General features: G+C 61.9%; 55 protein-coding genes and 1 pseudogene (1 of these 56 only partly in view). 30 read left to right on the top strand and 26 right to left on the bottom strand.

What is annotated here, in order from left to right:
* The 4 genes from ABWI03_RS29375 to ABWI03_RS29360 form a co-directional block, all read left to right on the top strand.
* Nucleotides 1-302: the 3' portion of an acyl-CoA thioesterase gene (locus ABWI03_RS29375; protein ID WP_095972346.1), read on the top strand. 250 nt of this gene lie to the left of the window's left edge; the window shows 302 of its 552 coding nt (coding positions 251-552); its start codon lies off the left edge, out of view; the stop codon is at nucleotides 300-302.
* Between the two features lie 46 nt (nucleotides 303-348).
* Nucleotides 349-1629, top strand: coding sequence for an NAD(P)/FAD-dependent oxidoreductase (locus tag ABWI03_RS29370; protein WP_298781798.1), 1281 nt, complete (start codon nucleotides 349-351; stop codon nucleotides 1627-1629).
* Between the two features lie 69 nt (nucleotides 1630-1698).
* Nucleotides 1699-2022, top strand: a complete 324-nt coding sequence (locus ABWI03_RS29365) for a DUF6292 family protein (RefSeq protein WP_095972344.1) — start codon at nucleotides 1699-1701, stop codon at nucleotides 2020-2022.
* Nucleotides 2023-2102: 80 nt separating this feature from the next.
* Entirely contained in the window at nucleotides 2103-3524 is a 1422-nt protein-coding gene (locus tag ABWI03_RS29360) for a DUF2252 domain-containing protein (protein ID WP_298781794.1), read from the top strand.
* Nucleotides 3525-3528: 4 nt separating this feature from the next.
* On the opposite strand, the gene ABWI03_RS29355 is transcribed toward ABWI03_RS29360, so the two are convergent.
* Both ABWI03_RS29355 and ABWI03_RS29350 read right to left on the bottom strand, forming a co-directional pair.
* Nucleotides 3529-3786: a WhiB family transcriptional regulator gene (locus ABWI03_RS29355; RefSeq protein ID WP_298781791.1), complete on the bottom strand. Its 258-nt coding sequence runs from the start codon at nucleotides 3784-3786 to the stop codon at nucleotides 3529-3531.
* Between the two features lie 19 nt (nucleotides 3787-3805).
* Entirely contained in the window at nucleotides 3806-4345 is a 540-nt protein-coding gene (locus tag ABWI03_RS29350) for an HNH endonuclease (protein WP_298781788.1), read from the bottom strand.
* Between the two features lie 335 nt (nucleotides 4346-4680).
* Here ABWI03_RS29350 and ABWI03_RS29345 point away from each other — a divergent pair, with 335 nt between their 5' ends.
* The gene (locus tag ABWI03_RS29345) at nucleotides 4681-5691 is read left to right on the top strand and encodes a threonine aldolase family protein (protein WP_095972340.1); all 1011 of its coding nucleotides are present in this window, start codon (nucleotides 4681-4683) and stop codon (nucleotides 5689-5691) included.
* A gap of 1 nt (nucleotide 5692) precedes the next feature.
* Here the strand turns inward: ABWI03_RS29345 and ABWI03_RS29340 are convergent, their stop codons facing one another.
* Complete coding sequence (locus ABWI03_RS29340) at nucleotides 5693-6547, bottom strand: LLM class flavin-dependent oxidoreductase (RefSeq protein ID WP_200313184.1); 855 nt, start codon at nucleotides 6545-6547, stop codon at nucleotides 5693-5695.
* On the bottom strand, nucleotides 6544-7407 hold the full coding sequence (locus tag ABWI03_RS29335; protein ID WP_298781778.1) for a patatin-like phospholipase family protein: 864 nt from the start codon (nucleotides 7405-7407) through the stop codon (nucleotides 6544-6546). The genes ABWI03_RS29340 and ABWI03_RS29335 overlap by 4 nt, the downstream gene beginning before the upstream one ends.
* A 54-nt stretch (nucleotides 7408-7461) precedes the next feature.
* Here ABWI03_RS29335 and dhaL point away from each other — a divergent pair, with 54 nt between their 5' ends.
* Together dhaL and ABWI03_RS29325 are read left to right on the top strand one after the other, a co-directional pair.
* Nucleotides 7462-9147 carry a dihydroxyacetone kinase subunit DhaL gene (dhaL, locus tag ABWI03_RS29330; RefSeq protein WP_298781775.1) on the top strand — a complete coding sequence of 562 codons (1686 nt, stop codon included), beginning with the start codon at nucleotides 7462-7464 and terminating at the stop codon, nucleotides 9145-9147.
* 101 nt (nucleotides 9148-9248) lie between these two features.
* Nucleotides 9249-10871, top strand: coding sequence for a long-chain fatty acid--CoA ligase (locus tag ABWI03_RS29325; protein WP_095972336.1), 1623 nt, complete (start codon nucleotides 9249-9251; stop codon nucleotides 10869-10871).
* Between the two features lie 86 nt (nucleotides 10872-10957).
* Here the strand turns inward: ABWI03_RS29325 and ABWI03_RS29320 are convergent, their stop codons facing one another.
* From ABWI03_RS29320 to ABWI03_RS29305, 4 genes are all read right to left on the bottom strand, one after another.
* The gene (locus tag ABWI03_RS29320; RefSeq protein WP_298781771.1) at nucleotides 10958-11584 is read right to left on the bottom strand and encodes a TetR/AcrR family transcriptional regulator; all 627 of its coding nucleotides are present in this window, start codon (nucleotides 11582-11584) and stop codon (nucleotides 10958-10960) included.
* A gap of 13 nt (nucleotides 11585-11597) precedes the next feature.
* Nucleotides 11598-12359 (bottom strand): 3-hydroxyacyl-CoA dehydrogenase, encoded by a 762-nt coding sequence (locus tag ABWI03_RS29315; protein WP_095972334.1) that lies wholly within the window; start codon nucleotides 12357-12359, stop codon nucleotides 11598-11600.
* 29 nt (nucleotides 12360-12388) lie between these two features.
* Nucleotides 12389-13582 carry a thiolase family protein gene (locus tag ABWI03_RS29310; protein WP_298781767.1) on the bottom strand — a complete coding sequence of 398 codons (1194 nt, stop codon included), beginning with the start codon at nucleotides 13580-13582 and terminating at the stop codon, nucleotides 12389-12391.
* A 308-nt stretch (nucleotides 13583-13890) separates the two neighbouring features.
* Nucleotides 13891-14670, bottom strand: coding sequence for a hypothetical protein (locus tag ABWI03_RS29305; RefSeq protein ID WP_298781764.1), 780 nt, complete (start codon nucleotides 14668-14670; stop codon nucleotides 13891-13893).
* 730 nt (nucleotides 14671-15400) lie between these two features.
* On the opposite strand from ABWI03_RS29305, the gene lanKC reads away from it, so the two are divergent.
* The 3 genes from lanKC to ABWI03_RS29290 all read left to right on the top strand — a co-directional run bounded on the left by lanKC (nucleotide 15401) and on the right by ABWI03_RS29290 (nucleotide 20692).
* The gene (lanKC, locus tag ABWI03_RS29300; protein ID WP_353799015.1) at nucleotides 15401-17983 is read left to right on the top strand and encodes a class III lanthionine synthetase LanKC; all 2583 of its coding nucleotides are present in this window, start codon (nucleotides 15401-15403) and stop codon (nucleotides 17981-17983) included.
* 427 nt (nucleotides 17984-18410) lie between these two features.
* On the top strand, nucleotides 18411-19391 hold the full coding sequence (locus ABWI03_RS29295; RefSeq protein ID WP_298781758.1) for an ABC-2 membrane transporter-related protein: 981 nt from the start codon (nucleotides 18411-18413) through the stop codon (nucleotides 19389-19391).
* A 62-nt stretch (nucleotides 19392-19453) separates the two neighbouring features.
* Complete coding sequence (locus tag ABWI03_RS29290) at nucleotides 19454-20692, top strand: HNH endonuclease signature motif containing protein (RefSeq protein WP_353799016.1); 1239 nt, start codon at nucleotides 19454-19456, stop codon at nucleotides 20690-20692.
* Nucleotides 20693-20773: 81 nt separating this feature from the next.
* Here ABWI03_RS29290 and ABWI03_RS29285 read toward each other — a convergent pair whose 3' ends face one another.
* Complete coding sequence (locus ABWI03_RS29285; RefSeq protein WP_200313194.1) at nucleotides 20774-21661, bottom strand: SDR family oxidoreductase; 888 nt, start codon at nucleotides 21659-21661, stop codon at nucleotides 20774-20776.
* 232 nt (nucleotides 21662-21893) lie between these two features.
* On the opposite strand from ABWI03_RS29285, the gene ABWI03_RS29280 reads away from it, so the two are divergent.
* From ABWI03_RS29280 to ABWI03_RS29265, 4 genes are all read left to right on the top strand, one after another.
* Nucleotides 21894-22901 carry an AurF N-oxygenase family protein gene (locus tag ABWI03_RS29280; RefSeq protein WP_124568020.1) on the top strand — a complete coding sequence of 336 codons (1008 nt, stop codon included), beginning with the start codon at nucleotides 21894-21896 and terminating at the stop codon, nucleotides 22899-22901.
* 33 nt (nucleotides 22902-22934) lie between these two features.
* Complete coding sequence (locus ABWI03_RS29275; protein WP_298781747.1) at nucleotides 22935-24662, top strand: FAD-dependent oxidoreductase; 1728 nt, start codon at nucleotides 22935-22937, stop codon at nucleotides 24660-24662.
* A 210-nt stretch (nucleotides 24663-24872) separates the two neighbouring features.
* Nucleotides 24873-25346: a Zn-ribbon domain-containing OB-fold protein gene (locus tag ABWI03_RS29270; protein ID WP_095972327.1), complete on the top strand. Its 474-nt coding sequence runs from the start codon at nucleotides 24873-24875 to the stop codon at nucleotides 25344-25346.
* On the top strand, nucleotides 25343-26533 hold the full coding sequence (locus ABWI03_RS29265; protein ID WP_095972326.1) for a lipid-transfer protein: 1191 nt from the start codon (nucleotides 25343-25345) through the stop codon (nucleotides 26531-26533). Before ABWI03_RS29270 ends, ABWI03_RS29265 begins: the two co-directional genes overlap by 4 nt.
* Nucleotides 26534-26564: 31 nt before the next feature.
* Here ABWI03_RS29265 and ABWI03_RS29260 read toward each other — a convergent pair whose 3' ends face one another.
* The gene (locus tag ABWI03_RS29260; RefSeq protein ID WP_095972325.1) at nucleotides 26565-27371 is read right to left on the bottom strand and encodes an alpha/beta fold hydrolase; all 807 of its coding nucleotides are present in this window, start codon (nucleotides 27369-27371) and stop codon (nucleotides 26565-26567) included.
* A gap of 168 nt (nucleotides 27372-27539) precedes the next feature.
* On the opposite strand from ABWI03_RS29260, the gene ABWI03_RS29255 reads away from it, so the two are divergent.
* Nucleotides 27540-28487, top strand: coding sequence for a helix-turn-helix domain-containing protein (locus ABWI03_RS29255; RefSeq protein ID WP_298781735.1), 948 nt, complete (start codon nucleotides 27540-27542; stop codon nucleotides 28485-28487).
* Here ABWI03_RS29255 and ABWI03_RS29250 read toward each other — a convergent pair.
* From ABWI03_RS29250 to ABWI03_RS29235, 4 genes are read right to left on the bottom strand one after another with little or no spacing between them, the layout of a single operon-like run.
* The gene (locus ABWI03_RS29250) at nucleotides 28472-29230 is read right to left on the bottom strand and encodes an ankyrin repeat domain-containing protein (protein ID WP_298781732.1); all 759 of its coding nucleotides are present in this window, start codon (nucleotides 29228-29230) and stop codon (nucleotides 28472-28474) included. The genes ABWI03_RS29255 and ABWI03_RS29250 overlap by 16 nt on opposite strands.
* Nucleotides 29231-29268: 38 nt before the next feature.
* A complete protein-coding gene (locus ABWI03_RS29245; RefSeq protein ID WP_298781729.1) occupies nucleotides 29269-30204 on the bottom strand; it encodes an NAD-dependent epimerase/dehydratase family protein in 936 nt (311 codons plus the stop codon).
* A complete protein-coding gene (locus ABWI03_RS29240) occupies nucleotides 30201-31268 on the bottom strand; it encodes an NAD(P)H-dependent amine dehydrogenase family protein (protein ID WP_124568012.1) in 1068 nt (355 codons plus the stop codon). The genes ABWI03_RS29245 and ABWI03_RS29240 overlap by 4 nt, the downstream gene beginning before the upstream one ends.
* Before the next feature lie 38 nt (nucleotides 31269-31306).
* A complete protein-coding gene (locus ABWI03_RS29235; protein ID WP_298781720.1) occupies nucleotides 31307-32089 on the bottom strand; it encodes an SDR family oxidoreductase in 783 nt (260 codons plus the stop codon).
* An 88-nt stretch (nucleotides 32090-32177) separates the two neighbouring features.
* Between ABWI03_RS29235 and ABWI03_RS29230 the strand changes: the two genes are divergently transcribed.
* The 4 genes from ABWI03_RS29230 (at nucleotide 32178) to ABWI03_RS29215 (ending at nucleotide 36803) form a co-directional block, all read left to right on the top strand.
* A complete protein-coding gene (locus ABWI03_RS29230) occupies nucleotides 32178-32846 on the top strand; it encodes a TetR/AcrR family transcriptional regulator (RefSeq protein ID WP_124568010.1) in 669 nt (222 codons plus the stop codon).
* Nucleotides 32843-33133 (top strand): cupin domain-containing protein, encoded by a 291-nt coding sequence (locus ABWI03_RS29225; RefSeq protein WP_298781715.1) that lies wholly within the window; start codon nucleotides 32843-32845, stop codon nucleotides 33131-33133. The genes ABWI03_RS29230 and ABWI03_RS29225 overlap by 4 nt, the downstream gene beginning before the upstream one ends.
* A gap of 134 nt (nucleotides 33134-33267) precedes the next feature.
* Nucleotides 33268-35967 carry a winged helix-turn-helix domain-containing protein gene (locus ABWI03_RS29220; protein ID WP_298781712.1) on the top strand — a complete coding sequence of 900 codons (2700 nt, stop codon included), beginning with the start codon at nucleotides 33268-33270 and terminating at the stop codon, nucleotides 35965-35967.
* A 14-nt stretch (nucleotides 35968-35981) separates the two neighbouring features.
* On the top strand, nucleotides 35982-36803 hold the full coding sequence (locus ABWI03_RS29215; protein ID WP_124568007.1) for a hypothetical protein: 822 nt from the start codon (nucleotides 35982-35984) through the stop codon (nucleotides 36801-36803).
* Here ABWI03_RS29215 and ABWI03_RS29210 read toward each other — a convergent pair.
* The 3 genes from ABWI03_RS29210 to ABWI03_RS29200 are packed head-to-tail and all read right to left on the bottom strand — an operon-like array spanning nucleotide 36795 to nucleotide 39880.
* Nucleotides 36795-38495: a SulP family inorganic anion transporter gene (locus tag ABWI03_RS29210; RefSeq protein ID WP_298781708.1), complete on the bottom strand. Its 1701-nt coding sequence runs from the start codon at nucleotides 38493-38495 to the stop codon at nucleotides 36795-36797. The genes ABWI03_RS29215 and ABWI03_RS29210 overlap by 9 nt on opposite strands.
* On the bottom strand, nucleotides 38492-39205 hold the full coding sequence (locus ABWI03_RS29205) for a GAP family protein (RefSeq protein WP_298781705.1): 714 nt from the start codon (nucleotides 39203-39205) through the stop codon (nucleotides 38492-38494). The genes ABWI03_RS29210 and ABWI03_RS29205 overlap by 4 nt, the downstream gene beginning before the upstream one ends.
* Nucleotides 39206-39220: 15 nt before the next feature.
* Complete coding sequence (locus ABWI03_RS29200) at nucleotides 39221-39880, bottom strand: GAP family protein (RefSeq protein WP_095972315.1); 660 nt, start codon at nucleotides 39878-39880, stop codon at nucleotides 39221-39223.
* 258 nt (nucleotides 39881-40138) lie between these two features.
* Here ABWI03_RS29200 and ABWI03_RS29195 point away from each other — a divergent pair, with 258 nt between their 5' ends.
* Nucleotides 40139-40351 carry a DUF8691 family protein gene (locus ABWI03_RS29195; protein WP_095972384.1) on the top strand — a complete coding sequence of 71 codons (213 nt, stop codon included), beginning with the start codon at nucleotides 40139-40141 and terminating at the stop codon, nucleotides 40349-40351.
* A 97-nt stretch (nucleotides 40352-40448) separates the two neighbouring features.
* Here the strand turns inward: ABWI03_RS29195 and ABWI03_RS29190 are convergent, their stop codons facing one another.
* Nucleotides 40449-40865: a DUF7144 family membrane protein gene (locus ABWI03_RS29190; protein ID WP_166809873.1), complete on the bottom strand. Its 417-nt coding sequence runs from the start codon at nucleotides 40863-40865 to the stop codon at nucleotides 40449-40451.
* 145 nt (nucleotides 40866-41010) lie between these two features.
* Here ABWI03_RS29190 and ABWI03_RS29185 point away from each other — a divergent pair, with 145 nt between their 5' ends.
* Nucleotides 41011-41484 (top strand): SRPBCC family protein, encoded by a 474-nt coding sequence (locus ABWI03_RS29185; protein ID WP_298781697.1) that lies wholly within the window; start codon nucleotides 41011-41013, stop codon nucleotides 41482-41484.
* Between the two features lie 54 nt (nucleotides 41485-41538).
* Here ABWI03_RS29185 and ABWI03_RS29180 read toward each other — a convergent pair whose 3' ends face one another.
* Both ABWI03_RS29180 and ABWI03_RS29175 read right to left on the bottom strand, forming a co-directional pair.
* The gene (locus ABWI03_RS29180; RefSeq protein WP_298781694.1) at nucleotides 41539-42210 is read right to left on the bottom strand and encodes a cation efflux transmembrane domain-containing protein; all 672 of its coding nucleotides are present in this window, start codon (nucleotides 42208-42210) and stop codon (nucleotides 41539-41541) included.
* Nucleotides 42210-42554 (bottom strand): ArsR/SmtB family transcription factor, encoded by a 345-nt coding sequence (locus ABWI03_RS29175; RefSeq protein WP_235170590.1) that lies wholly within the window; start codon nucleotides 42552-42554, stop codon nucleotides 42210-42212. The genes ABWI03_RS29180 and ABWI03_RS29175 overlap by 1 nt, the downstream gene beginning before the upstream one ends.
* Nucleotides 42555-42682: 128 nt before the next feature.
* Between ABWI03_RS29175 and ABWI03_RS29170 the strand changes: the two genes are divergently transcribed.
* A complete protein-coding gene (locus ABWI03_RS29170) occupies nucleotides 42683-43453 on the top strand; it encodes an acyl-[acyl-carrier-protein] thioesterase (protein WP_298781686.1) in 771 nt (256 codons plus the stop codon).
* On the opposite strand, the gene ABWI03_RS29165 is transcribed toward ABWI03_RS29170, so the two are convergent.
* Entirely contained in the window at nucleotides 43444-44040 is a 597-nt protein-coding gene (locus ABWI03_RS29165; RefSeq protein ID WP_298781683.1) for a CHAP domain-containing protein, read from the bottom strand. The two genes, ABWI03_RS29170 and ABWI03_RS29165, sit on opposite strands and share 10 nt — an antisense overlap.
* 131 nt (nucleotides 44041-44171) lie before the next feature.
* On the opposite strand from ABWI03_RS29165, the gene ABWI03_RS29160 reads away from it, so the two are divergent.
* From ABWI03_RS29160 to ABWI03_RS29145, 4 genes are all read left to right on the top strand, one after another.
* Nucleotides 44172-44687, top strand: coding sequence for a toxin-antitoxin system HicB family antitoxin (locus tag ABWI03_RS29160; RefSeq protein WP_298781680.1), 516 nt, complete (start codon nucleotides 44172-44174; stop codon nucleotides 44685-44687).
* A gap of 64 nt (nucleotides 44688-44751) precedes the next feature.
* Complete coding sequence (locus ABWI03_RS29155) at nucleotides 44752-45627, top strand: DUF4097 family beta strand repeat-containing protein (RefSeq protein WP_298781677.1); 876 nt, start codon at nucleotides 44752-44754, stop codon at nucleotides 45625-45627.
* Nucleotides 45628-45641: 14 nt separating this feature from the next.
* Nucleotides 45642-46583 (top strand): ATP-binding cassette domain-containing protein, encoded by a 942-nt coding sequence (locus ABWI03_RS29150; protein ID WP_298781674.1) that lies wholly within the window; start codon nucleotides 45642-45644, stop codon nucleotides 46581-46583.
* Nucleotides 46580-47371: an ABC transporter permease gene (locus ABWI03_RS29145; protein WP_124567998.1), complete on the top strand. Its 792-nt coding sequence runs from the start codon at nucleotides 46580-46582 to the stop codon at nucleotides 47369-47371. The genes ABWI03_RS29150 and ABWI03_RS29145 overlap by 4 nt, the downstream gene beginning before the upstream one ends.
* Here ABWI03_RS29145 and ABWI03_RS29140 read toward each other — a convergent pair.
* Both ABWI03_RS29140 and ABWI03_RS29135 read right to left on the bottom strand, forming a co-directional pair.
* Nucleotides 47326-48120 (bottom strand): 2-phosphosulfolactate phosphatase, encoded by a 795-nt coding sequence (locus tag ABWI03_RS29140; RefSeq protein WP_298781670.1) that lies wholly within the window; start codon nucleotides 48118-48120, stop codon nucleotides 47326-47328. The two genes, ABWI03_RS29145 and ABWI03_RS29140, sit on opposite strands and share 46 nt — an antisense overlap.
* 13 nt (nucleotides 48121-48133) lie before the next feature.
* Entirely contained in the window at nucleotides 48134-48961 is an 828-nt protein-coding gene (locus ABWI03_RS29135; RefSeq protein WP_095972304.1) for a transglutaminase domain-containing protein, read from the bottom strand.
* A gap of 61 nt (nucleotides 48962-49022) precedes the next feature.
* On the opposite strand from ABWI03_RS29135, the gene ABWI03_RS29130 reads away from it, so the two are divergent.
* The gene (locus ABWI03_RS29130) at nucleotides 49023-50063 is read left to right on the top strand and encodes an ABC transporter substrate-binding protein (RefSeq protein WP_166809881.1); all 1041 of its coding nucleotides are present in this window, start codon (nucleotides 49023-49025) and stop codon (nucleotides 50061-50063) included.
* On the opposite strand, the gene ABWI03_RS29125 is transcribed toward ABWI03_RS29130, so the two are convergent.
* Nucleotides 50038-51330, bottom strand: a complete 1293-nt coding sequence (locus tag ABWI03_RS29125; RefSeq protein WP_298781665.1) for an MFS transporter — start codon at nucleotides 51328-51330, stop codon at nucleotides 50038-50040. The genes ABWI03_RS29130 and ABWI03_RS29125 overlap by 26 nt on opposite strands.
* A 132-nt stretch (nucleotides 51331-51462) precedes the next feature.
* Here ABWI03_RS29125 and ABWI03_RS29120 point away from each other — a divergent pair, with 132 nt between their 5' ends.
* Complete coding sequence (locus tag ABWI03_RS29120) at nucleotides 51463-52584, top strand: endonuclease/exonuclease/phosphatase family protein (protein ID WP_298781662.1); 1122 nt, start codon at nucleotides 51463-51465, stop codon at nucleotides 52582-52584.
* Here the strand turns inward: ABWI03_RS29120 and ABWI03_RS29115 are convergent.
* Nucleotides 52555-53634: an alpha/beta fold hydrolase gene (locus ABWI03_RS29115; RefSeq protein ID WP_298781659.1), complete on the bottom strand. Its 1080-nt coding sequence runs from the start codon at nucleotides 53632-53634 to the stop codon at nucleotides 52555-52557. The genes ABWI03_RS29120 and ABWI03_RS29115 overlap by 30 nt on opposite strands.
* A 106-nt stretch (nucleotides 53635-53740) precedes the next feature.
* Between ABWI03_RS29115 and ABWI03_RS29110 the strand changes: the two genes are divergently transcribed.
* Nucleotides 53741-54343 (top strand): TetR/AcrR family transcriptional regulator, encoded by a 603-nt coding sequence (locus ABWI03_RS29110; protein WP_298781655.1) that lies wholly within the window; start codon nucleotides 53741-53743, stop codon nucleotides 54341-54343.
* Here the strand turns inward: ABWI03_RS29110 and pip are convergent.
* Nucleotides 54331-55290: a prolyl aminopeptidase gene (gene pip / locus ABWI03_RS29105; RefSeq protein ID WP_235170597.1), complete on the bottom strand. Its 960-nt coding sequence runs from the start codon at nucleotides 55288-55290 to the stop codon at nucleotides 54331-54333. The two genes, ABWI03_RS29110 and pip, sit on opposite strands and share 13 nt — an antisense overlap.
* Before the next feature lie 100 nt (nucleotides 55291-55390).
* Between pip and ABWI03_RS29100 the strand changes: the two are divergent.
* A pseudogene (locus ABWI03_RS29100) lies at nucleotides 55391-55620 on the top strand (hypothetical protein); the annotation flags it as partial.

Below are 55620 nucleotides of genomic sequence, written 5' to 3'. Positions count from 1 at the left end.
TCACGTTCAGCGCCTCCGTCAATTACACCGGTCGCACGTCGATGGAAATCGGAATACGCGTCGAAACCGAAGACATTCTTCTCGGAAAATCTCGACACACCAATAGTTGCTACTTCACGATGGTCGCAATGGGAAGCGACGGAAAACCGGCTGAGGTCCCCCAACTCCGGCCGACCGAAACAATCGCGAGGCAGCGATTCGAGGCCGGGCGTCGGCGTCGTGAACTGCGCAGAGAGAACGAGCTTCGTGAACAGTCCATTCGCGCCGCAGTTCGGGACTTAACGCCCGAACACGATGACTAAATCCGGTCATATTTAAGTTATAACCTTATGCATTAAACTTGTCGGCGTGACTTCGAAGGCACGGGCAAAATATGACGTCGTGATTGTCGGCGCGAGCATCGCTGGATGCGCGGCCGCAATCATGTACGCGCAACAAGGTCTGCGGATAGCGCTTCTCGACGCTCGCTCCGACGTCCGGGCGCACAAGGTCCTGTGCACTCACCACCTACAACCGTGCGGTGCCCCGATCCTGCAACGACTGGGCGCCACGGAAAAACTGCTCGCCCTGGGAATGGTGGAAACCGTTCCGAAGTTCTGGACCCCATGGGGATGGATCACCCCTGACACCGCAGACGACTCGTCGCCACCTGGGTTCAACGTCCGAAGGGAAACGCTCGATCCCCTCCTGCGCCAACTCGCGAACGACTACCCGAACGTCGACCTTCTTCTCGGACATCGTGTTTCCGGGTTGCTGACCGAGAACGGCGCTACTGCAGGCGTCTACGGAACCGCACAGGGTTCGGCCTTCACTGTGGAAGCACGATTGACCGTCGGCGCAGACGGCAAGGATTCGACCGTCGCACGATCCGCGCGTTGCGACTCCGTGACTGCATCCAACGGACGTTTCAGCTACTTCGCCCAACTCTCCGGACTCGAACGACCCGACGGAGAATCTTCGCTGTCGTGGTTCATGGATCCCGACGTCGCCTATCTGCTCCCCAACGACGGCGGAATCAGCGTGCTGGTCGTCTTCCCCGCCCTCGACAAGCTCGGCTCGTTCACCGGCGACCTGTCTACCGCTTTCCTCGAATACGCCAACGCACTACCCGGCGCTCCACTGATTCGCCGCGAGCACATCGTCGGGAAGATCGTTGGTACCAAGCACTTCTCCACAACTCTCACGGAACCGGTAGGTAACGGGTTCGCACTCATCGGCGACGCCGCGGCAACCAACGACCCGTTGTGGGGCATCGGATGCTCGTGGGCACTCGAGACCGCACAGATGCTGGTCGACGCCACCGCGCACATGCTGACGGAGACGACGGCGCACACACTCGACTCACATCGGAACGTGAACGCTGCCTTGACCGAATACCGCAGTGCCAGAGCGAGTATGACGAGCCATATCGACTACATGAGCGGGTACGCCGGTGGGCGAAAGTTCACCGCGATCGAACGTCTGCTGATCTCCGCGGCCACCCATGACAAAGACGAAGCTCGAAGGTTCTACTTGTTCGGTTCCCGGTTGATACCGGCCGAGCAGTATCTCTCGGCTCGCTCGGTGGCGCGGGCAGCACAAAAACATCTCAGGCACCGTCTGCGTCGTAGATCTGTGGCCGGGACGTAATCTGCCAAGCGTTTTTTCGGCGCCGGCAACGGGGAACCCTCCGATCGCAACCGAGCCGGAGGAGCGACCATGCGTGCACACATCGCCATTCCGAATGAATCGACTTGTCACAGGTACGTAGTCGCGGTCGCCAGCTCCACCTTCGCCGAATCGGTCATCTGGTGCGACGGCCCCGCGTTCGACGCAGTACTCGTTCTGGGCAGCGAGATTCCGCAGCACAGTGGCCACCGAGCCGTACTTGCCTGGAACCACTACTTCGGGTGGGCGCTCGGCGTGGAAACCACACCGGATGCGTCGTTCGCCGTTGTCGAATGCCTCGGTATCGGGAGAATGCCGGATCCGGAACTGTGCGCCGACCGCGCTGTCGAGTTGATTGCCCAGGCGGGTAGTTAAGGAACTCGTCGCGCGGCGCACAATCCGGCGGGCATAAGATCGAGCGCGAGTTTCGCACGCCCGACGAAAGAGAGCCCGACATGGACCCGCTGAGCAGGCCTGCCGGTCAGTTGGCTCTCGAGAACGAACCGGACAGCAGGGCGACGCTGCGGGCGCGTCAGACGCCTCGCAGTGAGCGTCGCAAGATCGGGAAAGGTCTGCGTAAGCGAGTAGCGCGCTCGTCGCTCGGTGACTGGACGCCCCCACCCGACCGACGTGACCCGGTCGATCAGGTCAACACGGCACACGAGGGAAGACTCGACTGGTTGGTTCCGATTCGGGTGGGACGCATGGTCGCTTCACCGTACGGATTTCTGCGCGGTACTGCCGGATTGATGGCCGAGGACATGGCGCAGCTCCCGTCCACCGGCATCACACCCGTCATCTGTGGGGATGCGCACGTCGGAAACTTCGGGTTCTACGGATCCCCGGAACGCGAACTTGTCATAGACCTCAACGATTTCGACGAAGCACATCCCGGCCCCTGGGAATGGGATCTGCGAAGGCTGGCCGCGAGTATCTGGGTGGCCGGGCGGCAGAACGGTCTCACCGAAGCTCAATGCGAAACAGCAACAACCTCGTGTGTGTCCGCGTATCGCCTCCACCTGGCAAAGCTGTCCGAACGTCCACTGTTCGATCGCTCCTTCGACCGGGTCGATCTCGACGGACTCACCGACCACGTCACTGATCCCGGATTGCTGGCGGAGATCCGACGCGCCGCGGAGCGCGCACGACGACGGACGAGCGATCACGCAGTGCCACGGTTCACCATCGAGGATCACGGGCGACGCCAGCTACTCGAGAACCCGCCGCTCACAACACGACTCACGCCGCAGGACACCGACTTCCTCCTGGAAGGCCTGGACGAGTATCTCGAAACCCTTGCACCGCACTGGCGCCGAGTGGTCTCGGGATACAACGTCATCGACGTCGCGCACCGGGTCGTCGGAGTCGGAAGCGTCGCTCTGCGTGCCTATGTCGCACTGTGCGAAGGGAGCATCCCGGACGACGTCATCTTCTTACAGCTCAAACAGGCACGCCGATCCGTGGTTGCGCCCTTCGTGCACGGCGACTCCGCCTGGCACGATCACCAAGGACGACGCGTCGCGGAATACCAGCAGGCTCTCCAGACGGTCAGCGATCCACTGCTCGGTTGGTGCACCGTCGACGACCGCCAGTACTACGTCCGTCAGTTCCGGAACATGAAAGGTTCTGTGGACCTGAACAATATCGACGCAGCAGCGCTGACCGACTACGTCGCGATCTGTGGTCGTCTGTTGGCGAAAGGGCACGCCCGAACCAGTGGTGCGTCACTGATTTCCGGTTACCTGGGAAGCTCGGACGCGGTCGATACCGCCCTCACCCGGTTCGCTCGGCTCTATGCCGATCAGACCGAACGTGACCACGACGCTCTGTGTCGGGCGGTATCGGCCGGCACGATCGCCGCGGAGCCCGGAATCTGATCTCTCACGCCGCGACGATCCTGCCCTGCTCGAATTTCACTCCACCCCAGATTCCGGTCTGACCAGTGACAGAGGCGAATTCACGACACGAAGTCACGATCGGGCATCTGTTGCACACGTCGGTCGCGTAGTCGTATCCCTCGGACGGGAAGGGAAACCAACGGTCCGGCTCGGGGTCACCTCGGCATTCCGCCTGCCACCAGACCCGTCCGTCCGAGATCGGCAGAAGCTCAGCCAGATTCGAGATTTCGTCAGTGCTCATTCCTTACTCCCTTCGACCGTCACATCCGACTCAGTTCACGCCAGATCTTCTGCTGCACCTTCTCGATGCGTCGAGGTGCCTTCGGTTCCCACAGCAGCCGCATACCGGCCTCAGCCGGTGTGCGGTCCGCTTTGCGCTGATTGCAGGAATTGCAGCAGGCCACCAGATTTCCCCACGTGTTCGGCCCGTTGCGGCTTCGCGGCTGGACGTGGTCGATGGTCGTTGCCCGGTCGGCGCAGTACGCACATTGACGACCGTCCCGGTCGAAGATGCCGGCGAACGTCGCCCTGCTGGAATCGGTGACCGTGACCCGGTGGGCGACATACACGTACTCGGCGAGCAGGATTGTGCGCGGCAGTGGGATCTCGACGTGCTTGGAGCGCACCGGAAATATCGGAATCACGTCTTCGGTGGACTGCGCGGAACCGGTGGCGATGAGGACCACCGCACGATCGGCGCTCACTTCACCGAGGTACTCGTACGTGGCGTTGAGTACACGGACGGGTCGGTTCATCCAGCTGTGAGAAGCGCCGGTAGATGCGCGGTTCGGGTTCCGCATCGGAAGTCTCAGTTCATGTCGAGGAGTGGAACTCCTGGACACGAAGACTGGTCAGGAGCAAGTGCGATAACTGGGGAACGGCATATATCCAGCGCCACTCTGTTCCCCGAATGCGGGACGGGAAATGCCGCGGGGTGAGTGCCCGCGCAGGTGCAACGCTTGCTTCCAGTCGCGCATGCCTGTCCCCTTCCACTTCTTGTTCGCTTCACCGGCGAATGCCGGCGCCCATCATCACACGGGAGATGCCCTTCGCGGTATCGATTTATCAGGTCGGAACAGTCGTCCTGAAAACATCGCGGTTTGACGCCGGATCGCGCAACTTGATCGAATGAGCCATGACTTCGTCGTACATCGACCTACGTTCGGACACCGTCACCAAGCCTGATGCGGAAATGCGCAAGGCCATGGCCGACGCCGAGGTCGGTGACGACGTCCTCGACCACGACCCCACCATGGCGGCGCTCGAGGAAGAAGTGGCGCACACTCTGGGGTTTCCGGCGGCGCTGTGGGTGCCGAGCGGATCGATGGGCAACTTGATCGCGCTGATGTTGCACCTTCGCCGCGGCGATCAGTTCCTGGCACCGGAACACTCTCACGTCTTGGGTTCCGAGTTGGGCACCGCCGCCTGGCTCGCCCAGGGAATGCCGGTGGCGCTGCCGCACGACGGCGGACCGGGACGTCCCAGCCCGGAGACGGTCGTGAAGGCGGCAGGCTCCCCCGGCCCGTACTTCACGTTGAACACCACGCTGCTCTGCCTGGAAAACACGCACAACTTCGCCGGTGGCGCCGTCATGAATCCAACCGAATGGACGACGCTGGTCGACGCGGCGCGATCACGCGACTTGAAGGTTCACCTCGACGGCGCCCGTCTCTGGAATGCCGCTGCTGCACTGGACGTTTCGCCTACCGAGTTGACTTCCGGCGCCGATACCGTCCAGGTGTGCCTGAGCAAGGGACTCGGTGCGCCCGTCGGCTCGATACTGGCCGCATCACCCGAATTGATCACCGAAGCCCGAAGGATCCGCAAGATGCTCGGCGGCGGCGTTCGCCAGGGTGGCGTGCTGGCCGCGGCCGGCATAGTCGCGCTTCGCTCACAAGCTCGATTGTCGGACGATCACGACAATGCGCAGCGCCTCGCGTCGGGCCTTCGTGAGCGCGGCTGGGCTGTCGACGAACCCGCCACCAACATCGTTCTCGCTGCCACAGCCGATCCGTCGGCCACCGTCGCTCAGCTGGCCGCTGTCGACGTCGGCGCGGTCACCGTTGCCGGGAAGGTTCGGTTCGTGACACATCGAGACGTGAGCACTGCCGACATCGACGCCGTTCTGTCCCGAATAGCCTCCTGAACTACGCCAGAAACGGTTGAACCTCCTGCGCGACAAGGCGAATGAACTCTCGGACGTCCGGCTCGTCAACGGTCGGTTGGAGTACCACGGTGGTCGCACCCGCGTCCGCCCATCGCTGCGCTGCTGCCGCAACGTCGGCCGCAGTGCCCACGGCAATCGCTTCCTCCGGCGACTCGCACCCGGACCCCAAGGCTTCGGCAAGGGCGCGCTCACGACCGCCAGAACCAAACGCACAGATGACGTAAACGACCACCTCGTGATCCTGCGTTCCGATGTGAGCGATCGCTCGGCGCACGCCGTCCGGGGTCGTCCCTCCCGAGAGCACGGTGCCCTGAGCCAACTCGCCACTGAGCGCCAAAGTCTTTGGCCCCGTGGCACCGACGAGCAACTGCGGCACCTTCTCCGGGGGCCACGCCAGCTCGACGTCCGTGAGATTGACGTATCGACCGGAAACCGTCACCGACTCACCGCGCAGTAGCCGCTCGACTGCTCCGAACTGCTCCCGGAGGAGGGTCAACGGCGATTCGGCCTTGGCGCCGATCTGCCGCATCCAACTCTGCACGCCGTGACCGAAGCCGACCCGCAGTCGATCCGGATGAGCTCTGGCCAGCGCCGAAACCTCCATCGCCGTGATCGCAGTGTTGCGCATCGGGGTCGGCAGCACACCGATCGCCACTCCCAGACGTTCGGTTGAAGCCAATACAGTTGCAGCAGTGGCAATTCCTCCGCCGAAGAAGCAGTCCTCCCACAGCCAGACCTCCTCGATACCCACTTCGTCGGCATACCTCGCATGCCGAACCAGATCCTCCGGGGACTGCTCCGGGCGCACGACGACGGCGATCCGTGGGGCGCTCATGCCGTCACCAGAAACGCGGCGATCTCGTCGGCTGTTCGACGGCCCTGTTCGCGGCCGAGTTCAGCTGCCGGACGTCTGGTTGTCGGCGAGAGGGAGTTGGTTCCGATCGCTTCGACGACGGCGTCGTCGGCGAAGATCGGCAGCACGCGCTTGGGCGCCATCGCATCGATTTCCTCTCGTAGACTGCCGCCCAGAAGATTCGGGGCGGGGTCGGCTGCAGGTGAAAGAACCACGACCACATCGCAGTCGGCAGCCAACTGAACATTCGAGCCACTTGCCATTCCGCCGTCCATGTACCGCTCGCCGTCGATCGTGACTACCGGCCACACCCCGGGGACGGCGCAACTCGCTCCGACTGCGTCGACCAGGTCTACGCCGTCGGCATTGCCGAACACCCTCAACTCACCGGTCCGTGTGTTGATCGCCGGGATGCGCAACTCGCGATCGGGCCACACGCGATTGCGCAGCCTCGCCTCGATGACCGCACGACGCACGGCGGGTTCGACGGTGTCGGCGTCCGTCGCCGCCTCGCCGAGCGCACGGAGTTGCTCGGCCCGGTCCTGCGATCCTGCAATCGCGTCGACGAACATCTGGCCGAGAATCTCGACATCGACCTTCGGGTCGAGCTCCCCGGTCGCCTCCGCTGTTTGAGCGTCGAAAAGTTCCTGCAGTGTTGCACCGCCCGCAATCTGAGCGCTCACCGTGGAGCCTGCTGATGTGCCGATCAACACGTCCGCCGTCAGCAACGCTGCGGCAGCGTCCGGAGATTTTTCCTGAACGCCCAACAGAAAACCTGTTTCCCAGGCAATTCCTGCTACGCCGCCACCGGCAAGTACCAACCCCAATTTCACGCCGTCCACCTCTCGTCGATCGTGATCCGTGCCCGAAGTCGACGTTAGACCTACTCTGAAGTGATGTTCATGCGCAGCGCAAAGACATTTGTTCCCGACGCACTCCGCGGGTTGATCGCATCCACCGACGACATCGCGTGGAATCCCGACCCGGGATACCTCACTCGCGCGACACCACTTCCCCGCGGACGTGTCGCACTCGTCTCCGGTGGCGGTTCCGGTCACGAACCCATGCACGCCGGATTCATCGGCGAAGGAATGCTCACGGCCGTCTGCCCCGGTTTGGTCTTCAGTTCACCCAATGCACTTCAGATCCACGAGGGATCCAAGGCTGCCGATGCGGGCGGCGGCGTTCTGCACATCGTGAAGAACTACACCGGCGACGTGATGAACTTCGGCATCGCGCGAGAGTTGCTACGCGAGGACAAGATCGACACAGACGTCGTGCTGGTGGACGACGACGTCGCGACGGAACGCGCGGACGGCAGCGGCCCGGGGCGACGCGGTACTGCGGCAACCATCGTGGTGGAGAAGGTCTGCGGCGCTTCCGCCGCCCGCGGCGACGACCTGGCCGAGGTGACCCGGATCGGACAACACGTCGCGCACTCCGCACGAAGCATGGCCGTCGCTCTGCGCCCGTGTACTTTGCCGGGGGCTGACGAGCCGTCCTTCGACCTACCGGACGGCCAGATGGAACTCGGTATCGGAATCCACGGCGAACGCGGCACAGAACGCGTGGACGCCCTGCCCGCACCGGAATTGGTGCAGCGGCTTACGGACCCGATCATCAAGTCCCTGAGTCTCGCCGAAGGTGATCGCGTCATCGCCGTCGTCAACGGTCTCGGTGCAACCCACCCGCTGGAGTTGCAAATACTGTTCGCCGAACTCGGAGAATATCTGGACGAACAGGGAATTCACATCGAGCGGACATTGATCGGAACGTTCGTCACTGCATTGAACATGGCCGGGGCGTCCATCACCCTTGTTCGCACAGACAAAGAAATCCTCGAATTATGGGACGCACCAACAAAAGCGCCCGCCTGGCCGAATGCTATGGCGCGTGAGTACACCGGTGTCGGCAAGCGCGAATCATTCGGTCCCACATTCACACCCGACACCTCACGCACGGCCGAAAGCAGCTTCGTCGGCAGCTGGATTGCGGACTGGGCCGAAAAGGTACTGGAGCAGGAGCCGGCACTGACCGATCTCGACCGACGAGCGGGCGACGGCGATTTCGGAACCAACATGGTGGCCGCACTGGATCAGCTCGACATCTCGGCGATCCGTGACACATATTCCACCGCAACGATATTCGATGCAGTCTCACAGGCGTACCTCGGCCATGCCGGTGGTACGTCCGGCGCGTTGTTCGGCATCTGGTTCCGGCATTTCTTCCGCGTCGCCGCAGACTCGGCGGACTCCGAACTCGACCTCGGTGCGATCGCGGCTGCAGCGCGGGCGGGGCTCGACAACATCACCTCGCTCGGCGGCGCACGCGTCGGCGACAAGACGATGGTCGACGCGATAGTTCCGGCGGTCGAGTCGTTGGAACAATCCGTGACCGCAGAAGCGGATCGGGACACTGCTCTGGCGAGCGCAGCGGACGCGGCAGCGGCCGGGGCTGAGTCGACCGAAACCATGCTCGCGAACCGCGGACGTGCAAGTTATGTGGGCGAAGCCGCTCGCGGAGTGGTCGATCCGGGGGCGCTACTCATAGCGTGGTTCTTCGCCAGTGCAGTGGGTCACTAGCGAGCACTTCGGAGCTGTGACTAATCTGGCAGCCACAGCACATCGTTTGTGACGGCCCGTGGGCAAAAGCACCGGTCTCACTCACCACACAGGAGCAGCCCATGCTGAGCACCATGCAAGACGCCCCCCTCTCCATTGCTCAACTTCTGCGCCACGGCGCCTCCGTTCACGGCGCCTCCGAAGTTGTCACGTGGACCGAGTCAGGCCCGCGCCGTGTGTCCTACGCTGACGTCGGCAAGCGCTGCGCACAGCTCGCACACGCACTGCGCGGACTCGGGGTCGAGGGTGACGAGCGAGTCGCCACGTTCATGTGGAACAACTCCGAGCACCTCGAGGCGTACCTGGCGATCCCCTCGATGGGCGCCGTGCTCCACACGCTGAACATTCGCCTGTTCCCGGAGCAGTTGATCCACGTCGCCAATCACGCCGAGGACCGCGTGATCATCGTCGATCCGTCTCTGATTCCGCTTCTCTCCCCGCAGCTTCCGTCACTGACGACCGTCAAGCACATCATCGTCACCGGCTCCTCCACTGCAGGGCTCGAAGCTCCCGAGGGCGTGCAGGTTCACACCTACGAGGGCTTGATCGCCGATCAGCCCACCGAGTTCGACTGGCCAGAGGTCGACGAACTCAGCGCTGCCGCAATGTGTTACACGTCCGGTACCACGGGCGACCCCAAGGGCGTCGTTTACTCCCACCGTTCGATCTACCTGCACTCCATGCAGGTCTGCATGAGCGACGGCCCCAACCTCGCACAGGGCGATCGTGCACTCGCCGTGGTACCTCAGTTCCACGCCATGTCGTGGGGACTCCCCTACGCCGCATTCATGATCGGTGCTTCGCTGATCATGCCCGACCGCTTCCTCCAGCCTGCCCCGTTGGCAGCGATCATCGCCAGCGAGAAGCCGACGTTCGCCGCAGCCGTACCCACCATCTGGCAGGGGCTGCACCTCTACCTCGAGCAGAACCCGCAGGACATCTCCTCGATGCGCGAGGTTCTGATCGGCGGGTCCGCGGTACCGCCGGCCCTCATGCACGCATTCGAAGCCGATCACAACGTCTCGGTCCTGCACGCCTGGGGCATGACCGAAACCTCCCCGCTCGGATCCGTTGCCCGCCCGCCGGCCGGTGTCACCGGCGACGCGATGTGGAAGTACCGCTACTCACAGGGCCGCTTCCCGGCATCGGTCCAGGCACGTCTCATCGACGACGACGGTAAAGTTGTTGCACACGACGGTGTTTCCGTCGGCGAACTCGAAGTGCGCGGACCCTGGATCACCGGGTCGTACTACGGCGTCGATGCGGAAGACAAGTTCAACGACGGCTGGCTCAAGACCGGCGACGTCGGATCCATCACGGCCGACGGCTTCCTGAGCTTGTCCGACCGCTCCAAGGACATCATCAAGTCCGGCGGCGAATGGATCTCATCGGTCGACCTCGAGAACGCCGTGATGGGTCACCCCGACGTCACCGAAGCTGCCGTCATCGGCGTGCCGGACGAGAAGTGGGACGAGCGCCCGTTGGTCGCGGTTGTTCTTCGCGCCGGTTCCGAGACCACGATGTCCGAACTGCAGCAGTACCTTTCGGACAAGGTCGCCAAGTGGCAGCTCCCCGAGAACTGGGCTGTGGTTCAGGAAGTCCCGAAGACGAGCGTCGGCAAGTTCGACAAGAAGCGCTTGAGGGCCGACTACCACGAGGGCGGACTCGAAGTCACGCGACTCTGACCCGGAGTGGATTCTGAGGTACGAATACCGAAGGTGGGCAACAGGTTTTCGACCTGTTGCCCACCTTCGTTCAGGTCGAGACACTTTTACGGACGATACCCGACCGTGTGAAATGCGATGTCGACGTACTTCTGTGCCAATTGGGACGGTGACATCGGGCCACCGGTCTGAAACCAACGCGGTAGGGACTGGGCCATGCCGAGTATGGCCCGGACAGTCTCTTCGGTGTCGGTGACCGAGAAATCTCCAGATGCCACACCGTCGTCGACGATCCTGCGCATGAGCAACTCGAGCCGCTTACGACTGGCGGCGTATCGGCTTCGACTTTCCGGTGAGACATGCCGGATCTCGGTGTCCAACGCAGCATGCCGCGATCGGTGGGTCATGTAGAGAACAATCGCCTCCACCACCAGGGCGAAGCGTCGTACCGGGTTTTCGCCGGCTTCCGCCTCTGCCGCTTCGGTTCTGGTATTCAGCTCACTCATCGAGATCTCGAACAGAGCGACGAGGACTGCCTCTTTGTTCGCGTGGTGATAGTAGAGCGCGGGAACGGTTACCCCGACACGATTGGCGATCTGCCGCACCGTCGTGCCGTGGTAACCGTTCTCGTCGAACAGCTCGAGCGAAGCCGTCAGGATGTCGGTCATCACCAGCGGCGGGAAGGACCTCCAGTCCACGGCCACCGAATTCACCGACTCCACCTCGCCAGTCATGTATTGGCCGAAATTACCGCGGTGCCATACGGATTGCACCGTCGAGGCGAATCGTCTCACCGTTGAGCATCGGATTGGAGACGATGTGCGCGGCGAGCGCGCCGTACTCGCTGGGATCGCCCAGACGAGAGGGGTGGGGCACCTGCTGCCCCAGCGATGCCTGGGCGGCTTCAGGCAGTCCTGCCAGCAACGGGGTCTTGAACAGGCCGGGAGCGATGGTGTTGACGCGGATCAGCAGCGACGCGAGGTCACGGGCGATGGGGAGCGTCATACCGACGACGCCACCCTTCGATGCGGAGTACGCAGCCTGTCCGATCTGACCGTCGTACGCTGCGACCGAGGCGGTGTTGATGATGACGCCGCGTTCGCCGTCGATGGGTTCGGTCTTCGAAATACGTTCCGCAGCAAGACGAAGGACGTTGAAGGTGCCGATCAGGTTGACGTCGACGACCTTCTTGAACGCGTCGAGCGGGAAGGCGCCCTTCTTGCTGACCGTCTTGACTGCGTTGCCGATTCCCGCGCAGTTGACTGCCACGCGCAGGGGCCCGAGTGACTCGGCCACGTCGAGTGCAGCGGTGACCGCGGCCTCGTCGGTGACGTCTGCCGCCGCGAAGCGGACTCGGTCACCGAGTTCCTTGGCGATGGCTTCACCGTTCGACGACGGAAGGTCGATGATGACGACGCTGGCGCCGTCGGCAAGAAGAGCTTTGGTGGTGGCCAGGCCGAGGCCGGATGCTCCACCGGTGACGACGGCGACGCTGTCGTTGACGATCATGAGAGTTCCCTTTCGAAAGGTTATGTGTTTCAGATGCGTTCGATGATGGTGGCGTTGGCCATGCCGGCGCCCTCGCACATGGTCTGCAGTCCGTAGCGTCCGCCGGTGGCCTCGAGATGGTTGACCATCGTGGTCAGCAGACGAGTACCCGAGGACCCCAGGGCGTGTCCGAGGGCAATGGCGCCGCCCCACGGATTGAGCTTTGCCGGGTCGGCGCCGAACTCGTGAGCCCAGGCGAGCGGCACCGGGGCAAATGCCTCGTTGACCTCGTAGGTATCGATGTCGTCGATGCTCAGACCGGCGCGAGCGAGCACCTTGTGGGTGGCCGGGATGGGCGCGGTGAGCATGAAGATCGGGTCGTCGCCCGCGACGGAGAAGGAGTGGAAGCGTGCTCGCGGGGTCAGCCCCAGCTTCGACGCCATTTCTTCGCTCATGATCAGTGCCGCGGATGCGCCGTCGGTGAGCGGCGACGAGTTGCCGGGAGTGATCGACCATTGCGCATCGGGGAAGCGCTGCGCGTACTTCTCCGAGTAGAACGACGGCTTCAAGCCGGCGAGGCCCTCGGCGGTGGTGGACGCGCGAACCGTCTCGTCGACGGTGTGCGAGACGGTCTCACCGGCGGCGTTGGTCACCGAGATCGGCAGGATTTCCTTGTCGAAGCGTCCCTTCGCCGCTGCCTCCGCTGCCCGCTGGTGAGACTGCGCGGCGAATGCGTCGAGAGCCTCGCGGTCGAACTTCCACTTCGCGGTGATCAACTCCGCGGAGATGCCCTGATTGACCAGGCCTTCGGGGTACCGAGCCGCGATGCCCGGACCGGACGCGTCCTTCCCCATCGTCGTGGTGCCCATCGGGACACGACTCATCGATTCGACGCCCGCCGCGATCACGATGTCGTAGGCTCCGGCGATCACGCCTTGCGCCGCAAAGTGCGCAGCTTGCTGACTTGATCCGCACTGGCGATCGATCGTGGTGGCGGGTACCGACTCGGGGAACCCTGCCGAGAGGACCGCGCTGCGGGTGATGTTGAGCGCCTGCTCACCGGCCTGGCCGACGCAACCGCCGATCACGTCGTCCACCAGGGCGGGGTCGAGGCCGTTTCGGGAAGTGATGGAACGCAGAACGTGGGCCATCAGTTCGACAGGGTGCGTCCCGGACAGTGCTCCGCCCGGCTTCCCCTTGCCGGACGCGATCCGGACTACATCGACGATCACTGCCTTGGTCATCTTCGTTCCCTTCGAGGACGTGCATTGCTGGGGCGGTCCGGCACCCGAGTTTCGTGGCGCCGGGCACCGGACCGAGATCGAGGGAGCACCCTGACTTAGCGCTCGCTAAACAACTACCATCCTGCCAACACGCCCGTCAAGGGAAACCACAGCCACGAGGTCACGAAACGGCAATAAAGTCACGAAATGAAGAAGTCGCCCCACACCCGGACAGGCGTGGGGCGACTTCTCACCGAGCATTACGACGCTTCATGTTCAGCGCACGCTGGGGGTCACATCGACTCGGTGTGCGGTACCAGCGCCGCCAATCACGGGTGCAGGTTGGCCGCTCCGCCGTTCGGCGTCAGAACGGAACCGATATTCGAGTCGGTCCGCGGAGTGACATCCGTTGCCAAGCACATCGTCGGGGCGTACTGAGTTCCGAACAGTGTCGCCTTCGACAGGAACGTCATGTAGTTCTTCGGGTTTGCGTACTTCCCGGCATCACCGTCGGTGTTGATGTAAACCGCCGGGTTGGAGGAAGTCGTGACAACTTGGACCGAAGGCAGCGTGAAGGCGGCGCCGGCAAGCGCGGTCAAACCCGCATCAGAGGTATTCGAGCCGCCCGGACTCGCACCCGCAATCGTTGTTCCGACTCCCCCGTTGAGGGAAAGGTAGGATCCTGCAGCGTCCGCGGCACCACTTGCGTTCACTCGAGTGACCACCGGAGTGCCACTGAATCCACTACCCGTCCCGGAGACGATGGACGCCGACGTGAAGGTCACCGGATCGATCTTGAATACGAGGTTCAATCGATTCAAGTTGACAACCGTGGCACCACCGCCACTGGTCGGAACAGTCTGCGCCCCTGGCTGAATCGTGTAGGTGCCCGGCGTCGACGACGAGTGCGCAACCGACATGGAATGAGCCTGAAGCGGCTGATGAACATTGCCCGCAATGGATGAATTGGGGTCACCCATGCAAGCATTGTTGTAATTCGTCGTCACGTTATGGGCGGACGCCGGCACCGTTGCCGCAAACACCAATCCAAATGCTGCCGCAGAGATCGCAGCAGTAGTTCCGGCACGCCGAGCGAGAGATACAGTCATTTTGAACCTTTTCTTTCGTTGAGAAACGATTGACGTTCAACAAGATGAAATGTCGCAATCGATTTCGAATCGCGACATCATCGCAAAGAAAATCTCCTCCTCCCTGCACGTTGTCAGAACGAAAACTCGGATACAGCGCCATGCCGGGGAGACACATCCCGAAGGCAAGACAAATTCGAATACCGTTGCAGGACAGCCTGAGAGCAGATTTCAGCTCTGCAAAGTCCACACATGGCCGGCGGTAGACATCGATATAGGGGTAAGCCTTCGCAGCAATGCAGAAGAATCGCATCCTGCGTCCAGTGCCGGCGAGAAGAGTTCTCGCATCCCGAAACCCTAGAACAGGTACCAGTTTTCCCGCTTTGTCGAAAAAGTCAAGAAAAGGCAGATAGTTCGTACTTTAGACGCAACGCCAGGGCGATTTACCTCCACTGGAAGTCGGAAAACCGGTCGAGCAGTCGAATAATATTGACAGACAACGTAAACAAATTGGATCAACGAGGCTGCGACGCTCCCAACGCTCGTGCGCTGCACGCGACTATTGGTTCGACCGCGCGACACAACCTGGCCGTCCGGACATCCCTTAGTACTTTTGGATGATAGTTTGCAAATCTCGCCCGAAATGTCCGAAATCGGATAATCTTCCGCCACAAGCAATTCAAGCCACAGGGGATTCGGGGCGTGGCACCAATCGATGACAACCGCAGGGGGACTGACCGGGAGGTTGAGCGTGGACCTGCGATACGTTGCCTTCACACGTGCCGACTCGCATTTCTACGACCGAATCAGAACGGTCACCCGAGCTGATACACCGACTGACCAGCACTTTATCCCCGCAAAGTCGGTTGATTGGTCGCTCTGGCGGCGCGGCCCCCAAAGCGGGCCGTGGAACTACTTCCAACCGCCCGACGGTCTGCTGCCAGAACAAGGATGGAAGATTCACTGCTCCGCTACCCAAGCCAACGCGCAAGAGCTGCTCGACACCGTTTCCGTGTATTGCGGCCGCAATCATGTGCCGTTCAAATTTCTTCGGACGGCAACAGACCTCATGTTGTCCAACAGCAAGCAGGCCAATCGAACATCCAGCGGAAAATTCATCACGATTTATCCGACGGATGGCGTTGCCACACAACGTGTCATCATCGAACTGGACGAGCTTGTCACCGGTGCCGACGGGCCGTACATCCTCAGCGATGTGCGATGGAACCGGGGACCGCTCTACTTACGGTACGGCGCATATCTGCCCATGCAGACCTACGATTCATTCGGCGATAGCGTCCCGGCAATTCGGCGTCCTGACGGATCGCTCGAACCCGATGTGCGCGGCACTTCCTTCAGAACTCCGGACTGGGTACAAATCCCGGACTTCGTTCGCGCACAGCAAGACAAGCTGAAATCACGCGACGCCTTCCCCTATTCGATCAGTGAAGCCCTGCACTTCAGCAACAGCGGAGGGATCTACTCCGCACAGGGTGACGCCGGCATCGATCTGGTCATCAAAGAAGGCCGACCCTTTACCGCCCCGGACGCCAGCGGTCGATACGCAATCGACCGCCTTCGTAACGAGTACGACAAGCTGACTCACCTTGCCGACAACCCGTACTCACCTTCTGCGATCAGCCTGTTCGAGCGCGAAGGCCACCACTTTCTTGTCACCGAGCGCGCTCCCGGTACACCCCTGAATCAGGAAATCGCGATCCGCTATCCGCTCATCCGTGCCGACCAGACACTCAGTTCCCGAACGGAATACAGGACCTGGGCGCTCGACATCGCACTCCAGTTGACCACCGCGGTCGAGAGCTTCCACAGCGCCGGAATCGTTCATGCCGACCTTCACCCCGGCAACGTCCTGTCCTCACCCTCGGGTATTCGGATAGTCGACTTCGAGATGGCACACAACATCGACGAGTATCCGCCCCGGTCCACCGGAGCACCCGGATACACCGCACCGCCACAGCTGAAAGGTGTCGATGCGGACCGCTACTCCTTGGGATGCATCGAGCTGGGACTCTTTGTCCCGCTTACTACATTGTTCCCTCTCGATCACAACAAGATTCCCGAACTCATCGACTACGCGGTGTCTCGATTCGATCTACCTCGCACCTTCCGGGCCTCGCTCTACTCGATGCTCGACGTACACACGCCGGAACCGGAGAACCGCCGGCATCGTTGGGACACGTCGTCGAGGGAATCTCTGCAGCGTACGGACGCTCGATTGCGTTGCGGCATCCTCGCCTCGCTCGATCTCTCCCGCTCTGATCGACTCTTTCCCGGAGACATCGCCCAATTCGAAGTGAACGGCTACGGCATTGCGCACGGCTCGTGCGGAAATCTGCTCGCCGATGATCTACCCACCGACACCTTGGAGTCAGTTCTGGAATGGACTGAACACCAGGTTGATTCGGATGCGCAGCCACAGTTCGGATTCTTCGACGGACTCGCGGGTGCGGTGCACACCTTTCGGCAACTAGGACGACACTCGACTGCCGACAGATGGGTCGAGACTTTGTGTAAAGCTCCACTCGACGAGCTCGATTCCATCCTCTTCCAAGGCCTTTCCGGAATCGGCTGCCTTCTACTCGAGGAATCGGAGTCATGTCCGGCGGCGTCGTCAGCGCTCGCTCTCGTCACCGAGACTCTGCGGGATCGCCTTCCGGAGGCTCGCGCACATGTTCGCTCCGACGACGGAATAGCCTGGGCGACAGCGGGTCGCGGCGGCTTGATGAGAGGGCCGAGCGGGCAAGCGTTGTTCTGGACTCGCCACTACGAACGGACCGGAGATCCTCGATCACTGGAACACGCACGACAGCTTGTCGACATCGACCTGTCCGTGATGCAGATGTGCCCTGACGGTTCGATGCAACTGAGAGAAGAGCGCCGGACAATGCCGTATCTGGGATCGGGATCCGTCGGTGTGGGCCTGGTGCTTCTACAACTTGTGCGACATGTCGACGAACCGCGCTATGCGTCTGCCCTACATGCCATAGCCCGCGCTGCCGCCGTCGAATTCACTGCCCAAGCCGGACTGCTCAACGGGCGAGCCGGGCTGATTCTCTTCCTCGGCGAACTCTCCAAGACTCCATATGCCGGCGCCGATTGCGAACAGACGCTTGCGCAGCAGTTCCAGCTTCTGGGCTTGCACAGCCTCGATCACGCAGGAGGCCTTTACTTTCCAGGTGAGCAGAATTTGAGGCTCTCGACAGACTGGGCAACCGGATCTGCGGGAATTCTCGCATTGCTCCGAGATACCGGATCGGCACCTCGCCGACCGTCGTTCCCACTGATGTGTGCGTCGAACTGCCACATCACCTGATTGTTCGACAGTTATCACCCACGGCAGATTGGAGCACAGGAGTATCAGGCCAAGAACCTGAAATGGAAGCAGCACCGCAAGACAATTCGATCGATGACATCCATCGGCAAGAACGCCGATCAACAAAGGAAATGACAATGGACGCTATTCTCTCGCTTCAAGATCTGTCAGTCGCCGCCGGCAATGTCGGAGACGCCGGCCAACTCGAGCAGAACGCGGCAATCAGTTCGCTCAGTTTCTTCTGCCTCTGACCTCAGGCCGATACCTCGGAGCAGGTCCGGGGTATCGGCTTTCGAAATCCATGTGGATCACCAAACGAACAGTATTGTTTCATCATGAGACGCATCCACACGTCACCGAGCTGCATTCGCCGATGATCTACGCGACCTGGAGGCAATGTCGAGGGCAGATCCTATGGTCGTTGGCGGTGATATTCCTCCTGATCTTGACAGCCGCCGTTTCAGGCTGGTTCGTTCAGCGTTCGGGCGAGAGTTGGGACTTCGGGGGCATCTGCTCGCGCTGGTACGACGGAGGTGGCGGTTGCCGCGCCGACACCGCTCTTACCTTGACGGCGCTTCTTGTTCTTCTTCCGTTTACCTCAGGAATGCTGGTGGGTGTCACCACTTTCTCCCGAGACTTCGAGCAGGGCCCCGAGAATCTCGACCTTCGCGAGTCCACCGGCCTTGTTCGATGGTATTTCCTGCGAGTCCTGGTGGCCTTCGTTCCCATCACCCTTGCGATGACAGTCCTGGGCCTGGTGCTCGGCTGGACCCATACACTGGGCCGGGGACAGGCAACAGATGAAGCCACCTCGTTTTCCTTGATGGAGTTCCCCAATTTTCAAACGACGGGAATCGCCGTCGGCGCCTACGCCTTTCTGGCGATGAGTACCGGCAGCGCAGCCGCATTGCTCATCCGCAACACCGTCGTCTCAATGGTCACGACTCTCCTCGTGTTCTTCATCGTGCCCGTCGCACTGAGCGCGATGGTCCGCGAGCATTACACGGCCCCGGACATTGACGTCCAACCCATCGACGGACTGGCCCGTGCAGCGGAATACGCACCGTCGCCGTATAGAAATCTCGACTCGAGATGGGTTATCGGAGCCGGCTTCGCCGATACGGACGGCAACATGATCGACGCCGACTACACAATGTGCTGGGGCTCAGACAATTCCGATCGCCAGCAGCAAGCCCTCGAAGTCGACAACTGCCTTCGAGAACAGGGAATCGATCACTATGCCGTGGTCTATCACCCGCAGAGCCGGTACTGGCATTTTCAGTTCATCGAGACCGCCGTGATGCTGTTGTGCTCCGGGTTGATGATGGCGCTCGCACTCGTCGGCGCACACGGACTGCGTCGGCAGCCCGCCGAGAACCGAATGTCCGAAATGCCGAAATCGGTTTAACATCAGCAATTTTCGATCAATTTCCTCTTGTGTTCGAATCTTTGTTCGAATATGATTGCTGCATGGACAGTCGGGATGCGTGGCAACTGGATGGTGAGGACCTCAAGGGTGAGGTTCTGGATCTGGTGCGTGTCCGGCACGAGTTGCAGTCGCGGATGGTGTTGCTGATCGTGGAGATGTTTTCCCGGGATGTTCTCGGTGGGAAGGGTTTTCGGGCGATCGCGCAGTGGTTGCACGGTTCGACGAATTTGGAGATCGGTGAGTGCAGCCTGCTGGTGGGCCTGGCGCGGTTGCTGATGCTCGAACCTGTGGTGGGCGATGCGTTTCATCGCGGTGATGTGGATGCGTTGAAAGCCCGTCAGGTGGCGTCGTTTTGTCAGCATCCGCCCAAGAACATGACCCCGGCCGATGTGGACAAGGCGCGCGAGATCCTGCTCGGCCTGGCGTCGAAGAACATTGCCGATTGTGATGCGGTGCGGGCGGCGATCCACCGAATCGAGAAGCAGTACGGCAAGCGCGAGGACGGTGTTCCGGTCGGGGAAGACTCTGAGCGCAATGAGTTCTACGCCTCGAAGGGCCTTTACGGGCGGGTCACAGTCAAGGGTGATTTGGATGCGGTGAACGGGGCCCGTCTGATCACGTTGTTGTCGAGCCTGTCCGCTCCGACGCCGGAGAAGGACGGTGTCAAGGACACCCGCACGCCGGCATTACGACGGGCGGACGGGTTTTGCGAGTTGTTGCGCCGGTACGAGCGGGCGGGGTTGGGTCCGATCGAAGGCGGCGTGAAACCACACATCACGGTCACCGCGTCCGCGAAAGACATGACGGACCTGCAGGCGTTGAAAGACCTGTTGCCGTCCACTGAGGAGTTGGGGTTTGCGTGGACGGATTGGGTGGGCCCGATCAGTATCGATACTGCCCGGATGTTGGCCTGCGACTGCACCGTCACCCGAATTTTGTTGGATGAAAATGGTGTTCCGCTCGACTGCGGTAAGGAAGCGAGAACGGCGACCGTTCCGCAGCGGCGGGCGTTGGCAGTTCGTGATGGCGGGTGTGCGTTTCCGGGGTGCGGGACACCATCGGGATGGTGCGACGCCCACCATATCGTTCACTGGAACGATGGTGGCCCAACAGATCTCGACAATTTGATCTTGTTGTGCGGCCACCATCACCGGACGCTGCACCACACGCAGTGGCGGGTGGAGATCGGCCCGGATCGGAAGTCGGTGTTCTATCCGCCGATGTCGATCGACCCGTATCAACAGCCGATCGGCGGGAACAGCCCACCCACAGCGGCGTGAATCGCGACAATTGAATACATCAGTACCGGGGACGAACCATGCCCCGGTACTGACGCGCGTTTTTGGTCAGATCCCAACCCTTCAAATCCCAGCTCTACGCACGAGTGCATCTGTAGCCGAGGGAGATACGACGTCGATCGCTCGTAACAGCCCCGCGTACCGCGGATACAGCTCGACGGGACGCGTATTGATCGCCCGCAAGATCCACGATGCAGCTTGATCGGCCGTCAGCGCCGGCTGGCTCACGTAATCCGCCGTCGGCGCGATCATCGGTGTTCGTATGAGCGGGAATTGCACTGTGGTGACGTCGACGCCAGTGCCGTGACATTCCGCGCCGAGGCTTCGGCCGAAGGCACTGAGCGCAGACTTCGACGCGTGGTAGGCGCTGAACCTCGGCATCACCCCGGCGGTGACTCCCCAGGTTCCGACGTTGATGATGTGCCCGGCCTTCGCCTCGAGCATCGCGGGCAGCAGACGCAACGTCAGTCGTGTAGGTCCGAAGTAATTCAGCGCCATGGTGCGCTCGTAGTCGTGGAATCGGTCGACCGAATCCAACGCAGTACGCCGGATCGAGCGCCCCGCATTGTTGACGAGGATGTCGATCGACCCGAATCGATCCGCGATCGTCTCCGCGAGTTCGTCGACAGCTTCCCCACGGGATAGGTCCGCAGGCACGATGTGCGCCCATCCGCCCTTGCGGTGGATCTCGTCGCGTACGTGTTCGAGGTTTTCCTCACCGCGCGCAACCAGGATCATCTCGGCCCCTCGGCGGGCCAAGAGATGAGCAGTCGCCTCACCGATCCCCGAGGAAGCTCCTGTCAGAACGATCGTCTTGTCGGAGAGTGTGACGCCACGCGACGGAACAAGAGAGCGCAAACGCGTCGGCGGACTCAAGGCAATATTGCTGAGCAGCGTTCTGATCACATCGGCCTCGGTTCGATCTTCACGTGCGTTTCGGTGCGAACCCATCCCTGAACAGCCAACTTCGAGCGCACCGCGGAAATTACTCAAAAGTAAGTTATGGCTCCGTTTCGACCGTGTCAAGAATTCGTCGAGATCCAGGAGTATCTGCCACTAGCTTTTCCTGATACCTCGGGTTACATTAAATCCAGACCGAGTGCCAGCGATCACACAACCGGCCCTCGATTCCACCGAACACCGCGAGAAATACCAGCGGTGACCGAAACGAAGAGGAGACGCCATGACGCTCACATCGCCGCTCGACAAGCGCGGAGAAGCATCCGACGACTCGTACAACGAGACGCTTCGACTCCTGTCCGAGGGCTCGGTGCACAAGCACTTCGACCCGTACCTCGACATCGACTGGGACTCCCCCGAGTTTGCCGTCGTTCCGAACGATCGCCGCTGGATCCTCCCGGCCGAGACTGACCCGTTGGGTGCACACCCCTGGTACCAGTCGCAGTCCGAGGCCAAGCAGATCGAAATCGGCATGTGGCGCCAGGCCAACGTCGCGAAGGTCGGTCTCCAGTTCGAGAACATCCTGATCCGCGGCATGATGCAGTACGTCTTCTCGCTGCCCAACGATTCGGCCGAGGCGCGCTACTGCACGCACGAGTCCGTCGAAGAGTGCAACCACACGATGATGTTCCAGGAGATGGTCAACCGCATCGGTGCCGACGCTCCCGGCATGAGCCGTCCGATGAAGATGCTTGCACCCTTCATCCCCCTTGCTGCGGGTCCGTTCCCCGAACTGTTCTTCGTCGGTGTCCTCGCCGGTGAAGAGCCGATCGACCACATTCAGAAGAGCATCCTGCGCGCCGGCGGCCAGATCCACCCGATCATGCAGTCGGTCATGGCCATCCACGTAGCCGAGGAAGCACGTCACATCTCGTTCGCTCACAAGCTTCTGAGCCGTCGCATCCCGCTGATGTCACGCCCGAACCGGTTCGTCCTCTCGCTGCTGTTCCCGATCGTCATGCGCATTCTCTGTGACGCCATCGTCATCCCGCCGAAGTCCTTCTGGAAGCAGTTCGACATCCCGAAGTCCGTGAAGAAGGACCTGTTCTGGGATCTGCCCGAATCGCGTCAGACCCTGCGCAACTACTTCGGTGACGTCCGCATGCTGGCCACCGACACCGGCCTGATGAACCGTGCCTCGCGCCTGGTGTGGAAGGCATGCAAGATGGACGGCCGCGCATCGCGCTTCCGCAGCGAACCTCACCGCAGCTCGCACAACGCCGCCGCGTAGCTCCCGGACAGTCGAGATCGGACTCATAGCGCCATGCCACACGTAGTCACGCAGTCCTGTTGCAGCGACGCCTCGTGCGTCTACGCCTGCCCGGTCAACTGCATCCATCCGACGCCGGACGAGCCGGACTTCCTCACCGCCGAGATGCTGCATATCGATCCGCAGGCCTGCGTCGACTGCGGCGCATGTGTCTCGGCCTGCCCGGTCGATGCCATCGTCCCCGAATCGAAGCTGACCGACCCTCAGCGGGTATTCCTGTCCATCAATGCGGACTTCTACAAGGAAGAGCGGCCTCGGCCGCTTCTCGCCAAGGTCATCCCGGCAGCGCACGTCGACAAGGGCCGACCGCCGTTGCGAGTTGCGATCGTCGGTTCCGGCCCGTCCGCGATGTATGCCGCGGACGAGTTGCTGACGCAGCCCGACGTGCAGGTCAACGTTTTCGATCGCCTTCCCGTGCCCTACGGCCTGGTCAGAGCCGGAGTTGCTCCGGATCATCAGAAGACCAAGCAGGTCACTCGCTTGTTCGACAAGATCGCCGCACAAAAGGGTTTCGAGTTCTACCTCAACGTCGAGATCGGCAAGCACATCTCGCACAGCGAACTGCTCGAAAATCACCATGCGGTGCTCTACGCAGTCGGCGCATCGTCCGACCGTGGTCTCGGCATTCCGGGTGCTGATCTGCCTGGCACGGCATCGGCCACCGACTTCGTGGCCTGGTACAACGGCCACCCCGATCACGCCGACGACGTCTTCGACCTCTCGCATCGCCGCGCGGTCATCATCGGAAACGGAAACGTCGCGCTCGACGTCGCTCGCATTCTCACGGCCGATCCCGAGAAGTTGGCGCGCACTGACATCTCCGCTCACGCACTCGCCGCTCTGCGGAAGAGTCGCGTCGAAGAAGTTGTCATCGTGGGTCGACGCGGAATCGCGCAGTCCGCGTTCACAGTCCCCGAGTTCACCGGCCTGATGGCACTGCCGGACATCGAACTCTCTGTCGGACCCGACGACATGGTTCTCGACTCGGCCACCGAAGAACTGGCAAAACGCGGCGAGCTTCCGCATGCCGTCGAGCAGAAGTTGCGTCTACTCGAAGCACTGAAGAACCGCGATCACGTCGACGTCGGCAACAAGCGCATCACGTTGCGCTACCTGCTCACGCCGACGTCGATCACCGGCGACGATCAGGTCAGTGGAATCGAGTTCGCTCGCAACGCCCTGGTCGACGCCAACGGAACCGTGCAGATCGAGGCGACCGGCGATACCGAGACCATCGATGCCGGCTTGGTCCTCACCTCGATCGGCTACCGCGGAGTGCCCATCGCAGGCGTCCCGTTCGACGAGCGTGCTTCGGTCATTCCGAATGAGAACGGCCGCGTCCTCGAAGCTCCGAACGGCGATCCCGCCACCGGCGTCTACGCGACCGGTTGGATCAAGCGCGGACCGAGTGGGTTCATCGGCACCAACAAGTCCTGCGCGCAGGAAACGATCAGGATGCTCGTCGACGACTTCAACGACGGCCGCCTGACCAACCCGGTCGCCGACGACTCCGCAGTCGATCGTCTGGTCCGGGCGCGACAGTCCGACGTAGTCGACCGCGAGGGCTGGCACGCCATCGACAAGGCGGAACTGGAACGCGGCGCTGCGCACGACCGTGTCCGCGAAAAGGTTCTGGATCAGGTCGAGATCACCTCCATCCTCGACGCTGCGGCCCGGGTGAAGCCGACTCGTCGATTCGGTCGACCCGTTCGCGCTCGCTGATCCACCACAGGTAAACAGCTACTTTCACGCACACGGCCCCGCCTGCAGACTCGTCTGCCCGGCGGGGCCGTCTGCGTTCCGGCAGCGTCCCACTCAGCGAAAATTTATGCCCGTCATCGGCCGAAATCGTGTAATACTGCAACCTGTTCCAGTAAGCGGCACAGCGGGCCCCGATCCCAGGATCAGGCTCGCCAACCAGATGAGGATTGCATGAGCGAGACTGCAACGCCGGCGCCGAACGGGAGTGTGACACCTGCAGTAGAGGGTTGGTTCACCACCGGCGACGAACCTGCACTGATCGGCACGAAGTGCCAATCCTGCGGCACCATTTCCTTCCCTCGTGAGGCGACGTTCTGCAAGAACCCGAGCTGCTTCAGCGAGGAGTTCGACGACGTGGAACTCTCCCGCCGCGGCACCGTCTGGTCGTACACCGACGCGCAGTACCAGCCCCCGCCGCCGTACATCCCGCGCTCGGATCCGTACGAGCCCTTTGCTCTCGCAGCAGTCGAACTACCCGAGGGCATCGTCATCCTCGGCCAGGTGGCCGACGGCTTCGGCGTCGACGATCTCAAGGTCGGCAATACCGTCGAGTTGGTAGTCGAGCCGCTGTACACGGATGAAACCGGAGTTCGTACGACGTGGCGCTGGAAGCCTGTCGCCGCCGATCAGGAGTCGAAGTCATGAGCAAGGACGTCGCAGTACTCGGTGTGGGCATGCATCCGTGGGGCAAGTGGGGACAGTCGTTCGTGAAGTACGGTGTTGCCGCCGCTCGCGCCGCGCTCGCCGATTCGGGCGTTGACTGGCAGGACGTCGACTTCATCGTCGGCGGTGAGACCGTCCGCAACGGTTACGGCGGATACGTCGCCGGAGCCACTTTCGCGCAGGCACTCGGCTGGAACGGCGCTCGCGTCGCCACGTCGTACGCCGCCTGTGCGACGGGAGCCCAGGCACTCGACACAGCTCGCGCACGAATCCTGGCCGGCCTCAGCGAAGTTGCCCTGGTCGTCGGTGCCGACACCACCCCCAAAGGTTTCCTCGCCCCCGTTGCCGGTGAGCGTTGGGACGACCCGGACTGGCTGCGCTTCCGCCTCATGGGTATGACCAACCCGGCGTACTTCGCGCTCAACGCGCGTCGTCGCATCGACCTCTACGGCGCCACCGCGGAGGACTTCGCCAACGTGAAGGTCAAGAACGCCAAGCACGGGCTCAATAATCCGAATGCGCGCTACCGCAAGGAAGTCACCGTCGAGAACGTGTTGGCCTCCCCCGTGGTGTCCAATCCTCTGCATTTGCTCGACATCTGCGCGACCTCCGACGGCGGCGCAGCAATCTTGCTGACGTCGATGGAATACGCCCGCAAGATGGGCATCGCGGAACCTGTTCGCATCAAGGCTATTTCGACGGTCACGCCGACGTTCCCGCAGACGATCATGGACATGCCGAACTTCTCCACCGATTCCAGCTCTGCCGTCCCCGCTCCGGAGCGCACGTTCAAGGAATCCATCGGCTACGCCGCGTACGAGGAAGCCGGGATCTCTCCCGAGGACGTCGACGTCGCCGAGGTCTACGACCTCGCCACCTCGGTGGAACTGGACTGGATCGAAGACCTCGCCCTGTGCAAGCGGGGCGAGGCGGAGCACCTTCTGCGTGCGGGTGACACCAGCATCGGTGGCCGCATCCCGGTCAATCCGTCCGGTGGACTCGCGTGCTTCGGCGAAGCCGTTCCCGCACAGGCACTTGCGCAGGTCTGCGAGCTCACCTGGCAGCTTCGTGGACAGGCCGAAGGCCGCCAGGTCGAAGGTGCTCGCATCGGAATCACCGCCAACCAGGGCCTGTTCGGCCACGGCTCCTCGGTGATCGTTTCCGCCTGACCCTAGTTCTTCTTTCGTGGCGGTCGCTCACTCATCCGTGAGCGGCCGCCACGATCACGTCTGCCACTGCCCCCGGCTGTGAAACCAGCGATGCATGCGACGTCGGGAGTTCGCTCGTGTTCGCTCCCATCCGATTTGCCATGAACCGCTGCGCCGTCGCAGGGATCACTCGGTCTTCACCGGCGACCAGATACCAACTCGGTGTGTTCGCCCACGACGGAGGCCCGCCGAGCTCGAGGTTCGCCCACAGAGCCGCGGACTTCTGATGCGCCAACATCGTTGCCGCTGTCTCGTCGGAAACGTCCTGAGCGAAGACGGAATGGAAATACTCGTCCGTGACATAGCCGTCGACGTTCTTACCGCCGATCGCGTGAGGATCGTCCACGATCTTCAATCCCAGAGCCGGCGGCAGCAATTGGCTGCCCGGGAATCGAATCGGATCGATCGTGATCTGTACCGGTTCTCCCTGAACCGGAGCAAACGCCGCGATGTACACCAACGACTGCACCTTCGGATCGTGGACGTTGGTGATCACCGCTCCGCCGTACGAGTGGCCCACGAGCACGACGGGTCCGTCGATGTCCGCAACCGTCTTCTCGATCACGGACGCATCGTAAGCGGGTCCACGCAGAGGATTGTCCGGTACCACGACTCGATAGCCGCGCGAACGTAAGTCGGCGGCGACGCCGTCCCAACTGGTCGCGTCGGCAAAGGCGCCGTGAACCAGAACGACAGTCGGCTTGGGGCTTGCCACCGCGGCACCAGAGCCGAAGATCAGTCCGGCCGCGACTGTCATGAGCATTGCCAGAACTGCTGTGAATACACGTGAGATCTTCATGCGTTTCCTTCACTCTCGTCGAAAAGCGAGAAACTGCGGCAAGCCGGGACATGCCCGTTTCGATCCTAGAAACACCGGGTGCGACGGACATGACTGTCCGTGCAGACTTCTGGGCTCACACTGCACAGCTTCTGGTTGAGCGTCCGCATCGCGGGGTATCAAGCCTGCATGGCTTTGCTCCTGGATACCTCCGTGTTGGAGCCTGACCAACGCACGGACGCCTTTGTCGACGCGATGGGTCGCGCCTCGGTTCCGTGCGCAATCCACGTGGAGAACCCGGATCGGGTGAGCGCACGAATGAACGTGTGGAATCTGGGCGCCGCATCACTGTTCCGCTCCGAGTCGACCGGGATGCGATTGACCCGTGCCCCACACCACGTCCGGTCCACATCGATGCCCGTTCTTGCGATTGCTCTGCAGGAGAGTGGAATCGGCCATCTCGACCAGTACCAATCACAGCGCAGGGTCCCGGCCGGTGAACTCCTCATGACGGACCTGACCTCGACCTACGATTTCTCCTGGTCGGGAACGGGCGCTTCCCAGTGCCTCTACGTTCCGATGGATCGGCTGGGATTGCCGATCGACACCGTCCGCGACGCAGCTACCCGGCCTCATCACAGCAACCTGTACCCCTTGATGATTGCGCACGTTCGCGAATTGTTCCGTGGCGCCGACCTACTGGACACCGATCCTGCGGCCGAACAACTGGGTGAGGCTTCGATCGAACTCGCGCGCGCGTTGGTCACCTCGATCGCGCATGCGAATCCCCACGTGTCGACCCCGAGATCGGCACTCGCCATGACCTCGATCCGTCGATACATCCGCGAACACCTTCACGATCCGGCGCTGCATCCCGCACGAATTGCCCACGCCCACAACATCTCACTGCGACAGCTGTACAAGACCTGCTCGGACAACGACTTTCGGATCGAACAGTGGATCATCACCCAGCGTCTGCGGAAGGCTCGTGAAGAACTTCGTGGACCGGCCACCGCCGACCTGCCGATCGCGGCCATCGCCCACCGGGCAGGCTTCGTCGACGCCGGCCACTTCAGCCGACGCTTTCGGCAGGCCTACGGAGTCAGCCCGACTCGTTGGCGTCAGCCCCGCGATTGAAGCAGCGCCACAACGTCTGTTTGACCACGACTTTCGGCATTGCCCAACGCCGTCTTTCCCGACGCATCCCGGATCGAGGGATCTGCCCCTGCGTCGAGTAGCTGGGTGATCACATCGACATAGCGCGCGGATCCGTCACCGTAGACGACAGCTTCGAGTAGGGCAGTCCACCCTGGATCATTGACGTGATCGACCGGGACCCCGGCAGCGATCAGCATCCGGACCGTCTCGACATGCGCGTGTTCACTCGCGGGAATCAGAGCCGTACCGCCGTAACGGTTCACGCTGTCGACGTCCGCGCCGTGGGTGAGCGTGAGCGCCAGAATCTCGTTCAATCCCTCGGCTCCGGAATACAGGAAAGCCGAATCCTGCATGGAGTCCTTCGCATTCACGTCTGCCCCGGCAAGAATCAACGTCGACGCCGCGGCGACGGCGTTGTTCTTGGTGGCCTCGACGAGCGGAGTACGTTCATCTTCGCCGCGAGCTTCGATGTTCGCGCCGGCGCCCAAGGCAGCGGTGATCGCTGCCGGATCATTGCGGTCCACAGCGTCGAAGAGGGCGCGTTCGGTTTCCGGCGTCGATGGTGGCAAGGCACTCGTAGGCGGTACGGCTGCCGTGGTAGTCACAGACGACGAGGTAGTCGGCACCACCGAGGTGTCGGAAGAACTGCAGCTCGTCACAGCTCCGGTCACTGATACCGCGAAGATTCCGCAAGAAAGGACAGTTCTCGACATCCGCTTCATGGAACCAGTCTTCCACAGCCGGCCGAATGGACTGACGATCAAAGATAGGGCGACATCTTCAGCATCGATCGTCTCACCAACGGTTTGAACGCCGGAATGATCCACCGTTTCCAGCCGAGCGTGGCTGCGATGTCGGCGGTGATGTCGTCGAAACTTCGGCTCTGATACCGCAACAACCGCTGACTTTCCTCGGTGTCCACCCAGTCGGTCACGTACTCCTTGCCACTGAAGGCACTATCGGGCAACGGTTCCAACCCCATTGCCCGCAGCATTCTCGCCAGATATTCGCGATAGGTCACCTGACAAGACTCACCACCACCGACGAAGAGCACCCGGCCCCACACCTGCGGCGTCTCCAGCGCGTTGGCAAGTGCGACAGCAGCGTCGTCGGGGTGCAGCACTTCGATCCTGTTGTCCAAACCGATCTCGAACATGATGGGATCGGCTCCACGCGCGCCGATGATCGGAACGTCGGCGAACCGCGGTATGAACCACGTCAGACCGGACTCTCGCACTATGCGTTCACCCTCGATTTTGTGGGCGGTGTACCCATCCGTCGCCTCGAGTGGATCATCCACTCTACGAGGAGGTTTCCGATGCATCGTTCGGCCGTGAACATCGAATGTCGATGCAAAGACAAGTTTGGGCGGATCACTCTGCGACAGCGCTGCCGTGACGACGTTACGGGTTCCCTCGACGTTGACCTTCGCCGCACCAGCAACATCGAGCTCGCTGACGGGCGGAATGACTGCAGCCAAGTGAACTACGACCTCGATACCCGCCACTGCAGCCTCGACCGTCTGGTAGTCACGAATATCTCCCCAGACCGTTTCGACGGCGCGAAAGGCACTCGCCCGCTTGCGATCCTCGGGAGTTGCCAGCGCAAGACAACGAACATCATGGCCTCGGCGCACGAGCTCCGCCAGAACGTGCGAACCGATGTTCCCGAAGGCTCCGGTCAAGAGCACCTTCATGATCGGATGGTGCCTCGCCCGGCGACAAGGGGGAGATCCAGCGCAGAAACGAGCCCGGCCTCGATCCCGTCGAGCATCGGAATGGCATTGATCGCTCGCATTCCCGTCGCCAGGCACCCTCCGGTGATCGGATCCCCGTCGAGCGCTCCACGGAACGCCGTTTCCTGCGTGATGTCCGGACTACCTTTGATGATGACGCGATAGACGTCGTTCTCCACGGAAGTTGCTCTGGGCCAGTGCGTTGCTGCGTCGTTGGTGATGCGGTTGACGTGCTCGATCACGATCTTCGCGTCGTCTCCCACCCAACCGCGGATCTCGAATCGGACTGCGGCACATTGGCCAGGCTCGATGACTCCGAACGGATACGTGATCGGTTCGGTAGCCGCCCACTTCTCGTACACGGTGTCGATGCGGTCCAACTTGACCCCGACGGCGTCGGCGATCATCGGAATGGTGTGACCCCATGCGAAGATCAGCACCTCGGGAATCTCGAGTACCGCCGGCGTATCCACCGAGACGCCGATTCCCATCGTCGAACTGTAGTCACCTGCGTAGTTCGCATAGTCCAACAGTTCCTGCACCCGTACGCTGTCTACGCGGCCACACACCCCCATGAGCGTCAGCGGGAAGAGATCGTTGGCAAATCCCGGATCGATTCCCGTGGTGAAGCACGACTTTCCGCTTTCGCGACACGCCTTTTCGAGGTCCACGAGCATTTCTTCGGGGCAGGCCTTCGGGTAGACCAACGGCGTCATCGACGTCGACACCACGTGCTTACCCGACAGCAGGGAGCGCGACATGTTCGCGATGTTCTCGACGGCGAACTCCGCAGTCGGACCGAAGTATGCAACGGCGTCGGCATCGACGGCCAGGGCTGCCTCACTGTCGATCGTGGCTGCCAGCCCCACCGGCTCGACTCCGATGAGCGTGCCGACGTCGACGCCGTCCTTGTCGGGGTTGTGCACGATCACGCCGACCAGTTCGAATTCGGGATGATCGAGCAGTTCGCGGATGACCAACTTACCCACGACGCCCGTACCCCACACGATGACCTTGTGTTTCATTGCAGTGCAGTCCTTTCCGGAACAGAGCCGATAGACGGTCAGCGAAAGAACTCGCCGCCGTTGACGAAAAGCGTCTGCCCGGTCAACATCCGGGCGCGGTTGGAGGCGAAGAAGACCACGGCGTCCGCTACGTCGTCGTCTGCCGGGATTTCACCGAGCGGCATGTTCTTGCTGATCTCGGCGATGATGTCTTCTTCGGGGACCCGACGGTCGGCGGCCGCGAGCCCGACGTACAGCTGTACCGGCGGTCCCCACATCCAGGTCGGGACCACGGTGTTGACTCGGATTCGATACTGTCCCAGTTCTTTTGCCAGCGACCACATCGCTGCATACAGCGCACCTTTGGACGTCGCGTATGCCGATTGCGGCAACTGAGGATGAAACATGGCCTGCGAGCCGATCATGACGACGGCGCCGCCACGCTTCTTCAATTCCGGTAGCGCCGCCTGCGTCAAAGTGAGAGTTCCGATGACGTTGACGTCCGACATGGCCTTCCAGGCACTCAGATCGGCACCTTCGAGCCCACCGAACACGTCCTCCTTGGCTGCGACGTTGACCAACGCGTCCACTCGCCCGAAACATTCTGTGGCGGTGGCGATCAACCGTGAGCACGACTCCGGATCGGCGATGTCCGTCACCGAGTAGGCGACGTGAGCACCGGTCGGATCTATCTCCTCGCAGACGGATTTCAAATTCTCTTCGGTTCTCGCGCCGAGTACTACGTTGGCCCCGTCACGGACTGCAGCCAATGCGATTTCACGCCCCAGGCCGGTTCCGACGCCGGAAATCACCACGGTCGAATCTTCGAGCAATTGAGTCATGACGCGCACCTCCACAGGGCACCCGATGGATAACGTAACGCCGTGTTACGAATATGAAGAAACGTAACACTGCGTTACGCTATTCACAATGGATTTCGAAGAAGTCGCCCCAGACAACCTCACCCCGGACAACGTCACCCCAGACAACGTCACCCCGGACGAGGACACCGAACGGCTACGCGGAAGGCCCCGCGATCCCGCCATCGGTGATTCAGCCCTGGCCGCGGCACGCGAGTTGCTCGCCGAGGTCGGCTGGGACAAGACGACGATGGTGGCGATCTCCGAGCGCGCAGGCGTCGGCAAGCCCGCTCTGTACCGTCGGTGGCCGTCCAAGACTCACCTGGTTTTCGAAGCAGTCTTCGGCTGGGTCGACGAGTCTCCGCCCGTCGCAGACGCCACAGATCCCGAAGAATGGGTACGGGCCTCGTGTAACTACACCCTGGAACTCTTTGCAAAGCCCGAGGTGAAGGCTGCACTACCCGGCCTGCTTTCCGCATTCGCGGAGCGCGGCGACCTGCCGTCGACATTGTGGTCGGAGTTCGGTGGCCCCGGCATCGCCATGCTCGCGCAGATGCTGAACCGTGGCGGCGGTGATGCCGACGCGATGCGGGACGCTCAGGCAACGATGCTGTTCATCGTGGGCGGCACGATGGTCCTGAGAATGCTGATGCCCGAAAACGACTCCGCTCCCCTCGTCGAACGGATGCCGGACATACTTCTGCACGGCGTCACACCGAAGGAGCAGAAGGACACATGAGCGCAGCAGAACCGACCATCGGTCTCGACGACGATCGTGTGCGCGTCACCTCGTGGCGCTTTCCGGCCGACGGCAGTGCCACCGGACGCCATCGACACGAGTACGACTACATCGTCGTGCCGGTCACCGGCGGCCGATTCGTCGTGTCCGATGCCGATGGTTCCACCCGCGAGATGACTCAAACTCCTGGCCTGTCGTACCAGGGAACCGCGGGCACGGTGCACGACGTCACCAACGCGTCGGGTACGGAAGCCGTCTTCGTGGAGATCGAACTCAAGACTCGCTAAATCAGGGACTTTGGTCCGAATTTCTTACTTGGGCGCTTATTTGGTGTCCGAATTGGGTAGTTTCACATCATCTAACTCGTTCAAAATTTCGATCCAGCGGTCACGTCCAGTGGAGCCAGTCGAACAGGAGTCGGATGAGCAGCCCATTTCGTGATGCCGCTGCAGTGACGCTCGACGCGTCTTCGCGCGGTGAGCGTGCGCGCGTGCCCGGCGCCCCGATCAACGGTCGCTTTCACCCGCCGTCGGCCGTCAAAGGACTGGTCCCGCGTCCGCGCCTGCATCGCAAACTCACCGCGTCCACCGCTGCCGATGGCGTCGGCCCTGGACCCGTGGGGTTGCTGTCCGCCCCGGCCGGTGCCGGGAAGACCTTGCTGCTGGCGGATTGGGCGCGCGAGTATTCTCGCGCTTCCCCCGATGCGGACCTGGCCTGGTTGACTCTCGCCGAGCGCGACAACAATGTTTCGGTGCTGTGTGAATCCCTGGCCGAAGCAATCGCCACGCCTATCGATCCGACCGGCCGGAGGCTTCCCGCGCAAACGGGATCCAGGCGACCGGTGGAGCAATGGCTCGCGCATTTCGCCGAAACTCTCGAAACGCACGATCGTCGAACGACGCTGATCCTCGACGACGTTCACACACTTCACGATCCACTGTCGATCAGTCTTCTCGATCGGATACTCACTCACACCCCAGGCAATCTGTCGATCATCGTCGCCGCACGATACGAACCACCTCTCACGTGGCATCGTTTGGCTCTGGACGGCCGACTCACCCGCTTCGCATCCACCGATCTCGCTTTCGACCGGTCCGAGATCACTACGATGTTCGGTGAATACGACATCATGTTGGGCGAAGACGAGTTGGCAATCGTCGAAGACTTCACCAAGGGGTGGGGTGCTGTCGTTCGCCTCACCGCAGCGTTTCTGGCCGGCCGCAATGACATCGCCGACGCGCTGGACGAATTCACGCACACACCACGGCCGATCGCCGATTTCCTGGTCGACGAAGTGCTGACATCCTTACCCGAACACATCACCTCGTTCATGCTGCGGACATCGATAGTCGATTCGTTCTCCGCTCCACTGGCGGAAACTCTGACCGATTCGAACGCACGATCCGAGATCGACTCTCTGATTCAGTTCAACTTTCCGGTGACCCGTACCGATTCCGCCGACCACACGACCTGGTTCAGCTATCACCCGCTACTGCGCGAACACCTTCGGGCAGAGTTCCGCCGCGTCGATCACGTCGAGAGGAAGCGCGCACACGTGCGCGCAGCAACCTGGTACGAAAGCCATCATCTCGAACTCGAGGCGCTCGAACTCGAGATATCGATCGGCGACCCGTGCCGCATTCTCGCGTTTCTCGAACGCTGCGGGCTGGGGCTCGTGCTCGACGGTCACAGCGGTGACGTCGTGCGAGTCCTCGAATCCGCCCCGACGCAGGTCTCGGAATCCCCGATCACCCGACTGATTCTGGCAGCGGCCGCCCTCCATTCCGGTGACGTGACCTCGGCTACGACATGTCTCGACCTCCTCGAGGCAACTCATCCCCCCATTGCAGACGATCCGCTGTTCCTGGCGATGAGCCTGGAAATCTCCTGCGTTTCGGCAACTTCCGACAACCAACCATTGGTGTCACGCCTGCAGCGACGCCCGAACAGCACCCACTCCGACGTCGAGGCGTACGTGCACCTCGAATTGGCGACGGCGCACTTGCTCCGGCGCGAGTTCGAAAAGGCGACTGTCGAGTACACCCAGGCCGCAGCCCTCGGGGCACTACGGGGCCGGTCGCGATTCGTCCTGAAGTCACTGACCGGATTGGGGTATGTCGCTTCCCTCAGCGGCGACATCGGGGCGATGAGAGCGCATTCCACCTACGCTCTCGACTACGCGATCGAACACCGAATCACGACGACAGCGGAATACGAGTTGTCCGCGTCGGTGGTCGCCTTCGCGGCGTACCTCTGCGCCACGGGTGATCTTCCGTACCGCATCCCCACCATCGGAAACTACCGGAGCACAGACGTTCTCGGCGCCAGCGCGCCAGTGTTCGGTTGGCATACCGTCGTAACCTTCGGGCTTCACGGCCTCGACGACGCGGCCGACCGACGGTCGACTGCCGCCGACATTCGCGACGCCATGCTCAGTGCTGTCGAACTACGCACCTTCGCGATGGCGACCCTCGCTCTCCTACCGCCCGTCGTCAACGCCTGCTTGTCGGTCGGCGAAGTGGAATGGGCCGGCCGACTCGTACGCGATGCGGCCGAGCGGTTCGGCGAGACCTCCGAAATACATCTCGCACGAGGTGCCGTCGCGTTCTCTGCCAACAAGTTCGCAGAAGCCCTCGCCGAAGTCTCCGAAGCTCTCGCAACCTCCGAAGCGCCGCTGCTTGCGCATCACGTCTACGCCTGGACGCTCGAGGCGGGGATCCACGCCGCAACAGGTCACGAACGCAAGTCTTTTCGCTCTCTTCACAAAGCTCTCCACGCCGCAGAAACCGGTGGCCTCCTGCGGCCCTTCCTCGACTACGGAACAGCCCTGCGGCCGATATTCGACGAGTTCAGTGGACATTTCGGAGATCAGGAAGTTTTTGCCGAACAGGTACGCAATCGAGTACGCCCACAGGAGCTGGTGAGTGCGCCGATCCTCACCCCGGGTGAGTACACCGTGCTACGCGAACTGGCTTCGGGAGACACCACGGAGTCGATCGCCGACACGCTGTTCCTCTCGGTCAACACGATCAAGACGCACCTTCGCGGGATCTATCGCAAGTTGGAAGTGAGCAACCGACGCGACGCGCTCAAGGCTGCGCGACGCGGCGGTCTCATCTGAGCAAGACTGCTTCCATGCTCCCGAAGCTGTACTCCGACTCGCGCGATCGCTTGATGGTGTGGGCAAGACGCACACCGAGCCGTCGCCTGGCGACCGATGCAACCGTCGATGTTTTCGAAGTCGGTCTCGTCGACAGCGCCATGACTCTGGCAGCTCAAGCCTTCACGTCCTTGCTCCCGGTCATGATCGCGGCGTCCACCCTGGAGAAACTGAAGCCGTTGGCCGACGCCGCCAAGGACGACCTCGGGGTCCAACTACCCGACGCCCAAATCATCAACACCTCCACTGCGGCCGCGTTCGGAATCGTCGGTTTGCTCATGCTGCTGATCAGTTCCACGTCCTACGCTCGCGCTCTCGGCCGGATGTACGGGCGCATCTGGAGCGTGCCGACTGCGACGCTTCGTCAGGCGTGGCGTTGGATAGCGGTCGTGTTCGTCGTGGCGACATCGGTGGTCGGGGCGGCCCTCTGCCGAGAACTGAACGGTGTGCCGGGGGTGGGCAGACTCCTGGAATTTGTTGCGGTCTACGTGGTGTGGGCGCTCGTCTGGACTGCCGTGCCGATGCTGTTGACCGCTAATCGCATGACCACTCGTATGTGCGTCGGGTCCGGGTTGCTCACCGCGACGGGTCTGAGCGGACTGCACGTGGCAGGCACCCTTTTCCTGCCCCGTATGACCAAGACCTCTCAGGACGAGTTCGGCCTCCTGGGCGTGATGTTCACCGTCATCGGCTGGCTGTTCGTCTTCTCGGCCATCGTGGTTGTCGCGTCGTCGATCGTCGGATCGGTGGCCAAAGATTCCGGCCCGCTGGGCATCTGGCTGCGAACCTCACGCTGACGTGCCGCCTCCACCGGCAAGCGCCTGCGACACCGTCGGATAGACGTCGACCTTCAGCGCGCCCCGGTCAGCACCGGACAGAACGTCGCGGAACTGTCCGATGTCTCGGGCTACACGGAAGCTCACGTTCTTGCGAGCCAACGAGTCTCGAAGCTGAGCCAACATCTGGGCCGCGCTGACGTCGATGAACGGTGACGTTTCGGCGTCGAGCACCACCATCGTGGTCCCCGCGGTCACCAGGCCGGTGATCTGATCACGCACGTGATCGGCATTGGCGAAGAACAGCCCGGATTCCACCCTGACCACCACGATGCCGTCGAGTGTCCTCAGATCGGGGTGACCGCTGGCGTCGACCCAGCGCGTGCCGTCCTTGGCCAGAGCTGCCACATGCGGTTTGGAGACTCGATAGAGGAGCAGCAACATCGAGACGGCAATTCCGATGATCAAACCGGGCAAGGTGTCGAACAGGAGAACTCCGAACATCGCCGCGATCGCTGCGGCGAAATCGGCCCGCGCGGCGTGGCCGTAGATGCTGCCCAACCTCTTCGTCCAGACCCGGTACAGCGCTGCGAGAGAGGAGAAATCGACCAGCTCGATCACGGCGGCGATGACCACGGCGGAGAGCGTCGCCTCCGGCAACTTCTCGAACAAGCCGGTCAGAAACAGCAGTGTCAACAGTGTCAGTGCAGCGACCACCAGTCCGCTGACCTGAGATTTGGCGCCCGCGCCCCCGTTGACAGCGGTCTTCGAGAGGCTGCCGTTGACCACCATTCCGGAGCACAGACCCGATCCGAGATTGGCCGCACCCAGTCCAGCGAGTTCACGATTGGCGTCGATCGTGTACCCCGCCTTGGCCGCGTATGTCTTTGCAGCACCCAGACCTTCGGCGAATCCGATGAGCAGAACGCCGACTGCCGGTCCGACCAGATCGAGATAGTCCTCGGCTCCCACACCACTCGGCAGACCCATCGACGGCAGTCCCGAGTCGATGTGCCCGACGATGTCGATGCCGCGATCGTCGAGGCCGAACAACGCGACTGCGGTAATGCCCAGCAGCACGACGAGGAGCGAACCCGGTACCAGCGGAAGCCATCGCTTGACGCCCAGGACCATTGCCAGGCTGAGCAATCCGATGATCACCGTCGGTCCGTCGACCTCACCCAGTTCCTTCACCACTGTCCACGCCTGGACGAAGAAGTTTCCCTCCCCCTTCTCCACGCCCAGGAGTTTGGGTACTTGACCGATGATGATCGTGAGCGCGAGACCCACGATGAATCCCTTCAGAACCGGCTCGGAGATGAAGGAGGCGATGAAGCCGAGGCGCATGAATCCTGCCAGCAGACCCACGAGCCCGGTCACGATTGCCAATGCGGCCGACAGCGCGATGAATCGGCCGTCGTTTCCCGAAGCCAGTGGCGCGATCATCGCCGCGGACAACGCTGCGGTCGCCGACATCGGCCCGACGATCAGGTGTCGCGAACTACCTGCTGCTGCATACAGAATCAGTGACGGAACTGCAGCATAGAGCCCGACTACCGGCGGAACTCCGGCGATGGTGGCGTACGCGAGCGCTTCGGGAACGAGGACGGCCCACACGGTGAGGCCGGCAATGATGTCGGGGCGGAGCCAGCCGCGCTGGTAGTCGGAGAGCGATCCGAAGACCCACCACGTCCGTGTTTGCGGAGCACTCATAGTCCTTGCACCCCTTTACTGATCTGCATCGCCGCGATCAGGACGAGAAGCCCGACGTTCAGCAAGTGCGTGTTGGTGGCTATCCAGGTGCGGATCTTCTGCAACGGTTCGGTTGCCTCGTCCTTCTTGATCAGAAGGAGGGCGACGGGCACCGCAACCGAGGTCACGGACACCAGCGAGAAGATCACGGCCGAGACGATCTGCGACGTGGGTTCCACAGTGCTGAGCCGCAGATTCATGGCGGCGGCGATGGCACATGACATGTCGATGGGGTTGAAGACGAACAGCGCGAAACCTAACGCCCCTGATCGCATCGGCCGGAAATGCTCTACCGACTGGAGCATTTTCGGCAGCTGCGGGGCGGCGGCGACCACGTCGCCGGGTGCGACGGCCGCCGCCATGGCCTGGACTCCGCGGCGGCTGCGTGTATAGACGAACCAGGCTCCCGCCAGCAGAGTCGCGCCGAGAACGAGATGGAGGATGGGCACCCACAACGGGGGGTGAGTTCGCTGGTGCACTTGAAGGGCCGTCAAAATGAGGTACGCACCGGCCAGCGCGACAACTATTCCGAGATACCACCCGATCAGGTACGCAATGCTGTTGATTCGCGCTCGTTCGGAAAAGAGCACGGCAACAACGGCAACCACCGCCAGCGGGCTCATGATGATCCCGAGCGCCAGCGGGATCTGTTGCAGTAGCAACGATCCCATAACTACCTCCAGTTGTCAGAGACCGCCGATGCCCTTACCGATGAGAACAACACCGATAACCAGGATCAACACACTCATCACCGTCGCGTTGTTGTCCTGCAACCACACCTTCAGCTTGGCCAGCGGACCGCGCAGTCGCTCCGCGGCAACGAGGTAACCGATCACAGGCACGCACACTGTCGAGGCCGCGATGATCGTGAAAACCAGAATGGCGACAACAACTTCTCCGGATCCAAGCGAGGCGGATCCGATCGAGATTCCGGCCGCGATACACATCATCAGATTCTTCGGATTGATCGCAGCCAGAGCGAAGCCCAAGCCGAGGCCTTTGGCAGCGGTCATGTCGTCGATGGCTTGCATCCACTTCGGGGTTTCGTGTTCGCCTCCGCGTCCGCGCCATTGCTTTGCTCCGAACGCAAGAAGTAACACTCCCAACGCCAGCTTGATCCACGAGACCGTCGCCGACGGATCACCTTCGGAGTCGCCGAGCTTGCTGGACAAGAGCACGAAGATCACAGTGGCGACAACGATTCCGAGTATCCAGCCCAGAGCGAACCCGACGCTCGTACTGCCGGCTCGCTTGGACAACAACATCAAGATTGCAGCGATGATCGGGATCGGCGATACCGCGACGCCGACCGCGAGGGGTAACAGATCCCCGATGACAGATCCCATGCCGACCTCTTCTCTCTCCCGGTCGACACTAGGGGCGGGGGACCTGCGCAGCCTCACACGAAAAGGATGAACAGAACCGTGGCGACATTCACCCGTAGGGGATGAAGCCCGAGGAGCATGCGCGAGTAAGACTGGATCTCACGGATGCGGAGTCCTGGATCGAGCAGCGACGCCGATTGCACTTGACGACACCTGATTTCGAGACTCGGCGCGGGGCGGGTCCGAACCTCACGGCCCTACGAAATGGAGCGGACACTGATGAATGCTCCCACTCGGTATCAATTCCTCATCGACGGCGAAGTGTCGGACCGTGTCAAGGCCGCATTTCCCGACCTCAGTGTTGCCAGTGCGGCCGGCGGATTCACCAGTTTGTACGGACCCGTCGCGGACCACACGGCCATGCGAAGCATCATGGCCCGCCTCGATTCCCTCGGGTTGACCGTCGCCGAACTGCGAAGGCTCCCGGACTGATCCGAGCCGACCGTCCATCGGATCGTTTCCGGGCACGAGCGATGGTCCCGACCGAGTCGATTCGGTCGGGACCAACTGCCCTCGAGTTGTTCGGTGCCTAGACTCTGTCTGTATCCCAAGTAGCGACGGCCCAGATCACAACGACATCGAGTGCGATGACCAGGATCGACCACAACGGGTAGTACGGCATCCACAAGAAGTTGGCGATGATCGAGAGCGACGCAATGACTATTGCCGCCGCCCTGGCCCACACTGCACCCGTGAAGAGGCCCAGAGCCACCGCGATCCCGATGATGCCCAAGATGATGTGGATCCAACCCCACGTCGTGATGTCGAACTTGTACGTGTAGTTGATACCCACGACAAACAGATTGTTGTCTGCGACGGCCGCGATGCCCTGAAGCAGAGCGACAATGCCTGCGGTGAGCAGCAGAATCGCTGCTGCAAACGTCGTACCTACCGCGAAACCCTGCCGGACAGGGTGATTCGCGGGTTCCCGCGGTGGAGCAGTCATCAGCGTTCCTTTCGACAGAATGCACTTCCCTTACTCAGTCTCGAGGGGCTGGAAAGCGAAAGCATCACCCGTCGCGGATGAACCGCAGGTCATCGGCCCGTACCCGCTTGCCGGCGTCGCAAACCAACATTGGCAGACTGGCACTGTGCAGCACACCGTAGTCGTGATCACCGATATCCACGCTCCACCTGCGGTGATCTTCGATCTCGAACTCGACATGGACGAACACTCGGCCTCGCTCCGAAAAACGGACGAGGTGGCCGTGACGAGTACGGGTAGACCAGCGCTGGAAGAGGGCGACGAGGTGTCCTTCACCGCTCGGCATTTCGGGTGGAGATTCTCGATGACAAGCCGGATCACGCAGTACAACCGCCCGTATTCGTTCACCGACGAGCAGGTTCGCGGCCCGTTTACCGCAATGCAGCACGAGCACGTCTTCGACATTCAGCCGGGCGGGTGGACGCGGATGCACGACCGCTTCACGGTCACGGCCCCCTTCGGCGTGCTCGGACACCTGGCTTTGAGGTTGGCTGTCGGCCCGTATCTGCGACGCCTTCTCGAGCAACGCGCCGCGCACATCAAAGATCGCGCAGAAGCTGACACCTCATTTGTCGAGTGAGAACCCTCTGCTGAAGCAGCGCAGAGTGTGTTGACTCGACAGAACCGTGCTCACTCAGCAGCAGTCGCACTCGTCACCTTTCTCGGCCGCAGCCACGACCGGGCAGCACGGATCGCCCTTCCACGCGTTGATGCCTTCTTTCACCGCGATGACGGCGATCACCAGTGCCGCAATCGGATCCGCCCACGACCAGCCGAGCACCGAGTTGAGCAGCAAACCGACCAGCAAGACCGCAGAGAGGTACGTGCAGAGCAGAGTCTGCTTCGAGTCCGCGACCGCCGAAAGGGAACCCAGCTCCCGACCGGCTCGGCGCTGCGCGTAGGACAGGGCCGGCATGATCGCCAAACTGACTGCAGCCAAAACTATTCCGACGGTGGTGTGCTGGGCCTCCCCCAGACCGAACAGCGACCGAATCGCGTCGAACGAGACATACGCAGCGAGCCCGAAGAACGAGAATGCGATCACGCGTAGCGCCGTCTTCTCCCGGCTCGCAGGATCCGGGGCCGAAAACTGCCAGGCAACCGCTGCCGCCGAGGATACTTCGATCACGGAATCAAGACCGAACCCGAACAGGGCCGCAGACGACACCCGCGTGCCCTCCGCCAGCGCAATGATCGCCTCGACGACGTTGTAGCTGATCGTGATCGCCACGAAGATGCGGATTCTTCTCGACAACAGCGCTCGTCGGGCAGTCGAGAAACCGACACCGTCAACGGGAGCAACCATCAGCAGCACCCCTCTGATTCGCTGTCCGGACAGTACGACGGATCCACGGCGAGTACGACCCCGAGTAGGTCGTCGAGCGCCTGACCGATATGTGCGTCGGCGAGTTCGTATCGCGTGCGACGCCCTTCCGGTACGGCCACCACCAAGCCACAACCGCGCAGACAGGCCAGATGGTTGGACAGCTTCTGCCTGGTCACCTCCAGCGTGTCGGCGAGGTCCGACGGATACCGGGGCGCGGTCTTCAGCTCGAGCAGTATCCGTGTTCGAGTCTCGTCGGACAGTGCATGCCCGAACCTCGCAAGCACCGCCACATTGGTCACCACATTCATGCCCTCGACATCCATACGAACGACAGTACATCGAAATCTGTATTCATAAAACAGTGAACTCCAATGGTTCAAGATCCAGCCATCGGGTAACGCAAGCCTGGAACGACACCGACCAGACTTCGACCAGCGGGAGCCCGCATCCGATGAACCGTACAAAAGCCGACGATCACACAGCGATGCCGGAGCTGCCGGAAACCGGCAGCGTCTTCCAAGTCTCGTGGCCGGTGCGAACAGGAGACATTCACACCGACAGAAGCCTGCGCCTCGACGCGATCGCGCGTTACCTCCAAGACGCAGGCTTCGACAACCTCGTCGACCGCGGCGCCATGGATACCCATCCGCTCTGGATGGTACGAAGAACGGTGATCGACGTATTCGAACCGGTCGTCTGGCCGGATCGAGTTCATTTGCAGCGTTGGTGCTCCGGCCTGTCGAGCAAGTGGTGTTCGATGCGAGTTCGCATCAGGTCCGACGGCGGCGGATTGATCGAAACGGAGGCGTTCTGGATCAACATCGATCCGAAGACGGGAATGCCGGCCACCATCAGTGAAAAGTTCACCGCCGCTCTTGCGTCGACGGCCGTGGACCAGCATCTCCACTGGCGTCGGTGGATCGACCCGGAATCCACAACGACACCTTCGACGGAGACGCCATTCCCGTTACGCTCCAGCGATTTCGACCCCTTCGATCACGTGAACAACGCGATCTACTGGCAACCCGTCGAAGATGTGCTGCCCGACGAATTACGAAGCGGACCCTTTCGCGCAATCCTCGAGTACACCCAGCCAATCAAGAGCGGCGAGCAGGTGAGCGTGCAAACCGGCACGAACACGCTGCACATCGACGCCGGCGGCGAGGCACGTGCATCAGCTCGATGGTTCGCGCTGGCCCCGAACCGCAACGATCAGGGGTGAAGTTTTCCGAATCCCACGACGGCAGAGTCGGATTGCCAGTCCAGATCATGCACCCGCACCTTGCCGAACTCGTTGCCGCCGACCGTGATCGCCGAGTCACCATCCACTGCCACAACGATATTGGTGTGCTGGCCGACCCATCTCGAACTGTCGTAGATCACCACATCACCCACGTTCGGTGTGTACCCACTGCCGTTCTCGGCGTACGCGCCGATCCCCTGGTAGTACTCCTGCAACGTGTACACCCCCGGGATGCGCCAACTTCCGGAGTTCGGGTTCGACAACGGTCGACCCGCTTCCCTCATGATCCAGCTGACGAAGTCTGCGCACCACTCTTCGTCGATACCGTCGGAATAGAAGGTGCCCGGCCGGTCATTCTCGTGCTCGGATCGGAGTAGGTCGAGCACACGAGCCTGATCCGAAGTCACCACACCGGCATCGACCGTCGGGAACTCGGCGGTGTCCCAGGGCAGATACCGCGAAGGCGCGACTGCGACGGCAACCGCACCGACCACGATGACGAAGCCGAGCACCCCGGCAATCCAAAGCACGATACGGCGGCGACGTTTGGTTTCGGCAGGACTCACCCTTACAAGTGTGCCAGTCTGCCGAGAATCGATCCGCAAACCACCTCGATGACCTGCCACTTCTCATCAAATCCACACGAATGTGCCATCAAACTATTGTCATGGCACCAAAGTGGTGCCATAGTGGTGCCATGGACTTGACACCGTACGTAGACAACCTTCGCCACGAACTCGCGGTGGCGGCCGAAGCGGGCGGGGAAGACGCAAAGGCACTCGCCGATCGTCTGACCGCACCGTTGGAATCAGCAGTGCGCCTCACCCTCCTCGACGCATTGTCCGCAGCGGCTGCCGAGATCACGCGTGACCTCGCACCGGGCTCGGTGGACCTGCGCCTGCGGGGACGCGAACCCGAATTCGTCGTGGCACCGGCCATCAGTGAACCGGCTCCGGCCCCCGTCGAAGAGGAACCGACTCCGGCACCGCGCCCCGTCGCGGAGTCCGACGACGCCTCGATGACTCGAATCAACCTGCGGCTGGGGCAAGACCTCAAAGACCGGATCGAGGCGGCGGCCCGGGAAGCCGGGATCTCCGTCAACGCGTGGCTGGTTCGCTCGGCCGCGACGGCTCTGGAAGGCGGCACACACAGAAGCTCTCCGCGACAACGCGCATCCCAAGGTTCCGAGAGCTTCACCGGCTGGGTGCACTGACACCGGATCCAACTTTCGCTCGACCCCTTTCATCAACCGAGACAACCTCATCGGGAGTATCACCATGCCCACATACAGCACACCTGACCCCATCACCTTGAACTTCGACGTAGCAGTCGGACACATCCGGATCGCAGCGAGCGACCGCAACGACACTGTCGTGGAAGTGTTGCCCAGCAACTCGTCTCGCGAGGTCGACATTCGAGTCGCCGAACAAACGCGCGTCGAATTCGCAGTTGGCCGGCTGCAGATCAAGACTCCGAAACAGCGTGGCCTCGGAATTTTCGGGAAGACCGGATCTGTCGACATCTCCGTTCAGCTCCCCTCCGGCTCGGGACTCGAAGGTACTGCCGCAGTTGCCAGCCTGCGTACCGACGGCACCCTCGGCCGCTCACGCGTGAAGGTCTCGGCCGGCGATTGCACCCTGGACACCACCGGACCGCTCAACGTCAGCACCGGGGCCGGGGCGATCACCGTCGAGCACGTCGCCGGTGACATCGACACGAGCACCGGGTCCGGAAGCATCCGCATCGGCCGCGTCGACGGCAACGCGGAGGTCAAGAACTCCAACGGCGACATCAACATCGGCACGATCACCGGCGCGCTGAAGGCCAAGACCGCCAACGGCAGCGTCGCCGTGGAACACGCAGAGTCCGACGCGAGCGCCGCAACTGCCAACGGCGACATTCGTTTCGAGAGCATCGAGAGTGGAGTCGTATCCGCCAAGACGGCCGCCGGACGAATCCATATCGGTGTTCGATCCGGAACGGCCGCGCGATTCGACGCTCATACATCCTTCGGTCGTGTCGACAACCAGATGAATGCCACACACGGTCCGGCGTCGTCCGAACGCCGAGTGGACGTCCGGGCACAAACCAGCTACGGCGACATCGTCATTCGACGTTCGGAGCCTCGAGAAGAATCCAACAAGAAGATCTAGCGAAAGGAACGCTGATGTCCCGCAAACCAGCCATCACCGCGACGGGCCTGAAGAAGGCCTACGACGACAAGACGGTACTGGACGGAATCGACATCTCCGTCGACCGCGGAACCGTCTTTGCGCTCCTCGGACCCAACGGCGCCGGCAAGACCACCATCGTGGAAATCCTCTCGACCCTCGTTCCCGCCGACGGCGGCGACATTCGCATCGCCGGGTACAACCCTTCCGACGATCCCGACGCGGTGCGTTCACGCATCGGCGTCACCGGACAGTTCTCGGCGGTCGACGACTACCTGTCCGGCGAGGAAAACCTTCTCCTCATGGCCGACCTTCACCATCTCGGCAAGGATGAACGCCGAACGCGCACTGACGAACTCCTGAAGAAGTTCGACCTGGTCGAATCCGCGGAGAAGCTGGCCTCGACCTACTCGGGCGGAATGCGCCGACGGCTCGACCTGGCAATGACCTTGATCGGACGACCGGAGATCATCTTCCTGGACGAACCCACCACCGGCCTCGATCCCCGGAGTCGACGCACCATGTGGCAGATCATCCGGGAGTTGGTCAAGGGCGGTGTCACCATCTTCCTCACGACGCAGTATCTCGAGGAAGCCGATCAGCTGGCAGACCACATCGCCGTCCTCGACCAGGGACGGATAGTCGCCCAAGGCACTGCTGCGGAACTCAAACGACGCATCCCTGGCGGCCACATTCGTCTTCACTTCTTCGATCGAGACCAACTCGATTCTGCTGCTGCTGTTTTCGACGGGTCTTCACGTGACGATGCCGCCTATGTCCTCCAGGTCCCCAGCGACGGGGGTGTCCGCTCACTACGTTCTCTTCTCGACCAACTCGACGCTCACTCGATCGACGTCAAGGAACTCTCGGTGCACACACCCGACCTGGACGACGTGTTCCTGACTCTGACCGCCACCGAAAGGACCGACGCGCGATGACCACCATGACGCTTGCCTATCAGGACTCGAAAACCATGCTGCGTCGCAGCATTCGACACATCCTTCGATATCCGTCGATGACGGTGATGCTTGTCGGGATGCCAGTCGTCTTTCTGTTGCTGTTCGTCTACGTACTCGGCGGGACACTCGGGAACGGACTCGGACCAGGCGGTGGTGGCCGAGCCGAGTACGTCAACTACGTTGCACCGGCGATCATTCTGATGACTGTGGCATCAGCGGCACAGGGTACCGCCATCTCTGTCGCAACCGATATGACCGCGGGGATCATTGCACGATTCCGCACGATGGCGATCACGCGTACGTCCGTCCTGACGGGTCATGTTCTCGGCAGTCTCCTTCAGACGATCGTGAGCCTGGTAGTCGTCATCGCCGTGGCGATAGCCGTCGGATTCCGGCCTACGGCAGGCTTCGTGGAGTGGGTCGCGACGTTTGCCCTCCTCGTCCTGGTCTCCATTGCCATGATCTGGTTGTCCGTTGCCTTCGGTCTCGTCAGCAAGAGCGTCGAGACGGCAAGCAATCTCCCGATGGTGTTGATCCTCTTACCGTTCCTGGGAAGCGGATTCGTCCCCACCGACTCGATGCCGACCGTGTTGCGATGGTTCGCCGAGTATCAGCCGTTCACTCCGATCATCGAGACCCTTCGAGGACTGCTTCTCGGCGAAGCGATCGGGAACAACGCGCTCCTCGCGATCGGATGGTGCGTCGCGATCACTCTCCTCTCCTACCTCTGGGCGCGGAGTTTGTTCAACCGACGCCCGGTGCGCTGACCTCGAAACACACGATCTTCGATAACAGGTACGGTGTCGCTGTCGTCGAGTTCCGAGGCGATGGCGACGTCGTGTGGAAACCCGAGGACAATCAATTCGCGTCCTGAGGCACAGTCCCGCAGGTGGTCCTCGTACGAATCCGACACCGCCGCCCAGGCATCCGCCGCCATCCGCGCCTCGGGCGATACGTGGCCGTCCCAGCCGGCCGCGGTCAGTGCGGCCACGACAGCACCAGCGCCCCACAGATCTTCAACCGCAGGACGCAACTCTCCACCGGGCCACTTCTCCCCGGAAGCGACAATGGCCACTCGGGATCGCGGACCATGCTCGTGCACAATCCAATCGGCGACGGCGGAAGCGTTCCTCAACGAAGCGCCGACACACACCGCAACCTGGGACGCCAACGCAAACGCGATAGTCGACCCGTTCGGCGAAGGCAGTACCAGCCGACTCGGCGCCTCGGCCTCGCGAATCGTCTTGGGAGACAGACTGATCTGCCCTTCCCTGGCCACACTTCGTCGTACTGCCAGGACCGCATCGGCATCACGCGCGTAGTCGACTGCACTCTCGTCGTTCCAGGAATAGGGAAGTACGTCGATTCCCGCGTCGGCCGCGACGCTCAGCGTCGTCGTGAACGAGAGGACGTCGATCACGACGGCGGTATCGACTCCCGCAGCGATCGCCTCGGCGCCACGCAGGCCCCAGTCGAATCGAAGTCCGTACTCGAGTTGGCGGTGCTCCTGATTCATGCAGGCCAGTCTCTCAGAAAGTAAGCAGCTTCTCCGGCACGCGTAAATCCTCGTGCTCGTACAACGCTCGCACGGCCACGGGATCGTCAGTGGCGCAGACGTCGGCGATGTCGTCGAGCAGTACGTCGTACTCCGCACCGGTTTTTCCGTCGTAGGCGTCGGTCATGCGGCCCCACTCGTCCCATGGCAGGGTTTCGACTTTGTTCATCGCGGCAAGGTCTTTCACGGCGTTGCCGCGGATCTCGGCGGCTCCCCAGTTCTGGGTTCCGTACACCCCGAACTGGGAGGCGTCGATCTCGCCGCGTCGATACGCCAACCACGCCTCGCCGCCACTGAGGAATTCTCCCGGCCGTAGATCGTGGGCGTGAGGAAGCACGTTCTGTCCGAGGATCTCCGAGTCGATGCGGATCCAGCGCTTGCCGGCGTCGTCCCAGTACTCGGTGATCCAGTGGTCGACGCCCTGTCCCGATTGAAAGTAGGTGGCAAAACCACAGCGGACCCGCGCGGCAAAACCGCGATAGCGCAGAAACGCACAACTCAAAACGGCAAAGTGCCGACAGGTTCCGACGACCCTCTTGTCGGGCTCTCGGGCGGAGGTCACCGGTGCGGGATCGAGCGAGAGCAGCCTTTCGAGCAGAACACTTGCCGGCCGGATCTGGTTTTCGTCGAATCGGTCGGTGGTCAGATTCAGCGACTGCGCATCGGCGGGTTGAACGACCAGGTACGGGACCACCCGGCAAATGTCCACGGGATCGGCGGAGAGCGGCTCGATGGCGAGCAGATCCACCCCGTCGACGCGGGTGAACGGTCCTGCTGATGTGTAGTCGAGAACCGCCGTCATGAGCGGAGACTAACAAACACTGCGGACACAACCACTCCACTATGGTTAGGGTCCCATAACCATGAAACCCGAGGTTGCCGTGAACCCCATGTTGAGCCGCCGTGCCATGCTGTCCGTCACCTTCGCCACGGCAGCAGGTTTTGCCCTTGCTGCCTGCGGCGACAGCGCGGAAGACGAATCCACTCCCGGCACAGAAGGTGGTCACGCCGAGGCCAACGCCTTCCCGGTGACCATCGACCACAAGTTCGGTTCCACCACCGTCGAGCAAGCACCCAGCCGCATCGCCGCGGTCGGTATCGGCGACGCAGACGTACTGCTCTCCCTCGGGCTGACACCTGTCCTGGTCCCGGTGTGGAAGGGATCGACCGACGACGGAATCGGCGTCTGGGCCGACTCGGCAGTTCAAGGCGCCGAGCCGACGCCGTTGGCCAACGCCACCACCGATTTCGACATCGAAACGATCGTGGCCGCAGCGCCTGACCTGATCATCGCCGTCAACAATGCGATCGACGAGGATCTGTACAAGCAGCTCAGCGCCATCGCGCCGACGGTGCTTCACGCGGCCGATCAGACGGATTGGGTTCTGCCCTGGCAGGAGGTCACGACCCGCATCGGTACCGCTGTGGGTGTTCCCGCGCAGGCACGGCAGGAGGTCCAGCAAGTGGAGGACCTCATCGTTCGTACCCGCGCGGAGAACCCCCAGTTCGAGGGCAAGACAGCAGCTCTCGTCATTCGCTGGAGTGACGGGAATCTTCGAGCGTTCAGCCCCGAGGCAGCGCGCGCTCAGCTGCTCACGCAACTGGGGTTCACGGCGCCTGCCGCACTGAAGGATCGGTTCGCGGGCAAACTGAACTACGAGATCTCCGCCGAGAACTACGACCTCCTCGAGTGCGACTACCTGCTATTCGACAACTACGAGAAGGCTCGTCCCGAGATGGAGACGCAGCCGGCGTTCACCAATCTGAACGTGGTCAAGACCGGCGGCCTGATCAGCTTGGACCCCATCGTCAGTGACGCGGTGTCCATGCCCAATCCGCTCACCATTCCGTTCGTGCTGGAAGATTTCGTAGCAAAGATCAATCAGACGATCGCGGGTCGATAACCTTCGTTCGACCGGACCACACCCACAACACCACAGCCGACACGGCCACGCAGACCGCAACGATCACCCATGGTGACGCCGGCGCTGCGTGGCCGTTGTCGACGAGGTCGTATACGAATCCGACTCCCACGGTTCCCAGGAGTGCGAGCAGACCGCCGATCGTGTTGAGCATGCCGAAGTGCGCTCCGAGATTGCTTTCGCGACCGAGGATCGCGATGGTGTCTCGCATCGGCGGCACCATCAACATCTGTCCCAGGTGCAGCAGCCCGATCCACACCGCAAGACCGACTATCTGGGTCGGCGCGGAAGCTGCGGCGCTGACGCCGGTGGCCAGCGGAACCAGGAACGATACCGAAATCAGCACGAGCCCGAAGGTGATCGCGCGTCGATGCCCGATGCGGTGGGCGACCGCGACCGTCGGCCCCTGCCCGACGATCACCAAGACCGCTGCACCCACGTAGAACCACCCCAGCGCCGACTGTGAACCTATGCCGCGCTCGAGCTGTTCCGGAAGCATCAGGTACAGCTGGCTGTACGCAACCAATTGAAAACTGCAGAGCGTCGCGAAGAGTAGAAAGTTGTTGTTGGTCAGCACGCTTCGCCAGACGTCACGCAGCGTATAGGTCGAGACCTGACCCTCGTGTGCATCACCGGGCCGGGGGAACCAGATGAAGAACCCGACCCACATGATCGCGAAGAGCAACGCCGCACTCGACGCCGTCCACGAGAACGGAAACATCAGGAGTGCGGCACCCAGCGCCGGGCCGATCACGGTTCCCAGTCGGCTGCACATCTGTTCCACCGCAAACAAATCGGTACGACGCATAACTCCGGCGGACTCGAGTTCGCGTCCGTAATCCGCGTTGGCCGACTCCACCGCGGGCGCGAAGAGTGCGGCAGCAAAACCGACCAGAAGCACGCCGACGATGACGGCGGCCATACTCTCGGCCAGTCCGAGCATCAGGAAACCGACCACCCGAACGGCTATACCCAGCAGGATGATCGGGCGCTTGCCGAACCTGTCGGCGAGGCTTCCACCGATGAAGAACATGCCCTGTTGGCTGAACATCCGGAGCCCGAGGACCAGGCCGACAACCCAGGCCGCGAATCCGAGATCCTCCGAAAGATGCACCGCGAGAAAGGGGACAACCAGGTAGAACCCGATGTTGAACAGCACCATCGAGAGCAGGAGCAGTTTCACCACCGGCGGCAGGACACGAACCTTTGCAAAGGTCTTGTTACCGGGGAAACGCTCACTGAGTACCACGATCAGAAGACTATTGCCCGCACGGCGTTCTGTGGAAATCTGCCATTTTGCAATTGGTTAACTGTCCGTTTAGGTAGCGATGGTAATCATCTTCCGGGGGTTCGAGCACACAACAACGAGAGCCGGGATTTGATGAATGGATTGACGCGCCGCCAAATGGTCAAGGCGATGGCGGTAGCCGCGGGCACAGTCACCGCGGGCGCATTTACATTGGGTGCCAATACTTCCGTCGCGGGGGCGAGTCCCGCGCAGGAAATCAAAGTGCTCTCGCTCAATACCTGGCACGGCGGAACCAAGATCAACGGTGGCTTGCAGCTGATCGCCGACATGATCATTTCGACCCAGGCGTCGATAGTTCTCCTGTCGGAAGCCGGCACTGCTACAACTGCATTGGCCGACATGCTGACCAAATCAGGAACAACCTTCTACGGAGCTGCGTCCTCCGACGTGGGGATTCTCTCCAAGTTTCCGATCGAGGAAACAGCCGAGCTGAACTCGATGATCAAGGCAGTCGTGACGGTCGACGGCAAACAAATCGCTGCTTACTCGGCTCATCTGGCGTACACGTCCTACGCGACCTACCTACCCCGCGGATACGGCGCGGGCGTTCCCAAACCTGGCGAGTTCTCCGAGTTCGGCTGGAACAAGATGCCGTCCGGCCCCGTCACGGATCCCGAGACGGTTCAGCGCGTGAACGTCAATTCGGGACGCCCCAAGGCAATTTCGACGTTTATCGACGATGCAGCACAAGAACGGGCCAAGGGCAGATCCGTCATACTCGGCGGCGATTTCAACGAACCGTCGGCCCTGGACTGGACCGACGGCACGCGAAATCTGTTCGACCACAACGGTGTCGTCATTCCGTGGGAATCCACCCGCCTGCTCGACCGAGCCGGATTCGTCGATGCATACCGCAGTAAGTACCCGAACCCGGCCACACACCCGGGCTTCACCTGGCCGTCCGACAATCCCGACGTCGACACCTCACAGCTCACCTGGGCACCCGAGGCAGACGAACGCGATCGGATCGACTACATCTTCGCCGACCGCGCGTCGGACCTGAAGCTGGGGGCCGTCGGAATCGTCGGTCCACGAAAGACCATCGTGCACAACAAAAGAGTGGAAGAGAACTCCCAGGACAACTTCATCGCTTCGCCGACGCCGTGGCCGACCGATCACAAGGCCGTTCTCGCGACGTATCGGTTTGCCGGCTTCGGCGGCGGGTCATCGACCGGTTCGTGGAGCGGTTCCTGACAGGGCATCTCGTAGCCAGTCGATCATCATCGGCGTCAACTCGGGCAGCTTGGTCACTGCGCAGTGCCCCGCATCCGGGATGACGTGTACCTGCGTGTTCGGACGCTCTTCGAAGAGTGTCGTGTCCGAGAGCGGAATGTGAACGTCGTCGGCCCCGTTGACCACAAGCATCGGGGTCCGGCCGTCGTCGGCGGCCATCAAGTCACTGCGATCGAAGGCCCGGAGACCCTGCACCAGCGCCTCTTTGGTTGCCGGTGCATCGAAACCCAGTGCGTTACCGACGATGTCGCCCATACCGTAGACCAGGCGCTCCGCGTTCGCGGTCTCGAACGCACCCTTGACCGGTGCACCGATGTTGATCACCGCATCGACCGCGCCGGTCAGTCCCGACCGCACGGCGAAGTTGCCACCGAAGGAGACTCCCAGGTGCGCCACCTGCCCGTTGCCGAGAGCGCGAGCCGTCGATACGAGCCCGTCGATCACCTCGTCGCCGAAAGCATCGAGAGGAACGGGTGATTCACCGGTTCCCGGCTGATCGAAAGCAACTACCGTCACTCCGGCATTCTTCGCGAACGCACTGGCCAACGGATGCATGTCCATCTTCCAGCCGTCGACGCCGCCGCTGAGCAACAGGACGGGTGCGTCTTCGTACCTTCCGTCCACGGAGAGGATGTGTACCGGTAGCTCGATCTCGCCGGATCGGTAGGGCAGGGAGAGGATTCGACGCTCGAATTCGAGCCCGAATCCCGGTGCTGCCTTGACGTATTCGTCCACCTGATTCTGCAGGGCCCGACGTCGCGACTCGTTGGCCAGGACGGGGAACTTGGCGATTCCGTAGATCATCGCCGCGAGTGAATGATTGCCGTCGGCGGAGTACTTTGCTGCCAGCGCGGACCATTCGTACGACCAACCACCCGGCGCGTCGGCCCACGTCGAGTTGATGGACGCGCGCAGTTCCTCGAGATCCGAGACGGGGAGCCCGAAGCTCAGAAACTGACCTGTGCGTTCTTCGAAGAGGCCTCGGTGATCGACAGAAAATTCGTATGACATGGGAAAACACCCCTCAATTCATCTCTAATGCAACGACAAGTTGCATTAGCTCAGTGAACCATGCGGCCACAACTAACACAACACCTTGTTGCGATAAGGTTGGCCCATGACCTCGACACCACAACGGCCCGGAGGGCGCAGCGCCAGGGTGCGCAAGGCAGTTCTGGCGGCCACCGCGGCCGAACTGTCCGAACGCGGATTCGCGGCGATGACCATCGAGGACATAGCCGCCCGTTCCGGAGTCCACAAGACCACGATCTACCGGCGATGGAGCACCTTGTCTCAACTCGTAGCCGACGCGGCCGTCGAAATATCGGCAACCACCGTTCCCATCCCGGACACCGGCTCCATCGAATCCGACCTGCGCGAGATGGCCAGATCGATAGTCGCACTGGTGACCAGCGAGTCGGGCGGCGCATTGGTGGCCGCACTGTTCTCGGACGCAGTCCGCACACCCGAGGTGGCGAGACTCAAGCGCGAGTTCTACTCCGCACGTTACGAACTGGCAGACATCGTGGTCCGCCGAGCAGTCGAACGCGGGGAGATCTCCGAGAAGGTCTCAGCCGCTGATCTTCTGGCGGCCGTAGCCGCGCCCATCTACTATCGCCTGTTGGTCGCCGATCTACCCGTCGACCGGTCGGTTGCCGATCGTGCTGCTGCCGGCGCGCTCGCCGCGGCCCACGCCGGAGCACTCGATCAGACCGAATGAGCCAGTGAATTCAGCGCTTCCACGATTGCCTCGTTGAATCCACCGCCGCCATGCCCGGCGCCGTCGAGTACCACCAATTCACTGCCCGGCCACCGCTGGTGGATCGCCCAGGCAGTGTCGAGTGGCCCGGAAATGTCATACAGTCCGTGCACGAGAATCGCGGGAATCTCGGCAAGACGGTCCATGCCGTCCAGGATCTGATTCGGCGCCAGGAAACAATCGTTGGCCCAGTAGTGCGTGACCAGCCTGGTCATCACTCGGCGGAAGTCGGGATTCTGGTATCGAACACTCGGAGTCCACCCCGGCATCAGCGACACATGCACGTCTTCCCAACGGCACCACTGCAACGCAGCGTTTTCCCGCACAACAGGATCCGGATCGGCGAGCAGTCGCGCGTAGGCCGCGGGGAGGTTTCCGTCACGCTCTTCCACCGGAAGCGGCGCGACGAACTCCTCCCATTCACGCGGAAATATTCTGCCCATGGCACGGGTGATCCACTCGATTTCGAGTCTCGTCCCGCCGGTGACCGCGCCCAATGCCATCGCGATCACCCGCCCGGGAAACGCTTGGGCGTACACCAGACCCAAACTGACGCCCCACGAAAGGCCGGAAACGAGCCATCGTTCGATACCGAGATGTTCACGAAGACGCTCGATGTCGTCGAGGATGTGCGCCGTCGTGTTCACGGTGAGATCGACGTCCGGGCCACTCGCGAGAGGAAGGCTGCGCCCACAGCCTCGTTGATCGAACAGAACTGCGCGAAAGGTTTCGGGATCGAAAAAACGCCTGGCACCGACAGTGCATCCGGAACCAGGGCCACCGTGGAGATAGAGAACCGGGATGCCGGCCGGATTCCCGACGGTCTCCCAGTAGAGGCTCTGACCATCCGACACTTCCAACAACCCCGACTCGTATGGTTCGACGGCCGGGTACAGGACAGCGCTCATAGGCGGTAATTCTTCCATCAACCGACGTGTCCGGTAAGCAGCACGCGTGCGGGCTATGGCCTAGCGTGGACAGGACACCTCTGCGACGGGAGTACACCAGATGCGTGACGGGTTCAGGTTGCCGGGGTACGGCGGCGCCGCGGTCTTCCTTCGCAGTCATGCGGTTCCTGCCGCTGTCTTCGAATCCGACGTACCCACACTCGTTTTCGACGTAGGCCTGCTCAGCCCCGATCGATTCAATCAGTATCTCAGCAGACACACCGACGAAGGATTTGTCGAACGGCTGGCGGCGTTCTTCTTTCACGCGGCCGCAGACTTTCATCCCGAGAA

The organism is Rhodococcus baikonurensis, from assembly GCF_040489275.1.
In the GTDB taxonomy this organism is placed as follows: Bacteria; Actinomycetota; Actinomycetes; order Mycobacteriales; family Mycobacteriaceae; genus Rhodococcus_F; species Rhodococcus_F baikonurensis.
This window is presented reverse-complemented; position numbering and strand designations above follow the sequence as displayed.

What these genes read in the sequence shown, in the direction of transcription:
- ABWI03_RS29225 (WP_298781715.1), top strand. Translation starts at nt 32,843, where the DNA reads ATGAGCGCAGCAGAACCGACCATCGGTCTCGACGACGATCGTGTGCGC.
- ABWI03_RS29285 (WP_200313194.1), bottom strand. Translation starts at nt 21,661, where the DNA reads ATGGGTTCGCACCGAAACGCACGTGAAGATCGAACCGAGGCCGATGTG.
- ABWI03_RS29135 (WP_095972304.1), bottom strand. Translation starts at nt 48,961, where the DNA reads ATGACGGCGGTTCTCGACTACACATCAGCAGGACCGTTCACCCGCGTC.
- ABWI03_RS29190 (WP_166809873.1), bottom strand. Translation starts at nt 40,865, where the DNA reads ATGACTGCTCCACCGCGGGAACCCGCGAATCACCCTGTCCGGCAGGGT.
- ABWI03_RS29280 (WP_124568020.1), top strand. Translation starts at nt 21,894, where the DNA reads ATGACGCTCACATCGCCGCTCGACAAGCGCGGAGAAGCATCCGACGAC.
- ABWI03_RS29290 (WP_353799016.1), top strand. Translation starts at nt 19,454, where the DNA reads ATGGACAGTCGGGATGCGTGGCAACTGGATGGTGAGGACCTCAAGGGT.
- ABWI03_RS29215 (WP_124568007.1), top strand. Translation starts at nt 35,982, where the DNA reads ATGCTCCCGAAGCTGTACTCCGACTCGCGCGATCGCTTGATGGTGTGG.
- ABWI03_RS29320 (WP_298781771.1), bottom strand. Translation starts at nt 11,584, where the DNA reads ATGACTGGCGAGGTGGAGTCGGTGAATTCGGTGGCCGTGGACTGGAGG.
- ABWI03_RS29245 (WP_298781729.1), bottom strand. Translation starts at nt 30,204, where the DNA reads ATGAAGGTGCTCTTGACCGGAGCCTTCGGGAACATCGGTTCGCACGTT.
- ABWI03_RS29305 (WP_298781764.1), bottom strand. Translation starts at nt 14,670, where the DNA reads ATGACTGTATCTCTCGCTCGGCGTGCCGGAACTACTGCTGCGATCTCT.
- ABWI03_RS29110 (WP_298781655.1), top strand. Translation starts at nt 53,741, where the DNA reads ATGACCTCGACACCACAACGGCCCGGAGGGCGCAGCGCCAGGGTGCGC.
- ABWI03_RS29315 (WP_095972334.1), bottom strand. Translation starts at nt 12,359, where the DNA reads ATGATCGTCAACGACAGCGTCGCCGTCGTCACCGGTGGAGCATCCGGC.
- dhaL (WP_298781775.1), top strand. Translation starts at nt 7,462, where the DNA reads ATGTTCATGCGCAGCGCAAAGACATTTGTTCCCGACGCACTCCGCGGG.
- ABWI03_RS29140 (WP_298781670.1), bottom strand. Translation starts at nt 48,120, where the DNA reads ATGAATCAGGAGCACCGCCAACTCGAGTACGGACTTCGATTCGACTGG.
- ABWI03_RS29365 (WP_095972344.1), top strand. Translation starts at nt 1,699, where the DNA reads ATGCGTGCACACATCGCCATTCCGAATGAATCGACTTGTCACAGGTAC.
- ABWI03_RS29350 (WP_298781788.1), bottom strand. Translation starts at nt 4,345, where the DNA reads ATGCGGAACCCGAACCGCGCATCTACCGGCGCTTCTCACAGCTGGATG.
- ABWI03_RS29145 (WP_124567998.1), top strand. Translation starts at nt 46,580, where the DNA reads ATGACCACCATGACGCTTGCCTATCAGGACTCGAAAACCATGCTGCGT.
- ABWI03_RS29275 (WP_298781747.1), top strand. Translation starts at nt 22,935, where the DNA reads ATGCCACACGTAGTCACGCAGTCCTGTTGCAGCGACGCCTCGTGCGTC.
- ABWI03_RS29115 (WP_298781659.1), bottom strand. Translation starts at nt 53,634, where the DNA reads ATGTCATACGAATTTTCTGTCGATCACCGAGGCCTCTTCGAAGAACGC.
- ABWI03_RS29130 (WP_166809881.1), top strand. Translation starts at nt 49,023, where the DNA reads ATGAAACCCGAGGTTGCCGTGAACCCCATGTTGAGCCGCCGTGCCATG.
- ABWI03_RS29310 (WP_298781767.1), bottom strand. Translation starts at nt 13,582, where the DNA reads ATGACCAAGGCAGTGATCGTCGATGTAGTCCGGATCGCGTCCGGCAAG.
- ABWI03_RS29195 (WP_095972384.1), top strand. Translation starts at nt 40,139, where the DNA reads ATGAATGCTCCCACTCGGTATCAATTCCTCATCGACGGCGAAGTGTCG.
- ABWI03_RS29345 (WP_095972340.1), top strand. Translation starts at nt 4,681, where the DNA reads ATGACTTCGTCGTACATCGACCTACGTTCGGACACCGTCACCAAGCCT.
- ABWI03_RS29340 (WP_200313184.1), bottom strand. Translation starts at nt 6,547, where the DNA reads ATGAGCGCCCCACGGATCGCCGTCGTCGTGCGCCCGGAGCAGTCCCCG.
- ABWI03_RS29265 (WP_095972326.1), top strand. Translation starts at nt 25,343, where the DNA reads ATGAGCAAGGACGTCGCAGTACTCGGTGTGGGCATGCATCCGTGGGGC.
- ABWI03_RS29155 (WP_298781677.1), top strand. Translation starts at nt 44,752, where the DNA reads ATGCCCACATACAGCACACCTGACCCCATCACCTTGAACTTCGACGTA.
- ABWI03_RS29200 (WP_095972315.1), bottom strand. Translation starts at nt 39,880, where the DNA reads ATGGGATCTGTCATCGGGGATCTGTTACCCCTCGCGGTCGGCGTCGCG.
- ABWI03_RS29260 (WP_095972325.1), bottom strand. Translation starts at nt 27,371, where the DNA reads ATGAAGATCTCACGTGTATTCACAGCAGTTCTGGCAATGCTCATGACA.
- ABWI03_RS29210 (WP_298781708.1), bottom strand. Translation starts at nt 38,495, where the DNA reads ATGAGTGCTCCGCAAACACGGACGTGGTGGGTCTTCGGATCGCTCTCC.
- ABWI03_RS29150 (WP_298781674.1), top strand. Translation starts at nt 45,642, where the DNA reads ATGTCCCGCAAACCAGCCATCACCGCGACGGGCCTGAAGAAGGCCTAC.
- ABWI03_RS29230 (WP_124568010.1), top strand. Translation starts at nt 32,178, where the DNA reads ATGGATTTCGAAGAAGTCGCCCCAGACAACCTCACCCCGGACAACGTC.
- ABWI03_RS29160 (WP_298781680.1), top strand. Translation starts at nt 44,172, where the DNA reads ATGGACTTGACACCGTACGTAGACAACCTTCGCCACGAACTCGCGGTG.
- pip (WP_235170597.1), bottom strand. Translation starts at nt 55,290, where the DNA reads ATGAGCGCTGTCCTGTACCCGGCCGTCGAACCATACGAGTCGGGGTTG.
- ABWI03_RS29170 (WP_298781686.1), top strand. Translation starts at nt 42,683, where the DNA reads ATGAACCGTACAAAAGCCGACGATCACACAGCGATGCCGGAGCTGCCG.
- ABWI03_RS29325 (WP_095972336.1), top strand. Translation starts at nt 9,249, where the DNA reads ATGCTGAGCACCATGCAAGACGCCCCCCTCTCCATTGCTCAACTTCTG.
- ABWI03_RS29220 (WP_298781712.1), top strand. Translation starts at nt 33,268, where the DNA reads ATGAGCAGCCCATTTCGTGATGCCGCTGCAGTGACGCTCGACGCGTCT.
- ABWI03_RS29355 (WP_298781791.1), bottom strand. Translation starts at nt 3,786, where the DNA reads ATGAGCACTGACGAAATCTCGAATCTGGCTGAGCTTCTGCCGATCTCG.
- ABWI03_RS29270 (WP_095972327.1), top strand. Translation starts at nt 24,873, where the DNA reads ATGAGCGAGACTGCAACGCCGGCGCCGAACGGGAGTGTGACACCTGCA.
- ABWI03_RS29250 (WP_298781732.1), bottom strand. Translation starts at nt 29,230, where the DNA reads ATGAAGCGGATGTCGAGAACTGTCCTTTCTTGCGGAATCTTCGCGGTA.
- ABWI03_RS29235 (WP_298781720.1), bottom strand. Translation starts at nt 32,089, where the DNA reads ATGACTCAATTGCTCGAAGATTCGACCGTGGTGATTTCCGGCGTCGGA.
- ABWI03_RS29205 (WP_298781705.1), bottom strand. Translation starts at nt 39,205, where the DNA reads ATGGGATCGTTGCTACTGCAACAGATCCCGCTGGCGCTCGGGATCATC.
- ABWI03_RS29120 (WP_298781662.1), top strand. Translation starts at nt 51,463, where the DNA reads ATGAATGGATTGACGCGCCGCCAAATGGTCAAGGCGATGGCGGTAGCC.
- ABWI03_RS29255 (WP_298781735.1), top strand. Translation starts at nt 27,540, where the DNA reads ATGGCTTTGCTCCTGGATACCTCCGTGTTGGAGCCTGACCAACGCACG.
- ABWI03_RS29360 (WP_298781794.1), top strand. Translation starts at nt 2,103, where the DNA reads ATGGACCCGCTGAGCAGGCCTGCCGGTCAGTTGGCTCTCGAGAACGAA.
- ABWI03_RS29175 (WP_235170590.1), bottom strand. Translation starts at nt 42,554, where the DNA reads ATGGATGTCGAGGGCATGAATGTGGTGACCAATGTGGCGGTGCTTGCG.
- ABWI03_RS29180 (WP_298781694.1), bottom strand. Translation starts at nt 42,210, where the DNA reads ATGGTTGCTCCCGTTGACGGTGTCGGTTTCTCGACTGCCCGACGAGCG.
- ABWI03_RS29240 (WP_124568012.1), bottom strand. Translation starts at nt 31,268, where the DNA reads ATGAAACACAAGGTCATCGTGTGGGGTACGGGCGTCGTGGGTAAGTTG.